Genomic DNA, 49,622 nt, shown 5'->3' on the forward strand with positions numbered 1-49,622 from the left:
GCGTTGCGGTGCAGCTGGAGAATGAATTGAGCCTGTTCAAGCCGCTCTTCTTCACTGAGATGCGACAGGTGGCAGGTATAGATTCGCAACGGGCCGGACGGGCAATCGATCACGGCTTCGGTAACGCCACGCTGGATCGAGTGCGCATTGAGCGGCGTGAGTTTGGTCGGGAACAGAAAAGTTCTGACGCTGAGTACGGGCCAGCGAGACAGGATTGCGTTGCCGAAGCGGCGGCGGACCGCTTGGCTTTTGCTTTCGCCCGGCGGCAACAATTTGTGGATATCGACCGTTGTGCCGAAAGCCGTGAATACGGTTTGTCCTTTTTCACGCAGGTGGCCCGCCAGAGCCTCAAGCTGATCGACATTACCTGAACGATCCCAACAGGACTCGATTTCCTGTATGCCAACGATATCTGCACCGGCCATGACCTCTGCCGAACGGATAATATCATACTGATCGTCTCGGCCTTTGCCGTACTGGATATTGTAAGTCATGATACGCATGACGTGTCCTTCCCGGATATGGATGTAGCGGAACGAAAGGCCGCCGGCGTCGGCTTTGCAAAATGGCAGGCGGCGCGATGCTGTGTGCCGACCGTGATTTCTGGCGGAGGTGTTTTGCTGCAAAGGGCGCGGGCAATGGGGCATCGCGGATGAAAGGCACAGCCGGTCGGTTTGCGCGCCGGGTCAGGCGGCTCTCCCGCAAGGCGTGGCGGATGCACTCCGCCAATGCCCCGCTTGCCCGGTATCGCTCCGATGAGCGCGCGGGTATAGGGATGAGCAGGACTCTCGAAGAGTCTGGTGGCGGGTGCCTGTTCGACAATCCGGCCCAGATACATGACCGCCACGTCATCGGCGACATGTCGGACGACCCGCAGGTCGTGCGAGATGAACATACTCGCAAAGCCTTCGTTTTGCTGAAGCTGCCGGATGAGCTCGATTATCTGTGCCTGCACCGAAACATCGAGCGCAGATACGGATTCGTCAAAGACAACAAAACGCGGCTGGGTGATAAGGGCGCGCGCGATAACGACCCGCTGGCGCTGTCCCCCGGAAAGCTCAAGGGGAAGCCGGTTGCCAAGTTGCCTGTTCAGGCCGACCCGTTCCATCAGGGCAAGGGCCTGTTGCTGGGCATCCTTGCGATCAGCCAGGCGATGGATGAGCAGAGGTTCAGCAATCTGCCTTTCGACTGATTGCCGTGGATCGAGCGCGGCCAAAGCATTCTGGAAAACCATTTGCAGATCACGCGCCATGGATTGCCGCTGCCGAGGGGGCCGTTGGGCAAGATCGATACCATCAAACCGTAAAGTGCCGCTATCAGGCAGATCGGCGCCGATCATAAGACGACCAAGTGTGCTTTTTCCCGAACCGCTCTCGCCGACGACGGCAAGGGTTCGTCCCGCCTTGATCGCTATGCTCACGCCATCAACCGCAACAAGCTTCTGGTGTTTTCGAAATAGCGAACTGCTATCGTAGATTCGGCAGACGCCGCGAGCTTCTATAAGCGTCATGTGTCTGCCCTTTCTTTGATTTCTTCCATTATTGCGCGCGAGATGCTGCCATCGAGGTGACAGGCCAGCCCCCCGTCGCCATGCGGCGTGAATGCCGGGCTTTCACTGCGGCAGCGGTTGAAAGCATGTTCGCAACGTAGATGAAATGGACAACAGGCGTCGTCTGCGGGCCGACCCGGCGTTCCGGGGATCGAACGCGGGGGCAAGGGAGAATCAATGTCGGGCATAGCTGCCAGCAAGGCGCGCGTGTAGGGATGGGCCGGGGAATTAAGTACCTTTCGCGTGGTGCCAGTTTCCATGATGCGCCCACCATAAAGCACCATGACATGATCGCTCGTATCGGCAACGACGCCCAGATCATGCGTGATCATCAACAGGCCCAGGCCACGCTCGCTGCAAAGCTCTGCAAGCAGGTCGAGAATTTGCGCCTGCGTGGTGACATCGAGCGCCGTAGTCGGCTCGTCAGCAAGAAGAAAGTGGGGGTTTCCGGCCAGCGCACCGGCAATCATGACACGTTGTGCCATACCCCCGGAAAGTTCATGGGGATAGCTACGCATGATACGATCTGGATTCGTCAGGCCGACACTTTCCAGAAGGGCTTGGGTCGTTTCGGCAATCTTCGCGCTTGAACGGATGCCCTGTAATCGGCGGATCTGCCTGGCAAGATAACGACCCACTGTCCAGCGTGGATCCAGACTGGATTGCGGATCCTGAAAAATCATCGCCAGTTCGCGCCCCCGGAATGCTGCGGCAGTGCCTTGCAGGCCGGTAATGTCCTTCCCGTCCAGCCAGACCGAGCCTGCCACAAGCTGTACCGATGACGACAAAAGGCCGAGGGTTGCGAGTGCGGTCAGGCTCTTGCCGGAACCGCTTTCGCCTACCATTGCAAGAGCCTCGCCGCCACGAAGGTCGAAACTTACATCTTCAACAAGAATTTTGCCTGTCGCACGGGCGATGACCGTCACCCCCCGCACTTCAAGACAGCTTGCGGGCGACATGGTCGCCCGCTTTGTCACGTCGCTCATCTTAGCTGTCAGCAAATTGGAGGTTGTAAGGCCGCAGATCCATGAATTCGAAGCTTACCGGCTTCCAGCCGATATTCTTGCGAACGCCATATATTTCGACGGGTCTGTACAATACGGCGCCCGGTGCTTCTTCTTCCCATATATCAAGCATCCGCTGAAACGCCTGCTTGCGTTCTGTCCCGTCAGGGAGGCTTGCGACCCTGGCGGCGAGATCATTGTATTCTTGCGGCGCTTTCCAGCCATGCGTCGTCTGCGCCGAGCCGCCGGGGCCCCAATCGCTTGTCAGCGGAGTCGCCGCATCCGGCATCTGGAAGCCATTCGACCAATTGCGCATCTGAAGGCCCTTTGCCAGAACCTGATCCCATGTTTCGAGAATCTGCATGTCGACATTCAGGCCAACCGACTTCCACATCTCCATCATCATCTGGATCGCGGCGACCGAGTTGACATAATAGTCGTTAAGCGTCCGGAATGTGATCTTCTCTCCGTTGTAGCCAGCTTCCTTGAGAAGGGCACGGGCCTTTTCGGGATCGTGCTTGAAACCCGGTCGGTCGGCATCATAGCATTCGCCATATTGCGGAATCTGGAATCCGTTGGTGACACCCGCCATGCCGCTCCAGAGCGCCTTGTTGAGAAGGTCACGATCGATGGAGAGATTCAGCGCCTGACGGATACGACGGTCAGAAACCACTGGCGCATCGCTCTGATAGATATAGAGGTGGACGTTTTCGATCTGCGAGGCGCGAGGCTCCACATGTGATTGGGTTTCAAGCATCGCAAGATTGTCCGGGCTAAGCGCACATGCCATGTCGTATTCACCGCTGATCAGGCCCGCGACGCGGGAAGCGACTTCCGGAACAACCTGGAAAGTGACGCGGGAAGCCGTCGGCTTGCCGAGATAATAATCGTCAAAGGCTTCCAGGACGACGCGATCTCCGTTCACGAATTCAACAAACTTGTAAGGACCGGTTCCAATCGGCTTCTGTCCGAAAGCATCCGGACCCATTTCACGATATTCCTTCTCCGGTACAACCCAGGAAATCCAGGATGCAAGGCGCTTTTCAAGTGAATAATCGGCAGCTTTTGTCCGCATTAGAACCGTCTTGTCGTCGACGGCCTCGACGCTTTCGAAACGGGCGGAAAATAGCGGACCGCGCGCAACCATGGGCTTTTCACCCCATATGCGATCGGACGAAAATGAGAAGGCGACATCCTGAGCGGTTACATTGCGGCCATTATGAAATTTCACGCCATCTGCGATGGTCAAGCGCAAGGTACGATCATCTTCTCGCTGCCACGAAGAGGCGATGGCCGGAACGAGCGCGACGCCTGAACCTTCTGCATTGCTGAAAAAATCGCGACGGATAAGCGTATCGAAGATCGCATTGCTGATGCGGTTTCCGACATTGCTGATAGCATTCACCGGCTCCAAACTGACGGGTAGACCTTGTACCGCAATCGTCAGTTCCGGGCGTTGCCGTGCTTGCGCAAGTGACGGGCCAGATAAAATGGCCATCGTGGAGGCAGCGGATGCCGCAGCAAGAAATTTTCGTCTGGAAATCGTAGTCATAATCGTACCTTCTTGATGAATGCGTTGATATGCTCAAAAAGGACAATAGATCTTTATTTATAAATCTGAATGACAGACCAATCTAATATTGGTTATTTTGATTATTAATTAAAATAATAAAAATTACTCGGAGATTTCACCAAGTTTAAAATGAAATATATGCCTAATACTATAGGTCCAGTCCTTTACAGTATGTCTGTTTCATATGTATGACAGGGGAAGATTTTCAGGAGCAGAAGTGATGGTGAGACGTACCTCGGATCCTTTATGGCGGCGGATTGCAAGCGACATTCAAAAGCAGATCGACGATGGTAAACTGGCACCTGGAGAGCAACTGCCGACAGAGATCAGCTTGAGCAAGCAGTTTTCCGTGAGTCGTTTTACCATCAGGCAGGCGCTCGCATCCCTGGAGCGGCAGGGCCTTGTGCAGATTGAACATGGGCGGGGGATTTTCGTTGCCGAACGCTCAATTCCATTTTTGCTCGACAGCCGCACCCGGTTCAGTGAAAATCTGAAGCGGCTGGGGTTAAGCGGCGAGCGTCGCTTCATCGATGCGACTCACGACGATGCATCCGAGACTGTCGCGGTGGCGCTTGACCTTTCGCCTGGCGATGAAATCATCACCGCCTCCGCACTTGCTATCGTTGATCATCGGCCAGCAGGCCTTATTACGGATTATTATGAAGCGGCCCGTTTTGCGGGAATCGACAAGTTGCTGCGCACGAATGCTTCAAGAACCGCCGCCCTCGCTGCTTATGGAATAAGCGACTATGTTCGGCACAGCACGCTGATCAGCAGCAGAATGCCATCTGGTGCAGAAGCAAAGCTTCTTAATATACCACGTACACGGCCATTGATAGAATCCACTAAGATCGATGTGGATACGACGGGACGCCCCCTGGCTTTTGGTGTGGCCAGCTTTTGTGGTGACCGTATTCAGTTTATGATTGAATGAAGTTTTTAGATCCCGTGTCTTTTAAAGCATGTCGCCTGAAAGTGGGAACCGGTTTCGGGATAACGACATGCGTAAAAACAACAACTTAAAGCGCAAGGAGCGAATCTGAAAGATCGCGACACACTTTAACGTCCGGGCGGCTCGTCTCACAATATATTCAGAAGGAGAGTTGGAGCAGGTTCATTTTATGATGGGTCATATCCGCATGCCGCGAAGTAGTTTGCCCATTCGGCAGGTTCGAACGATGTACTGACTTTGCCTACAGCATCCCATAGCGCTTCGACAGAGCGTTCGACTTTGGCCCGCAGTCGAGCACCTGCCGCCCTATTGCTTCTCTGATGTCTGCAACCTGTGCGCGCAGGGGCGCGACTTGACAAGGCAGTAATTGTATATACATTGCATATATCTTTCTTGTATGGGGCCTCTATGACGGATATGCGCAAGACAGCGAAACGCAACAAGAAGGACAGTCAGCTGCTGATCCGTATAAGCAGCACAGAGCGTGAGCAGTTCCTGCAATTATGCAATGAGCTGGATACCAGCGCTGCTCGCGAAATCAGGCAGTTCATACGCGGGTTCATCAAGAAGAACACGTCGAAGGACAGCCGTTTGAGTAAGGAGACAATTCATGTCGAAGAAAAACGACGCCACGGAAAAGAAAGTGATTTCCCTCAAGCAGGAGATTAAGAAGCGAAAAGCCAAGGTCTCGAACCATGAAAAAAAGATCAAGGCTCTGAAGAAGGCGGTGAAGAAGGCCGCCTAAACCACGAACAGGAGGCCGCCATTGTGCGGCCTTGCTTGCGGCGGGGCCGATACAGGTTCAGTGGGAACGATCCAGCAGCCTGGGCGTGACAAAGCGGTCCAGTGTTCCGCCACCCGTGGCGACGACCGACCAGAACGCCAGATCGAAATCGATGACGGCAAGGCCGCCGGTCGGATATTTGTCCCGCAGGCGGGTGAGATCGCTCTCGGTGCCTGCACCGATGAGGATCGCCGCCAGATCTTCCAGGCCGGGGTTATGCCCGACCAGTAGCAGCGTTCGTACATCGTTCGGCGTCTCGTGGATGACGGCGAGAAGCTTGCGCGCAGGCGCCTCATAGATGCGCGGTTCATCAACTGCGGGGATAGTGGTAGCAAAGGCGGGGCTGGCGAGCGCCCAGGTTTCCTGCGTCCGGCGTGCAGTCGAAACGATGGCGAGATCGGGTATAAGACCCGCCTCCGCCATATAGGCCCCCATGATCGGGCCGGCACGAAAGCCGCGTTTCGCCAGCGGCCGGTCATGATCCGCCACACCTTCCGGCCAGTCGGATTTGGTATGTCGCAGCAGGATCAATCGTCGCACGTTCTGCTCCTCCAGAGATTCTATGGATAGCCAACTATATGTGATGGCATCGCCTGCGTCGTTGCGCAAATTGCCATCTGCCGCATTTCATGACATCATGACGTCAAAAGATGGACAGGAATATGGGCAAGAACAGAAAGCCGAAAGACGAGGGTGAGAAGAAGAACACCTCCCTGCGCCTGTCGGGAAAAATGCTGAAAGCCCTGAAGATCAGGGCGATAGAGGAAGAAACCAGCGTGCAGAAAATTGTCGAAAAGCTGATCGGGCAATATCTCGACCAACCACGAGAACCGAAAGCATGAATTTGGCCGATGAGATTTTTTACATGCCCGCGCAGCGGTTGGCCGAGCTTGCCGGAAACAATGTCGAGGGCCTGAAACCGGTTCTGGAATGGGCGGAGGATCGCCGCTCCTTCTCAATCCGCGACAGTTTCGACCAGAGCCTGCGCTTGTCGCAGCGGCTGCTCTTGGAGGATGGCGAGCGCTTGGAACTGCTTTCCGCCTCAGGCGGGGCAATAAGCCAGAACACGACCCCCGAAGCCCGCTTCGTCGCGGATTTCACCGACGGGCCGGTGAAGGAGGCGCTGTCCGATCTGTCGCCGCTGCGCGCGTTTTTGCCCATCGCTTCGGGAGATGTGCGATCGGGGCGGCTGACTCTGGTGGACGACGAGGGTAAGACCCGCGCCCGCGCTCTGCTGCGCGAACTGGAGCCGGCCGAAGGCGAGACCGCCCTGCTGGTGGCGACGGAGGGATTGCGCGGCTATGACAGGGCGTTGCGCGATCTGGTCGCGCGCATCCGCGATTGCGGCGGCACATCGCTTTCCGCCGGCAATCTCTACCGGATGATCGATCCGGCCTGCATTGCCTACAATCCAAAGCCCGTCATCGAGGTTGGCCGCAATGAGACCGCCTTCGATGCTGCCACCGACCTGATCGACGGCTATCTGCCTGTCGCCCGCGTCAACGAAGCCGGCGTCATTGCCGATCTCGATACGGAATTCCTGCACGACTACCGCATTGCGCTGCGCAAGATTCGCTCGGTCCTGAGCCTGTTCAAGGGCGTCTACGACCATGAGCAGACCGTTGAGCTGAAGGCGAGATTTTCCGCCCTGATGGCGCCGACAGGACAGCTACGCGATCTTGACGTCTATCTCCTCGACCGGCAGCGTTTCTTCAACCTCGTGCCTGAGACGATGCATGGCGGGCTGGAAGCGATGTTCGAGCTGCTCGCCGACCGGCGCGCCGAGGCGCAGGCAGTGCTTGCGGAACATTTGCGCGGCAAAGCATACGGCAAGGAAATCAAGGCGCTGGCGAAACTGTTTTCCAAACGAAAGAAGCTCATGCCCGGCCCTAACGCCAGCCGCGCTTCCTATGATTTTGCCTGCGAGCTGATCTGGAAGCGTTACCGCAAGATCGGCCGCATCGCAGCCGGTATCACGATCAGGACGCCCGACGCCGAAATCCACGAATTGCGGATCGAGTGCAAGAAATTGCGCTATCTGATGGAGTTCTTCAGTCCCGTCTTTCCGAAGGATGGTTTCCGCAGTATCCTGAAGCCGCTCAAGAAGCTCCAGGATTCGCTCGGCCTGTTCAATGACAGGGCTGTCCAGCAGGTCAGGCTTCTGACTTTTTCCGACACGCTCGGCGGCGAGCCCCGCAAGCTTGAAATCGTGCAGAGCCTCGGGGCGCTGGTCGTCGTTCTCCATCAGAACCAAATGGCGGAGCGCGAAAAGATCGTCGCAGCCTTCACCAATTTCAACGGCGACAGGACGCAACAGACCTTCCGCCAGGTTTTCCATGCCGGAAAGGAAGGCTGATGCGCATTATCGCCTGTTATTCCAACAAGGGCGGGGTCGGCAAAACTGCGACCGCAGTCAATCTCGCCTATGCCTTCGCCGCATCCGGCAAGCGCACATTGCTGTGCGATCTCGATCCACAGGGCGCGTCGAGCTTCTATTTTCGCGTGAAACCGTCGAAAAAGCTGACCAAGGGCAGGTTCTTCGAAGATGTGGAGCGTTTTACCGGGGCCATCCGGGGCAGCGACTATGACAATCTCGACATTCTGCCCTCGAATATGAGCTTTCGCGAGTTCGATATTTTCCTGTCGCGGATGAAGAACAGCCGCTCACGGCTGAAAAAGGCGCTGAAGGCGGTCAAGGCCGACTATGATGTGGTAGTGCTTGATTGCCCGCCCAATATCTCGATGCTGTCCGAAAACGTCCTGCGGGCAGCCGATGCGGTGATCGTGCCGCTCATTCCGACGACCCTGTCGCAACGCACCTTCGAGCAATTGCTGGAGTTCTTTGGAGAAAGTGAACTGCCTGCCGACAAGATCCATGCCTTCTTCTCCATGGTGCAGGGAACCAAGAAGCTGCATGGTGACACGATCGGCGAGATGGCCCTTTCTTACCCCGGCCGAATCATGACGGCGCAGATACCCTTCGCCTCCGAAGTCGAGCGCATGGGCCTGACCCGCGCCCCGGTTTTGGCCACCGCGCCGAATAGCGCCGCTGGAAAAGCCTATCAGACGCTGTTCGAGGAGATCGAAAAGCGGGTGGTCGCGTGAAGGAGATCGAGCGCAAATTCCTGGTCAGGGGCCCGGTGCCAGAGGGACTTGTCGGCAAGCCGATCCGACAGGGCTACATCACCGCCGCTTCGGATACAGCCGAAGTCCGGCTGCGCCAGAAGGGCGAGGCCTGTTTCCTGACAGTCAAATCCGGGGACGGGCTGGTGCGCGACGAATATGAGATCGCGATCGGCAAGCCGGAATTCGAAACGCTCTGGCCGCTTACCGAGGGCCGCCGGGTGGAGAAGACCCGTTACACCGGCAGGCTGGCCGACGGACTGGAATTCGAACTCGACGTGTTTGAGGGACATCTGGTTCCCTTGATGCTGGTCGAGGTCGAGTTTCCCTCTGAAGCTGCCGCCCGCGCATTCATCCCGCCGAACTGGTTCGGTGAAGACGTTACCGAGGACAAAAGCTACCGGAACAGTGCACTGGCGCTGTCCAGACCATCGTGATTGGCGTGCACCTCGGCCCTGGCGCGCAGGCGGCGCTGCGAATGCACTTTTCCAGCGCCAGCGTCAAGATTGACCGGAGCCGCATGTTCTCCGCTTTGGCGGATACGCCCTCGATAGTGTCCCACGGAGGTGCACCCCGAATTTGGACCATGGAGATCTGGAATTTTCCGGGTTTAAGGCTCAATGCGGCGGGGATGCCGCCGCTGGTTATGGTCCACTTCATCATGGTATCGAACACCTTATGTGGCGAATCCGAAATTGGCATTACTTTTGAGCGCGGTTGCGAGCGAATTCCGGGTTTCACCAGAATTATTGCACGTTGGCGCGCAGCCGGTCGGTCAGAAATTCCATGGCCAGCACGATGGCAAAAATCACGAGAATGATGGTCGAGGCATTCTTGTACTGGAACAGATCGAAGGCGACCTTGAGTTCCTGCCCGATGCCACCGGCGCCGACCAGACCGAGCACCACGGAAGCGCGTACGGATTTCTCCAATGCAAACAAGGTGGTGTTGATAAGTGACGGCATCGCATCCGGCAACACGGCCCCGCACAGGACCGAGAACCGGCTCGCCCCGATGGCAAAGAGCGCCTCTTGCGGCTTCTTGTCGGAATCTTCCATCGCCTCTGCAAAAAAGCGCCCGCAAAAGCCAATCGTATCGACCATGATGGTCATTGTACCCGCCACAGCCCCAAGCCCGACCGACGCCACAAAGATGAGCGCCCAGACCAGATCCGGAACGGTTCGGAACAATGAAACAAGCATTTTGAACAGGTGCCGGAACAGTCCTGCCGGCGAAATTCCCTTGGCCGAAAGCCAGGCAATCGGGAGACTGATGACGACCCCGATAGCAGTTCCCACGAGGGCAATTTGAAATGTCTCGATCATCCGCCAGAAAACGCGCAGGAGAAAGCCGCTTTCGGTGTTGGGCGGCAGCATTCGTCCGACCAGCTCAGCCATGCGCGGCCCGCCTTGAGCAAGTTGCGCAGGCGAAGGCCCGACCTGCTGCAACGAGACGATGAGCAGCGCTGCAACTGCGATCATGAGGCTGAAGGATAGCGGCGACAGGCGGGCAATGCGTGGCGGCACGGCGCTCTTACGCATGAAACACCTCCTGGAGAGCGTCACGGCTGATATTTCTGGTTGGCTCGTTGAAGAAAACAGAGCCCGACTTCAACGCGATGATGCGATCGGAAAACTCCAACGCGTGATCCATGTCATGGGTTGTGTAGAGCGTCGTGATGCCGGCTTTATGCGAAAGCTCGGAAAAAAGTGCCATCACATCATGGCCCGATACCGGATCGAGGCTGGCTGCGGGCTCGTCGGCAATCAACAGTTGCGGCTTGCGCACAAGGGCTCTGGCAATAGCGACCCGCTGGGCCTGCCCACCCGACAACTCATCGGCGCGAGCGGCAGATTTGTGACAAAGACCGACCTGATGGAGGGCCTGCTGCGCGTCTTCGCGCCATTCCCGCCGGGCAATGGATTGATGCCAGGCGCGCCATGTTCCCGCCAGTCCCAGCTTGCCATGTACGACATTGGTGAGCACCGATTGGCGCGAGACGAGGCCGTGATGTTGGAACACCACGCCGATCTGCCGCCGCAGTCGCCGCAACTGGCCCGGCGACGGCGAAGCACCAATGTTCTCGCCAAGCGTGTTGACCTCGCCCCCGTTCAGCGGCAAAAGTCCGATCAGGCATTTGAGAAGTGTCGACTTCCCGGCCCCGTTAGAGCCGATCAGCGCCACGCGCTGCCCCGCGCTGATATCAAGTTCGATCCCGGAAAACACAATCCTGTCGTCGGCATATCTCTTGGTGAGACCGCGCGCGCGAATGATCTCCATCATGGTGTCTTATCCTGCTTTATGGGAGACGTTCGTCGTGCAAAAGAGGCAGATGCATTCTGCCTCTTTTGCGGTGTCCCAGATTATTCCGCTCAATTGACGAAGTCGGTGAAGGTTTCGACGCCGATGGTGCGATACATGGAACGGACATAGTCATAGTCGGTGTCCTTGATGTCCGTCAGGAAAAACCCGCCTTCAAACTTTTTATTGTCCTCGCCCGTCACGACGGCCTGCATAAGCTCCGTGCCCTTTTGAGCAAAGGCATCGCGGACCTTGTTGAAGACTTCATCGGAAATGTCCTTGCGTGCGACCAGAATATCGTTGGGCAGGTCACGTCCGCGGGCTACTACAGCAAAAGCCTTGTCCGGGAATGCCTCACGCACGGAGGCGAGGTGGCTGAAATTGAGACCGATTGCGGCGATATCGCCACGGATCAGTGCTTCCGCCGCGACATTGCGCGAGATGATCACCGGTTCGTAGTCCGCATTGTATTTAAGGCCGAAATCTGCCAGCGCCTGTGCCGGTCCAAGATGCTGCGAAGTGGAGCCAACCGAGCCGAAGGCAACTTTCTGGCCCTTGAGATCCTCGATCGAGCGAATTGGCCCGTTGGCAAGTACTGCCACCTGCGCGAAATAGTCCGGACGCTGCCAGGCAACGACGATCTTCGGCTGGCTGAGTTCTTTCATGACCACATATTCGGCAGGCCCGGTCAGAACCAGATCAACCTGTCCCGAATTCATCGCCTCAACAGCCGTCGTGCGCGAAGCCACGGGATAAAGCTCGATATCCAGGCCGGTCGCTTCTTCCAGAGCCGTTTGGAAAGCGCCAAACTCCTGCTGCAAAGCCTCCAGACCTTCAATGTCCGTAACGGCAAATTTGACTGGATCGGCAAGCGCGGGCATGGCGGTCGCAAGCGTGAGAGCGAGAGCCGCTGCGAATTTCTTGATCATAATTTTTCCTCTGCTGTGTAGACAGGATGCGGTTGACGGGTTATCTGTATAGACAGCAGATGACGTTCACATGACGCCCTCTCCATTTTCGGGGTAACTCTCAAGGAAAAACTTATGGACTGGACCATCAGGGGCGGCCGCGTACTGACCGGACGCGCATTGACCGCCAGCGAACTTCACGTGTCGAAGGGGCGGATCGTCTCGGCCCCATCGGAAAGCGCACGGCTCATCGAGGCTGATGGCCTGCTTGTACTTCCCGGAATCATCGATATTCACGGCGACGGCTTCGAACGCCAGATCATGCCAAGGCCCGGAGTGCGCTTCAATACCGCGCTTGCACTGCGCGATACGGACCGGCAACTCGTAGCAAACGGCATCACAACCGCCTTTCATGGGGTGACCATCTCGTGGGAGCCGGGCCTTCGTTCCGTGGATGCCGCGTCGGATCTCATTTCCACTCTCTCTCGCATCCGCTCTGCCCTTCTATGCGATACGCGGCTGCATCTGCGCTGGGAAACCTTTGCGCTGGAACAATTGCCGGCCGTCATGCAGTGGCTCACGCTGGAACCCAAGCCAATCGTAGCCCTTAACGATCATACGACCGGGACGGTCATGAAGGGCACGATTGCACGCAAGCTCAACGAAATGGCGTCACGCTCTGGTCTGAGCCCGGACGGGTATCAGGCATTGCTCAATGAAGTCTGGGCACGGCGCGAAGAAGTGCCGGGCGCGATAGAAGCCTTGGCCGATGCGGCAAAATCCACGGGAAATGTTCTGCTCGCCCACGATGAAGCCTCGCCTGAGCAGCGCCATGCATTCAGGCAAATGGGCATTACGACGTCAGAATTCCCCCTCAATCGTGAAACGGCTGAAGCGGCACGCGCCGCTGGAGAAAACATCATTCTCGGCGCCCCCAATGTGGTGCGCGGCGGCAGCCATAATGGGGCACTCGATGCAACCAGGGCCGTGCGGGGCGGCATATGTACGGTGCTTACCAGCGACTATTATTATCCCGCGCCCTTATGCGCGGCCTTCAAGCTGGCAAAACCGGACCTGAGCGATCTGGCCAATATGTGGGCGCTGGTTTCTGCCAACGCTGCCGAAGCTGCCAAGCTGGCAGACCGGGGCACCCTGCATCCGGGCCAGCGAGCGGACCTTATCCTTGTTGACGCCACCGATTTGCAGCATCCGCAGGTGCTTGCGACGATGGTCGGCGGACGCATGGTCTATTCAAGCATGAATTCCGATTTTCCGACCCGCTCCATGGAAAGAGTTCTGGCATGAAGGATAAAACCAGTCTGGTGTCGGGCACAGACAGCATGGATGTCTTATCCGGTTTTGAAGATGTTGTTCTCCGCCAACCCAATGGCACCGCGATCTGGCAACAGATATACGACCATTTTCTTGGTCTCATCGAAAGCAATTTCCTCAAGGCCGGCAGCCAGCTTCCGGGCGAAAACCAAATGGCTGAAAAGCTTGGCGTCACGCGAATTACGCTGCGGCGCGCGCTCCAGCAATTGCAGCGTGAGGGACATTTGACTGCCCGTAAGGGAGTCGGCATCTTCGTCCGCAGCCTGCCTTCCGTCTTTACTGTTCGCGACGACCGGCCCTTTCTGGAAAATTTCAACGCTCACGGCAAGGAAGTCGTGACAACGACGCTGGTTCTGTGTCGTGAGGCGGTTACGACAGCCGTAGCCAAGAAACTCGGGCTGTTGGAAAATGAGGAAACGATCCGTCTGTGCCGTATCCGCAGTGCAGACGACCAGCCTCTATACGTTAACACCAAGCTGTTTCCGGCCAGCCGTTTTCCGGACTTTGAGTCCGTCTACGCCAGCCGCCAGTCGGTATCGGATGTCTTCAAGGCCCATGGGATTGCGAAATATCATCGCCACGAGACCCGTATCAGCGGAGGTTTTGCCTCTTCGGACGAAGCTGAACTTCTCAAGCTGACGCCCGGCACGCCGATTTTTCGTGTCAACGCCATCAACCATGATGAGCAGTCCCGCGCCATCGAATGGACGCTCGGATCGTGGCCGCTAACCTCGGTAGAATTTGTTTTCTAGAGCGGTTCTTGTTTAAACGGAATCGTCGGAACCGCTCTATCTATTTGTTTTTACGCATTATCCGGACGCAAAACAGTTTCACACTTTTGCTGGAAATGTGCTAGTTCAGGATTTTTGTGCCCCAACCAGTTCATCCCATTTACGGAAAGCGACGACCATTTTCTCTGGAGGAAGTGGCAATTCAATGGGATTGTTGGCAATCAGATCGGCATATTCAGGCCGACCAAACTCATTGATAACATCCTGACTGTTTTGCGGCGCCATGGAGAGGGGTACATTCTTGACCGCAGGGCCTGGGTATAGATAACCCTCATCATAGGAATAAGCCTGTGCTTCCGGCGTTAGCAAGAACGCCATCAGATCGAGAATGACGGCCATTTTATCGTCTGATACGCCCTTGGGGATGCACATAAAGAAGGCATCAGATACCCAATGGAAGCCTTTTAGTGTGCCGATTTTGGCTTCTTTCGGAACAATACCCAAAGCGCGCGGATTGATGTCCCAGCCGGTCGTGGTGATGATGATATCCCGACTGCCTTCACCGAACTCTTTCATCGTTGCACCAGTGCCTGCTGGATAATAATCCACATATTTGCCGATTTCCGCCATATAGGCCCAGGTTTTATCCCAGCCATTAACCGGATCCTGCGGGTCCTTGTCACCGAGCAGATATGGCAATCCCATCATGAAAGTGCGGGCCGGACCGGAATTTGTCGGGCGGGCATACATGAAGCGGCCCGGATTTTCCTTGGCCCATGCCAAGAGTTCTTCCGCAGTGGTCGGCACTTTGGCCACGCGATCTTCCATATATTCAATCAATGGGCCAGATGGATAGTAATTGACGACCACACCATAACCGTCACCCTGCACCTTATGCAGGGCCAAAGCTGCCGGTTCATAATTTTCTTCAAGGCCCGGGAAACGGTCATTATATTCCGGCAGGATTTTCTGCCAGGTCTCATTGGCAAGGCCTGAAGCAAGACCATCGCTGCCAGTTAGTACCAGATCAATGTCCACACGATTGGCGGATTGCTGTGCTTTCAACTTTCCGGCCAATTCGGTCACCGGCGCTTTGGCAAACACGATCTGCGAAGCGCGCTCTGGGAATTTTTTCGCATATTCCTCAAAGGCGGGTTGGGACAGTGCCAAAGCGCCACCCACATCCATCACCGTTATCAGCACTGGCTTTGACGGCAATTTGGGTGCCGCCGCCCACACGCCGGAGGTTCCCGCCAAAAATGAACCGCCCATCCCGGCAAGTCCCATTCCGGCCAGTAATGTACGGCGTGATAATTTGAATTCACGGTCTGTCATTTTATTCCCCTTTAATTTTTGTTCCCTGTCAGCTGGCGTAATATTCTTCTCCGGCAATCGAGACGCGTTTCACGGTTAGGGCGTCTGACCATTCGATCTGACTCATTGGCAAGCGGATACCGCGCACCGACAAAGCAGAAGCTAAAGCCTCGGCAACACGGTGTGAGGCCATCGATACGGCTTCATCAAAACTGGCAATTTCCCAATTCACCAGATTTCTGATCGCATCATCCAGACGCAATGATGACCCGGCCAGGCCAGCCCCATTCGGGTTCCAGACCGTACCGTCATCAAGCCGCTCAATATCCAGATTGGCGAATTGGTAATTTCCAGACGGAACAGCAGCAGCAGACACAGCATCCGTCACCAGAATCGAGCGTTGTGTTCCCTTCGCGCGTAACAAAACCTTCAGCGCTTGTGGCGGGATATGAATACCATCGGCAATAAAAGATGCAGTGAGCCGATCCTCAGCCAATTGCGCAAAAATTGAATTATTCAACTTCGGTAAAATTTGCGGCAATCCATTGCCCAAATGGGTCGATATAGTTGCTCCGGCTTCCGCTGCCTGGGCAGCCAAGTCAAAATCGCATGCTGAATGCCCTATGGCCACCAACACGTCGCGGGCGCGCATCTGCCGGGTAAAGTCGATCCCGCCGTCAACCTCGGGTGCCAATGTTGTCAGCAATATTGGCTTTACGAGCAAACCTTGCAGATGGTCAAACAGGCTTACATCCGCACCAGTCATAGCCGATGCCGGATGACATCCCGAATAGCCGTCAGCAGGATTGAGAAAAGGTCCTTCGAGGTGATAACCGGGACACATTAACCGTCCAAGACGGCTATCACGCACGCTTTTATCCAACGCTAAAAAACGTCGCTCAAGTTCCTTCAATGAGGCGGTGATGATTGTTGGCAGACAGGTGGTAACACCTGTTGCCAACATTGCTTCAAGAGCATGATCGAGCTTGTCTGCGGTCAAGTCACCGGAATTAAAATCAACTCCGGCGAAGCCGTTGACTTGAATGTCGATCAGCCCCGGCGTGATCATGACAGTAACGATGCCGCTGGCTTGTCCAGGAAAAAGGCGACATTCGGGTGGCGTTGCAGGATCGAAGCCGGATAATTCACATCAACCGGACCTTCCAGCGCGTGCTTGACAGCTAGAGCTTTCCGTTCATCTGGAACGGAGGTGACAATCAAAGCGCTTTCCATAATCTGCTGAATGCTCATGGAAATGGCCTGTTGCGGCACATCGGCAAGCGTTGGAAACCAGCCCTCACCCATTTGCTGCTTGCGACAGGCTTCGTCCAGATTGACGACAATATAAGGTTCTAGCGTGTCAAAATCCGCTGGCGGATCATTAAAAGCCAGATGACAATTTTCGCCAATACCGCCAAAGCACACAGCAATGCTTTCATCCATGATCAGCGCGCTGATCCGTTTGGCTTCAGCCTGCGCGTCGCCTTCCGCATTGATTTCATGCAGTGTCACCTCTCCATCCAACCTATCAACAAAGCGCTCCTGCAAGTAACGGCGGAAACTTGCCGGATGCTCTTTTTTAATGCCGACATATTCATCAAGGTGAAAGGCCGTCACACATGACCAATCAATGCCTTTTTCTTCCACCAGATGGTTGAGCATCTCAAACTGGCTGGCCCCGGTCGCGACGATAATCGAAGCCTTGCCATGGGCGCGGATTGCCTCACGGATTGCCTCAGCGCCCCTTCTGGCGGCGGCGCGCCCCAACTCGTCTTTGCTATCAAAAATGCGTATATCAGACATGGCAATCCGTACTCTTTTCATCAACGTCTTATTGCTGCACATAAGGATACACTCCGTGCTCCACCTTGCAAGGTATTTTTGAATAATGTTATTCAAAAATATGAAGTGAAGGATTTTATTTGATGCTGATGATAGAAAACCGCCACTTTACCGATGCGCATCAGCGTGATTGCGCACGCGTGGTTGCGGCATTGCATCGAGACGATTTTCAGTCGCGAGCGAGCCTTGCTTCAACGTTGGAGATGACCTCGACAGCCATTTCCAAAATCATTGCCGATTTGGCGGAGCGTCATATAATTGTGGAAAATGCAGGCGAACGAAAGAACGGTCGTGGGCGGCCAGCCACGCAAATCGCCCTTAATCCGCTTTGTGCCGGCGCGACCATCCTGTCCATTTCGAGCCGTGAACTCATCGGCGTTTTGATTGACTTCAAAGGTAATATTCTGGCGCGCGAAACGCGCACTGTCGGAGCAGGAGCCAACGCAGATGAAATGACTGCAATCATGCGCAGCATTGTCAGCGCACTCATCGCAAAATGTCCCTCTTCCATGATCCATGTCGGAACATCAATCACGGTGACAGGCATCACCGATATTAAAAACCGTATTTGGATACTCACATCGCGCTGGCCAAATATTCGCGATTTCAACGTTGAAGAAGCCTTGCTGCCGGTGACCCCGACAGTTTATCTGTTTCGCCAGCTCGATGTGGAATTGAATGCGCGTTTTACAGAGCAAGGTTTGTTCGCGCCTGACAGCGCCGCAATTCTGCATTGGGGTTGGGGAATTGGACTCGCTTTCCGAACCAAGGCCGATACAACACAATTTCAAAGCGGCCCGTTTGGAGAAATCGGCCATTGGCGGTTTAACATATTGGAGGACAGACCGTGCGGATGCGGTAATTTCGGCTGTTTGGAAACAGCCGTATCGCTCGGCGCCCTTTTGCCAACAATCCGTGAAATCCATCCCGATACGGCGGAGGATGAGGAAACAGTCGCAGACCAAATTGCCCATATGGAACTGGCATCCAGGCCAGAAATTCGCATGGCTGTGCGTCTGATGGCGCGGGCATTAGGTAATGTTTGCCGTATACTGTTTCCCGGAAAAGTATTCATTACCGGCCCGTTTATCGCCAATCATGGCATATTCGACCTGCTGCAATCGGACTTTGAAGCGGAAGGGCTGGTTGGTTCGCTCACCCTGCCAACACTGATCCCCGACCGCTCCAGCTTTGATTATGTGCTGAAAGGTGCAGCGCAGCCATTATTCGAATGCGCGCTCGACCGATTGCTTGGTCTTACAGGCTCAAACTGAAACAGCTCTAGGTCGTGGTGACGGTGGAACTTTGGGCATCCTTGTTGCGCGGGGTGAAGGCCCGCATGCGGGGACTATTTACGCAGGACCGGGTTGCAGCATCGGCGAACATTTTCCTGAACGGATTACCGGGTGCCGAGCGGCGTAAGACAGGCTGATCCGCGCTGCCAACAGCTGGTTTAAAACGATCCTATTAACGTAAAAGCGCCACCGAAGATGCCTTCGGCGGCGCTTTTTGTAGAACGCATTGAGATGGCTTCGTTCACTATTTTGAACGCGCCACGATCTGGGTCGGATTGACAAAGCGCAAGGCGAGCAACAACCAGACCAGAGTGCTGACCATATAAATGACTGCCATCGCATCAATCGACTGGACCGCGCGAACGCCGGACGCAAACACCGAATAATAGAGGGCGACCACAAGTGTCTGACTGGTCGGGCCTGAGGTCAGGAAGGTCAGCTCAAACATCGCTACGGTGCGCACGAGTACGAGTAGCAATGCCGCCAGAACCCCCGGCAACAGCATGGGCATCAAAACATAGCGGAACAGCTGGAATGTGTTGGCACCAAAAACACGCGCCGCAGCCTCCACTTTGGTATCGATTTGCTCAATGAACGGGATCATCACCAAAATGACAAACGGAACCGTCGGCACCAAATTGGCCAGAACCACACCCCAGAAGGTGCCGCCAACACCCACCTGATAGAGCACCGTTGCGAGCGGAATGCCAAAGGTAATGGGTGGCACCAGAAGCGGCAACAGAAACAACAGCATTACCAGTTTTTTACCGGGGAAATCGCGTCGCGCCAGCGCATAGGCTGCGGTCACGCCGATCAAGCCGGAAAGCGCCACAACGGTGAAGACGATCTGAAACGTAACGATCAGAATATCGCCAAGCTGAAACTCCGCCCAAGCGGTAAAATACCATTTTATCGTCAGGGCGTTCGGCAACCATGTGCCCAGCCAGCGTGTGCCGAAAGAGGACAGGACCACCGTTGCAATCATCGCAAGCAAATTGATGACGAAGAAAGCGACAATCACCCAGACCGCCGTGATCCAGAGTTTGGACCCAATTGTTGTATCACGTATCATGGTCAGCCCTTTCCACCAGCTGTTGAGCCTCGATAGAACAGGCCGCGCAGGCCAAGTACCGCCACAACAATGGCAAGCTGTACAAAGGCCATAATCATCGCGATTGCTGATGCCATGGAGTAATCATATTGCTCGAAAGCAGCCTGATAGGCGGCGATGGAAATAACGCGCGTCGGTCCTGCTGGAGCACCGAGCAAAATTGCGGACGGGAACACAGCAAATGCCAATACGAAAGACAGGCAGAAAGTGATCGCCAGCCCCGGCATCAGCAGAGGCAGCATAATATGGCGAAACCGCTGCCAACTGGTGGCCCCGTGAGTTGCTGCCGCACGCTCCAGTGCCGGATCAATGCCCGTGACATAGGACAGGGTCAGCAAAAAGGTGAATGGGAACCCGGTAATAATCAGCGAGGCAAATACGCCCCAGTAATTATTCGTCAATTTCAATGGCTGATCGACCACACCGATCAGCATTAATGTGCGGCTGAACCAGCCTTGCGGTCCCAGATAATTCAGCAGTCCTTCTGCTACCAGCACCGTACCGAGCGTCACCGGCAAGACGAGAATCGTAGTCAATAGGCGCTGACGATTCATCAATCGCACACGAAACGCAATCGGCAGCGCCAGTGCCAGGCTGATCAGTGTTACCGGAACAGCGAGCCAGAGCGTTGTCAGAATCGTGTCGTAGAGAAACGGATCCGAGAAAAACTTCTGATAGTTGGCCAGCCAGCCACCTTCCCGTGGGGTGAAAGACAAAATCAGGCCGTAGGCAAAAGGGTAGATGAATACGGCCAGCAGGAATATCACAGCAGGCAGTACCAAAAGCGTCACACCGTCAAACCCACGCAGCGCAAGGCGCTGGCGCAGTGAAAGGCGTTCATCATAGGGAACCGGAATCGGTTGCGTGGCCATATCCGACCTCACGCTGCAAAAACGAGGGCGTAATTGGCATCAACTGCCAGCGAAATTGTGCTGCCGAGATCTGCACTTTTGGGTGCGTGAAACACCAGTTCCTGGCCCTCAGCCGTTCGCGCAGTGCCGACAAATTCGCGGCCTCGATATTCGATTGTCTCTACCACCGCGTCAACACTGCTGGCAGAGCGATCACCTGCGGCCACATCATCAGCCCGGGCTGCAACGATTGCATTCTGCCCGATTTTAAGCGGCTGCCGTGCGATGCCGCTTAATGTGGATGCGCCAACAGAAATCGATATACGATCACCGTCCACCGCTGTGACTGGACCGGAAAGGCGGTTGCGGTAGCCCATGAACTCGGCAACGTCGAGATGTTCAGGACGCTCATAAAGATCACTTGGAGCACCGACCTGGCGAATCTGACCATCGCGCAGAACCACAATCCGATCTGCAAGCGACAAAGCTTCATCCTGATCGTGGGTAACATAGATAGTGGTCGCGCCAAGCTGGTTGTGAATGCGGCGAATTTCTGCGCGCATTTCAAGGCGTAACTTGGCATCAAGGTTGGATAGAGGCTCGTCCATCAAAACCAAAGGCGGCTCAATCACAATGGCGCGCGCAATGGCAACACGCTGTTGCTGCCCACCGGAAAGCTGACCGGGAAGCTTGTCACCCTGCCCCTGAAGACGGACAAGATTGAGCGCTTCTTCCACGCGCTGATCCATCTCGGCCTTCGGTGTACCGCGCATTTTCAGCCCAAAACCAATGTTTTGGCGAACAGTCATATGCGGAAACAGGGCGTAGTTCTGAAATACCATTCCAAAACCGCGATCTTCCGGCTTCAGTGTATCGATACGCTTGTCATCCAGAAAAATACCGCCACCCGTGGTCGACAGCAGACCCGCAATGCAATTCAGCGCCGTGGATTTTCCGCAACCCGAAGGGCCGAGCAAAGCAATAAATTCACCTTTACGAATGGAAAGGGAAACATCTTTCAACGCATTATGAACACCGAAAGAACGGCTCATACGATCAAGTCGAATTTCATTGAATTCTGATGACGCAAGTAGCATCTATTGACCTCTACCTCTATTTTGTACGCCAACCGGTTTAAGCCGGTTGGCGCAGGGTATTATTCTACTTTTTCAGACTTGCGACTTCTTCGTCCCAGCGACGGAATGCAATGACCATTGCAGCGGGGTCGAGCGGCAGCTCAACCGGGTTATTGGCAATCCAATCGGCATATTCAGGGCGACCATATTCAGCAATCGCATCCTGACTTGATTGTGGTGCCATACTCAAAGGCACATCTTTCACGGCAGGACCGGGATAGAAATAGCCCTCATCATAAGTATAGGCCTGCTGTTCAGGGGTCAGAAGGAAGCTCATCAGATCAAGCACAACGGCGAGCTTTTCATCGGAAACGCCCTTCGGCACCGCCATGAACTGCGCATCCGCAACCCATGAAAAACCATCCAGCTTGGCAACAGCGGCCTCTTTCGGAACCACTCCGAGAACTCGCGGATTGATGTCCCAGCCGGTTGTGGTCACGGTCATATCGCGCGTACCTTCACCAAGCTCCTTCATCAAGGCACCGGTGCCGGTCGGATAATATTCAATATATTGATGCAGTTCTTTCAGATATTCCCAGGTCTTGTCCCAACCCTTGACCGGATCTTTGGGATCGCTGTCACCGAGCAGATATGGCAGGCCCATGAGGAATGTGCGACCGGGGCCCGAATTGGCGGGACGTGCATAGATGAATTTATTCGGGTTCTGCTTGGCCCATTCAAGCAATTCCGCAGCATTCTTCGGCACATTCTTTACCTTGTCCGGCATATATTCGAGCAAGGGGCCAGACGGGTAATAGGTCACGACAACACCGTGATCTTGCCCGAATGCCAACATGCGATGCGCCGGTTCAAGATAGATGGACGCCAGATCAGGCAAGCTATCTGAATGATCAGGCAGAAGCTTGACCCAGAGATCCATTTCCAGACCCGCTGCCAGCGCATCAGCACCGGTCAGCACCAAATCAATATCAAGCCGGTTAGCTGCCTGCTGTGCCTTCAGTTTACCCGGAAGCTCCGGCGCCGGTGCCTTGGTGAAGGTAACTCTCGATACGAGTTCAGGTTTCGCAGCCACATAATTTTCAATGGCTTTTTGCGTCAGGGCGAGATTACCCGCCACATCCACAATGTTGATGGAAACCGGCGATGTCGGCAATGCCAGTTTCGATTGTGCGAAAAGTCGTGTGGCTGGCAATGTTGCAACAGCCGCAAGCCCGCCGAGGGCCTGTCTGCGTGACAATTTTAAAATGGTCTCTCTCCCTGCCTCTAAGCGCAGACACCAGCTCCATCCTCTGGGTCTTACGCGCTACAACAAATTTAATATACTAATCTATCAGTAGGTCGTGCAAGCGCTTTCGCGTGGTCTGCAATACATGCAGCCGCGCCTTTTTGTATTAAACTCTCCAGGGCATTCAGAATTGCCCTGCGAAATACGATATTTACAGGCAGATCAGTGCCAAAAACCTGCTCCAATGACAGATAAGCCTCCAGCAGTTCTGCCGGGGATTTCTTGCCTTCAATGCGTGCTTGAATGGTATCGCGCAACGGATCACGAACATCAATCGGCTGACCGCGCTCATCAACGCCTGTGGCGTAACGCATCCAGCCTGCAACCCCCATTGCCAGATGCTCAAATGGCTGCTGCTGCTCGATACGAATGCGGATTGTATTGAGCAAACGTTGCGGCAGTTTCTGCGAGCCATCCATAGCAATTTGCCATGTGCGATGGTGAAGTGCGGGATTGCGGAAGCGTTCACGCAGTTCTTTCTTATATGCGGCCAGATCGAAACCCGGCAGTTGCGGCAGGGTGGGTGTGACATCCACATCCATCAATGCCTCAACAAGTGCGGAAAATCCCTCACCTTGCATGACGTCTGATATGGTTTCATGCCCTGCCAGATAGCCCAGATAGGCAAGTGTGGAATGGCTGCCATTGAGCAGCCGAAGCTTCATCAATTCGAACGCGGAAACATCTTCGACAAAAGTAACACCAAATTTCTCCCAGGCCGGCCTGCCGGTGGGGAAATGATCTTCGACCACCCATTGGGAGAACGGCTCGGTGACAATCGGCCAATTATCTTCAAGCCCTGTCGCATCTGCCACCATTGAGCGATCGGCATCGGTGGTGGCCGGGACAATCCGGTCCACCATTGTTGATGGAAAGGCAACGTGCTCCGCAATATAGGCGGCAAGATCGGCATCGCATAATTGCGCATAACGCGTAACGACCCGTTTCAGCGTTTCCCCATTGTCCGGAAGATTATCGCAGGACAACAGCGTAAATGGCGCGATAGCTGACGCACGACGACGACGCAGCGCTTCGACGATAAAGCCCGGAGCCGAGCGGGGGACGTGAGGGTTGCTCAGATCATGGATGATATCCGCATGACTTTCATCAAGGGTCGCAGTGGCCGGCAGATAGCAATAGCCCTTTTCCGTGATCGTCAGCGAAACTATACGCACATCAGCATCGCTCATAAGACTTAAAACCGCTTCCGGATTTTCTGGTGCGACCAGTATATTTTTAATACTGCCAATGATGCGGAACTGCTCACCGCTCCCATCGCGCACCGCCAGCGTATAAAGCCCGTCCTGCGGCTCCAGCGCATCGCGCGTATCGGCACTACGCAACGATACGCCGGCTATACCCCAGCTTTTATCACCGCTTGCCAGCACCCGATCCGTATAAGCCGCCTGATGGGCACGGTGAAAAGCACCGATACCCAAATGAACGATGCCGGTTTTAACGCTGGCCCGATCATAATCCGGTTTCAACACCCCATCCGCCACATGACGAAGAGACGTATTGGAAAGGTGGTGTTTCTCAGCCGAGGTCATAATTATCTGCTCTTTATCGAATAAGGATGGCTCAAAGCTTGTAGGCTTTTTTGGCAAGGCGATAACTCAGATCGAAGGCCACCTCATGGGCTTCATCTTCATCCAGCCGGTGATCTGCCACCAGACGAGCAAGAAAAGCGCAATCGACACGCCGCGCCATATCGTGACGCGCCGGGATCGACAAATAAGCCCGTGTATCGTCGTTAAAGCCAACAGTATTATAAAAACCCGCAGTCTCGGTGGTGAGTTCGCGATAGCGACGCATACCTTCCGGACTATCGTGGAACCACCATGCCGGACCAAGCCGCAAAGCTGGATAATGCCCGGCCAACGGGGCCAGTTCACGACTATAGCTCGTCTCATCGAGTGTGAAGAGTATCAATGTCAGGCGCGGATCATTGCCATAAGCATCAAGCAGCGGCTTCAACTCCTCCACATAGCCGGTAGCACGCGGAATATCGGCCCCCTTATCAGGACCGAAACGGCCGAATATTTCCGTATTATGATTGCGGAATGAACCGGGGTGAATTTGCATCACCAATCCGTCTTCAATGCTCATCCGCGCCATTTCCGTCAGCATTTGTGCCCGGAACAGTTCTGCATCGGGAGCTGTTGCGCCACCTTTGATAACACGCTCAAACAGAGCGCTGGCTTCTGCTTGGGAAAGATTGGCGGTACGCGCCGTCGGATGGCCATGATCGCTGGACGTCGCGCCGCGAGCAATGAAATATTGGCGGCGAATGCGGTGCGCCTCTAAATATCCGGCATAATCGAGATTGGTATTTGCCAGAGCGACCAAAGCTCTCACATTCGCGCTGAAATCCGGGCGTGAAGCGTCGATCACCGCATCCGGCCGATAGGCTGGCACCACACGGCCATGCCAGCCGGATTTCAAGATCGTATCGTGAGCAGCAAGATCGTCAGTGGCCGCATCGGTTGTTGAAATCACTTCAATCTTGAACTGATCGTAAAGAGCGCGGGGGCGCATGGACGGATCACCCAATCGATCGGCAATCTGGTCGTAAATCTTATCGGCGTTCTGGCTGTTCAGACGTTCTGTAATGCCAAAAACTTTTTCCAGCGAGTGTTCAAACCACAGTCTTGACGGTGTACCGCGAAACAACGGCCAATGGCTGGCAAACAGGTTCCAGATTTTTCGCCCGTCCGTCTCGACCAGTTCGCCATCACTGCGCGGAACGCCCAGACTTTCGAGGCTGATACCCTGCGAGTAAAGCATGCGGAAAATATAATGATCTGGCTTTACAAACAAGCTGGCCGGATCTGGAAACGCTTCATCCTGTGCATACCAAACTGGATCCGTATGTCCATGCGGTGATACAATCGGCAGATGTTCGACCTCAGCAAAAAGACGGCGCGCGATTGAACGGGCGTCTGATTCAATGGGGAAAAGTCGATCCGGGTGAAGCGGCATGATGTGGCCTTACTGTGTCTGATAGCATTGATCACCACACGCATGAAAATGCGCAGGCGACATTGAAACAGCGAATACCGGCTCGATTGCGACATAGACTGCCTAACGACTCCTCCCGGTAAGATTCATCCCGGAACTTTTTCATATAAGGACCGTATGAACCTTGGCGGAGAGTAGAGAATAATATATTAGTATGTCAACTATCGTTTGAAGCTTCGAACGCATTACCAAATTACATCTCAGGCAAGAGGAGTTTTTCTCATCGGACATCTCCGGAAACGGAGAGAGAAAACTGGAATGCGGAAAATGGAATATGGAAATGACCATGCAAAAGCCAAAGGACAAATCAGCCACACCTCCCCTCCGACGGGCCGATTCAGGCGGCAAGGCTGGAATTGAGACGGGCCTGACCAGCAAAACCAGCGGACGACGGGTGAGTGCAGGACGGGTTACGACAGCGACCGTGATTTACCGCGAATTGCATACATCTATCGTTTCCATGCAGCTCACTCCGGGAACTGCACTCAATGAAAAGGCATTAACGGAACAGTTCGGCGTAAGCCGTACTCCGGTGCGTGAAGCAATAATCCGCTTGGTTGAAGACGGACTTGTCGATGTTTTCCCGCAATCCGGTACATTTGTTGCCCGTATTCCAGTTGCTTTAATTCCAGAGGCGGTGATTATCCGGCAAGCGCTTGAAGGGGCGACGATCGAGCGCGCCGCTGCATCAGCAACGAGCCAGGACATCGATTTTCTTGATGAGATTCTGGCACGACAGGAATTCTTCGCCGAGCGGCAGAATTTGGATGCATTCCACTCTGCCGACGATGCTTTTCATGAAGCGATTGCCACCATTGCCAATCATCCCGGCATCTGGCAATTTCTCAAGCCCGTCAAAGTCCAGATTGACCGCGCACGCCGCATGACATTGCCAGCCTTGGGACGCATGGCGCATGTCATTGCCGAGCATAAGACGATCCGCAACGCGATTGAGAACCATGATGTAGCCGAGGCCTGTGCTGCAATGAAGCGTCATTTGAGCGCTGTGGAACCAGACATCAACGAATTGAGAAAAAGCAATCCGGATTCATTTGTCTGATCCGGGCATAAATTGCAAAAACGGAGAATGGAATGCGCCAGGCATGGAGATGGTTTGGCCCGAAGGCCGGTGTTTCATTGGATGCGGTGCGACAAGCGGGTGCAACGGATATTGTTTCGTCCTTGCATGAAATACCAATTGGTCAGGCCTGGACCTCTGAACAGGTGCGTGAACGTAAATCACTGATTGAAACCACGCCCGCCGGACGCCGGCCACTCACATGGTCTGTCGTTGAAAGCATTCCCATTCCCGATGCCGTTAAACGTTTAGGCGGCAGCGCGAAGCAGGAAATCGCCTCCTGGATCGCCAGCATGGAAGCGCTGGCAGACAATGACATTCGTGTTATCTGCTATAATTTCATGCCCGTGGTCGATTGGTGCCGTACCGATCTTGACTACGTCACGGATACCGGCGCGACAGCAATGCGCTTTGACCACACCATGATTGCGGCATTTGATCTGCATATTTTGCAGCGAAAGGGAGCAGAAGCCGATTATTCCGACGAGGACCGCGCTATTGCCGCCCAGGTCTTTGAGGCAATGGACGAGGCTGCAATCGCTAGGCTTATTCATAATATTGCCAGCGCCTTGCCCGGCTCCACAACCGAGCCACTGACCATTCCCGCGTTCCGCGATAAGCTCGAAATCTATGCAGGTGTTGACGCAAATCGTCTACGCCAAAATCTCATCGAATTTTTACAGGCGGTAACGCCAGCCGCTGAAAGTCTGGGTGTAAAGCTGACATTGCATCCCGATGATCCGCCGCGTCCATTGTTCGGCCTGCCGCGCATTGCATCGACAGAAGCGGATTATGCAGCATTATTTGACGCAGTGCCGTCATCAGCCAATGGCATGTGCTTTTGCACCGGCAGTCTTGGTGTTCGCGCCGACAATGATTTGCCAGCCATGGCAAAGCGCTTTGCCTCGCGCATTCATTTCTCGCATTTGCGCGCTACAACCCGCCAGGGCGATGGTCGCAGTTTTTATGAAGCAGCGCATCTGGAAGGCGATGTCGATATGGTCGCAATGCTGCGTATATTGCTGGCAGAAGATCGCACGCGCGATAAAAGCGCCTCTATCATTTTCCGTTCTGACCACGGCCACCGCATGATCGATGATCTCGAAAAGGAGGTTACTCCCGGCTATCCGGTGATCGGCCGGTTGCGCGGTCTGGCTGAATTACGTGGAATTATCCACGCATTGGATGCTGTCGAGCGGTAAACATCGCATCAATCGCATTGTAGAACGGGCCGGGTTTCGCTAATGCAGAACTCGACCCGTTCCATTTCCGGTGCTGTCCCATTGATCTTCCGTAAACGGAAGGGTGGTAGCGGACATGAGAATCATGAAAGCAACTTCGACGAAAGCTGGAAATGCGTCAGTGTTAAGAGCTTTACTATTTGACGTTTCTCTGTATCCCTGATCGTGCTAGCACTCCAGGCTTCAGACGCTCGTCCGGGCCGTAGTCTTCGGCAGGGTGGAAAAAGAGACGCGGGGTGCTATCAATTTCTTCTAAACGTTTGCGATAGGCTTCCAGATAGTTTTTGCACCCGTCATCACCAACGCGACCGGGCATATAGGCTACAAAGGGCGGCAGGACGTCGAAGCCACTATAGCGGAACAGGCCGTTATGGATCGGCCAGAGCACTGTCAGCACGTCGCCGTCGATTCCATCCGGTGCATAGGTGTCGGCAGATGTGCCGGTGGTTGCGGCAATCATGGCCAGTTTGCCTTTGAATATCCCGGTATCGTACTTTTTCCCCGAAATATAGGCAAATCCGCGAGCAAATACGCGATCGGCCCAGCCCTTCAAAATCGCAGGCATGCCAAACCACCAGACAGGGAACTGGAAGATTACCAGTTCTGCCTGTTTGAGTTTTTCCATTTCGGTGGCAATATCTGAAGCGGTTCTCCCGTTTTCATATGCGATGGTCTGCTCTCTGGGGAGGCTGAAGAATTCGGGGTTGGACGGATCTCCCTCAATGTCGTTTCTGCCGGCTACGGGATTGAAACCCATGGCATAGAGGTCACTCACGACGACGCTGTGCCCAAGGGAGGTCAGTGTTTCAACAGCTAAATCCTTCATGGCGCCATTGAATGATTTTGGCTCGGGATGGGCATAGACAATAAGTACATTCACGGGAAATTCTCTCCTGCTGAAATGGGCATATTTCGCTAGGCTTATAGCAGGGCGGAGAAGTTGGGGTTATATAATTACGCGATAACAGTGTGTGAAATTGGATATTATGAAATTCGCGGCAGCGATTTCAGAGACAATAAGATGGGCCCGTCGGGCGCTCATGCCAACGGATGCAATTCCGGCATATCTGATATAGAAACACGTTGTTTTTCGCTTATGGTTTCGCTGGCTATAGTCCGCTCCATCCAACAGGAGTTAGACTATGACTTTCCGGAATGTCGGCGATGGGAATTATCGGGAAATCCGCGAAGCGGTGCAGGCGCTTTGCGCCGAGTTTCCGGCGGAGTATCATCGCAGGATTGATGAGGCGCGGGCCTATCCCGAAGAATTCGTTGCCGCTTTAACCGAAGCGGGCTGGATGGCGGCGCTTATTCCTGAAAAATATGGCGGCTCGGGCCTCGGCCTCACCGAAGCCTCTGTCATCATGGAGGAAATCAACCGTGCAGGCGGGAATTCCGGCGCCTGTCATGGGCAGATGTATAATATGAACACGCTTGTCCGCCATGGTTCGGAGGAGCAGCGCCAACGCTATCTGCCGAAGATTGCGTCGGGCGAATTGCGGCTGCAATCAATGGGTGTGACGGAACCCACCACCGGCACGGACACCACGAAAATCAAGACGATGGCGGTGAAAAAGGGTGACCGCTATGTGATCAACGGGCAGAAGGTCTGGATCAGCCGCGTGCAGCATTCGGACCTGATGATTCTTCTCGCGCGGACGACACCGCTTGATCAGGTAAAGAAGAAATCGGAAGGCATGTCGATCTTCCTTGTCGATCTGAAGGATGCGATTGGCAACGGCCTGACGGTCAATCCGATTCTCAATATGGTCAATCATGAAACCAATGAATTATTCTTCGATAATCTTGAGATACCCGAGGAAAACCTGATCGGTGAGGAAGGGCAGGGGTTCAAATATATCCTGACAGGCCTCAATGCCGAACGGGTGCTGATCGCCGCCGAATGTATTGGCGATGGCTACTGGTTCATCGAGAAAGTTTCGGATTATGTGAAAGAGCGCAATGTGTTCGGTCGTCCGATCGGCCAGAATCAGGGTGTGCAGTTCCCTATCGCCGAAACCTATATCGAGGTGGAGGCGGCTAATCTCATGCGCTACGAAGCCTGTCGGCTTTATGATGCGGGAGAGCCATGCGGGGCGCAGGCCAATATGGCCAAATATCTGGCGGCGAAGGCTTCATGGGAAGCGGCGAATGCCTGCCTGCAATTCCATGGCGGTTTCGGCTTCGCGTGCGAATATGATGTCGAGCGCAAATTCCGTGAAACCCGGCTCTATCAGGTGGCACCGATCTCCTCCAATATGATTATGAGCTATATTGCCGAGCATGTTCTCGGTTTGCCGAGGTCCTATTGATGGAAAAGAAAAAGCGCCTGCCGCTCGATGGCATCGTGGTTGTGGCAATAGAGCAGGCCGTCGCAGCCCCCTTCTGCTCCTCGCGGCTCGCGGATGCGGGTGCGCAGGTCATCAAGATTGAACGGCCAGAAGGCGATTTCGCTCGTGGCTACGACGATGTGTGCGCGGGCGAAAGCAGTTATTTCGTCTGGCTCAATCGTGGCAAGGATTCACTGGTCGTTGACCTCGCCTCGACAGAGGGCAAGCAGGTTCTCGGTGATCTGCTTTCTCAGGCGGATATTCTCGTCCAGAATCTCAAGCCCGGCGCACTCGACCGTCTTGGCTTCGGTCCTCAACAATTGCACCGGGCCCATCCGCAGCTTATCATCTGTTCGATCAGCGGTTATGGCGAGAGCGGGCCGTTTGCCAGCCGCAAGGCTTACGATCTGCTTATTCAGGCGGAATCGGGTCTGTCCTCGATTACCGGAGGTCCGGAAGCGCCCGCGCGCGTCGGCATTTCCGTTGTCGATATCGCCACGGGGGCGACGGCCTATTCGGCCATTCTTGAAGCGCTGCTGGCGCGTGCCAATACAGGAAGCGGCGCGGATATCCGCGTTTCGATGTTTGATGTCATGGCCGATTGGCTGACGGTCCCGCTCCTGCATCAGCAGGCGGGCAAAGCGCCTAACCGCATCGGCCTCGCCCATCCTTCGATTGCGCCCTATGGGGTTTTCCGAACCAAAGACGGCAAGGAAATCCTGATCTCGATCCAGAGTGATCGCGAATGGAGCAAATTCTGCGCCGAGTTTCTCCGGCAGCCGGAGAGGGCTGCGGACCCCCTGCTGGCAAGCAATGTTGCGCGCGTGAGCAACCGCACTGTGACGGACGCGCTGGTCACGGATGCTTTCGCACAATTGAGTGAAAAGGACGCCGTGAAATTGCTTGCGGCTGCGGATGTGGCTTTTGCTGCCGTCAACGATATGGAGGCACTGGCTTCACATCCGCATCTTCGCCGCATCAAGGTCGAGACAGCGGCAGGGCCGGTATCCTTTCCAGCGCCAGCGCCGATCTTTGTCGGCGAGGAAAGGGAATATGGAGCGGTTCCGGCGCTTGGTGAATATCGGTCGATCCCGGCTGGCCCGAGGAAGGCAAACGCCTCATGACGGAAACTGACGCTGATCGGCTCGATATAGATCATTTGCGCTCCTGGCTGGGCCGCGAGGAGAGCATATTTGATGTGATCACTGTGGATCTGGTGCGAAAGTTCAACGCGACGCTCTACAGAACGGCGGCCGCGCCCGCCGAAGGTGAAATCGCGCCACCACTGATTCATTTCTGCCTTGGCCAGCCCGCCGCACCCACAAGCTTGCTGGGTGCGGATGGCCATCCGCAAAAAGGGGGCTTTCTGCCGCCAATTCCCCTGCCGCGCCGGATGTGGGCGGGCGGGAGTTTCATTTTTGACGGGGCATTGCGTGTTGGCGACCGGGTGCGGCGCGTCTCGCGCATTGCCGATATTTCGGTCAAGGAGGGACGCTCCGGCATATTGTGTTTCGTGACGGTGGAACACACGCTCGATGTTGAGGGCAATATTGCTGTCCGGGAAAGGCAGGATCTCGTCTACCGTGAAGCCGTGACTGGTGGGGTAGCCGCAAGGCCAGCCGCGCCTGCGGAGCCGGTTGCTTCCGGCGAGCATCAACGAACGGTCCTGCCCGAAGCACCGCTGCTGTTCCGCTATTCCGCCCTCACGTTCAACGGACACCGCATTCATTATGACCGGGCCTATGCCCGCGACGTGGAATACTATCCCGGCCTTGTGGTGCATGGTCCGCTTCAGGCGACCTGGATGCTGCATTTTGCGCAGGAACTAAAGGGCAAGCCTCCCACGCGATTTAGTTTTCGCGGGCAGTCGCCACTTTTCGACGGCGAGCGGATATTCATTCATGCGTCAGAGAAGGATGGAAACATGTCGCTCTGGACAATGCGCGATGGCGGACCTGTGGCGATGAGCGCGGAGGCAAGCTGGGCATGAACTTGCCGTCTTTCATCTCGCCCTTGTTTGTTCCGGCCAATCGCCCCGACCGTTTTGAAAAAGCGGCAGCCTCCGGCGCAGACGCCATAATCCTCGACCTCGAAGATGCGGTTTCCGTCGAAGCCAAGATTGAAGCGCGCTCGGCCCTGCGTACCGATTTCACCGCCTTGCCGGTGCTGGTCCGGATCAATGGCACGGGAACACTCTTTCATGAAGATGATCTGGCGGCGGTGCGCAAGCTGCCTATCGCTGCGGTCATGCTTCCCAAAGCCGAGGTGGGAGCGAGCCTTGATAAAATTGCGGCGAGCGGCCTGCCTGTTGTCGCTCTGATCGAGACAGCGCGGGGGATTGCGTATGCCCGCGAGATTGCGTCGATGCCCTTTGTTGTGCGGCTGGTATTCGGTTCTATCGATTTCAGTGCCGATATGGGTTGTGCGCATACACGCGAGGCGCTTCTGGCTGCGCGTTCCGAGCTGGTGCTGTCCTCGCGTCTGGCGGGACTGGAAGCGCCGGTTGACGGTGTGACCACATCCATCGATGATGCGCTACTGATCGCTTCCGATGCGCGTCATGCGCGCGAACTGGGTTTTGGCGGCAAGCTCGCCATTCATCCCCGGCAGATCGCTGCCATCCGGGAAGGCTTCCAGCCTGAAGCATCGGAAGTTGCATGGGCGCAAAAAGTGTTGGCCAGTGGCGACGGCGCAACTGCGATCGATGGTGCAATGGTGGATGAGCCTGTGCGCCTGCGCGCCCGCGCAATCCTGAAACAAGCGGGGAGGGCCGGAACCGCTTAAAGGCGCTTTGACCGTGAGTTTTTTGCGGGCGGTTGCGTCTCGCTTTCCAGAATTCGTCCCGCCCACACGCCTTCTTCCACCATGGCCGTCACCTTGCTCGCAATGGTCTGGCCCGCAAAACGTGCCAGTCGCGGCGTCGGGCGGTCGGTGGGATAGGAGAGCACAAGCCGCCGCATTGGCACCGGATCAATGATAGGCGCGGCGCAAAGCTCGCCTTCGGCCAGATCGCGATGGATGGGCGCAAGCGGAAGCACTGTCGCGCCATGCCCGCTGCGCACAAGCGTCTTGAGAGTGGAATAGCTGTCGGCCTCGACCCGCACCTGAATATCGATCCCGCATTCGACCGCGCTTTTCTCCAAAATTGCGCGCAAGCCATGCCCAATACTGGGCAGCAGCATCGGCTGGTTTTCAAGCTCCGAAAAACTGACGGGAACATTTTGACTAAGCCCCGAGCCGGGCGGACCAATCAGGAACAGCGTTTCTTCAAGAAGAGGCTGAATGCGCAGCGTGCGCGCTGATTTCGGATCGTAAAGAATCGCGACGTCGATCTGTCCGCGATGCAGCCAGTCGAGCAGATAGCCGGAATAGGCGCTTACAATGCGCAATGTTGCGTCGGGATGATTTTCACGAAAAGCTGCGACCAGTGGTTCGGCCAGAATGTCCGAGACGGTAGGCGGCATTCCGATTGCGATATGGCCGCGCAGCGGTGCATCGCCATCGGCCACCGCGGCGCGAATTTCCTCAAGCTCGGTCATGACCCGCGATGCGTGGCGTAAAACATCCTGCCCCTGATCGGTGAGAATCATTCCACGCCCATGCCGCTCGAAGAGGCGAACGCCGAGTTCCTCTTCAAGCAAGCGGATCTGGCGGCTCAGCGCGGGTTGGGCAATGTGAAGCCGGTCCGCCGCTTTTGAGAGGCTGCCAAGCTCGGCGACGTGAATCAGGGTGCGAAGTTGTGAAAGTTCCATAAGCAATACAATATCGATATAGCTGATTGAAAAAAAGGGTCGATGTGTACTTTTCCGGGGAGGGATATACCAGAGATAACGAGGTCTTCCCGGAGATATGCAATGAATGTCGCTGAAGCGATTCCTGCGGAGCAAAAAGCCCGCGATCTGGCCACGGACTGGCCGCTGGAACTCTATGATGTGCTGAAGGCAGCAGGCATTCGCCAGATGTCCTATGTGCCTGATGCGGGCCATTCGACATTGATCCGTCTGTTTGGTGAGGATGCGGAAGTCACCACCAATGTCCTCACCACGGAGGAAGAGGGGATTGCAGTCGCGACTGGCGCTTGGTTGGGCGGGGAGCGGGCTGTGGTGCTGATGCAGTCTTCCGGGGTTGGCAATTGCATCAACATGCTGTCCCTGCCGGTTCAGACGCGCACGCCGCTACTCATGCTGGTGACGATGCGTGGAGAATGGGCCGAATTCAACCCCTGGCAAGTGCCGATGGGGCAAGCGGTGGAAGCGTCGCTCAAGGCGATTGGTGTGACTGTTCTGCGCGCCGATACCGGGGCCGATGTGATCGAAGTGGTGGCGCAGGCTGCTGGTATGGCTTTTGACGGCGATCAACAGATTGCAGTGCTGATCGGTCAGCGCCTGCTCGGCAAGAAGAAGTGGTGAGATCATGAGCCTTCCGACGATGGACCGCCGCGCGGCGGTGAACAAACTTCTGGCCGTTCGTGACGGCGCGCTGGTCGTGACCGGCCTCGGGTCGCCGAGCTATGATGTGCACGCAGCAGGCGATAGCAACGATAATTATTATCTGTGGGGTGCGATGGGTGGCGCGGCCCTTGTGGGTATGGGCATTGCACAGGCGCAACGTGACAAGCGGGTAATGGTGATTACCGGCGATGGCGAGCAATTGATGGCTTTCGGCGCATTGGCGACGATTGCAGTGGCTGCGCCAAAAAACCTCGACATCATCGTGCTTGATAACCAGCATTTCGGCGAAACCGGCATGCAGCAGAGCCATACCGGGCGCGGTATCGCGCTCGACAAGATCGCGGCAGCGGCAGGCTTTGCCGAGACTGCGGAATTGCGTAATCTGGAAGAAGTGGATGCACTGATCGATAAATTGCGTAAACCGGCCACCGGCCCACGCCTTTTCGTCCTGAAAATCAAGGCTGAAAACCTGCCGCGTTCGCTGCCGCCACGCGATGCCGTATTCATCAAGAACAGGTTCCGCGCGCATCTGGGTTTTGCGACCTGCTGAATTCATATGGCCGGGTCGATGCCCGGTCATAAATCATAATGACAAGAAACGGGGTTCTCCATGGCGCTGACAGTTTTTCAGAATACGGTGGGAGGAAAAGTCCGGCCCGTTGCCGCAACGTTCGAATCCCATGATCCGTTTACGGGCAAGCCATGGGCCCTCATTCCCCTTGACGGGCCGACAGAGGTGGAAGCGGCAGTCGCTGCCGCCCGATCAGCTTTTCGCTCGCTGGAATGGGGCGGGCTGACGGCGACTGCACGTGGCAAACTTCTGGTGCGTGTGGCCGATCTGATCGCAGAGAATGCGGAACGTCTTGCAGTCATTGAAACCCGCGATAACGGCAAACTATTGACCGAAATGACGGCGCAATTGCGCTATATTCCCGAATGGTTCCGGTATTTTGGCGGCCTTTGCGACAAGATCGAAGGTTCGGTTCTGCCTATCGACAAGCCGGGCATGTTTGCTTTCACCCGGCGCGAGCCATTGGGCGTGATCGCAGCGATCGTGCCATGGAATTCGCCGCTCTTGCTGCTGACATGGAAACTCGCGCCGCTGCTTGCGGCGGGCAATACCGTGGTCATCAAGCCGTCCGAACATGCTTCCGCATCGACGCTGGAGTTTGTGCGCCTGTTCGAGCAGGCCGGTTTTCCGCCGGGTGTGGTAAACACCGTGACCGGCATGCCGATGGAAACCGGCGTGCCGCTGGTCAATCATCCCGATGTGGCGAAAGTGGCCTTCACCGGCGGCGAGCCGGGCGGCATCGCCGTTTACAAGGCGGTGGCCGAGGGGTTGAAATCCATTACGCTGGAACTGGGCGGGAAATCGGCCAATATCGTTTTCGCCGATGCGGATATCGACAATGCAGTAAAAGGTGCGATTTCGGGAATTTTCGCGGCCACTGGCCAGACATGCATCGCAGGATCGCGGCTTCTGGTGCAGCGCTCTGTCCATGACCGCGTGGTAGAGGGTGTGGTGGCGCTGGCGCAAACGGCGCGCATCGGCAATCCGATGCTCGCTGACACGCAGGTCGGGCCGATCACCACCGTCGGGCAGCGTGACAAGGTGCTGTCCTATCTCGATATCGCAACAGGCGAGGGCGCAGAAGCGGTGCTGGGCGGCAAAATTCCCGACGCGGAAGAGTTGCGCGACGGCTGGTTTGTCGAACCCACCATCTTTACCGGCGTCAACAACCAGATGCGCATTGCGCGCGAAGAGGTGTTTGGCCCTGTCCTGTCGATCATTCCATTCGATGATGAAGAGGAAGCCTATGCGATTGCCAATGACAGCCCTTACGGGCTTGCGGCGGGGCTATGGACCGGCGATATAGGTCGCGCCATTCGCGGCAGCGCGGTGCTTGAGGCGGGGACAGTCTGGGTCAACAGCTATCGCGCGGTCAGCTTCATGGCACCATTCGGCGGTTACAAGCGCAGCGGCATCGGCCGCGAAAGCGGGCGGGAGGCCATCGACGCCTATTTGCAGACCAAAACTGTCTGGATCGATACGGTGGGCCAGACTGCCAATCCTTTCATTATTCGCTGAGGCCGCATGTTGCAGTTCAACTCCGCTCATACTGTCATTATCGGCGGCGCTATCATCGGTAGCGCCGTCGCGTGGTTCCTGCGTCGCGAAGGTTTTGCAGGCCGGATAACGGTGATCGAAAAAGACCCGACCTATCAGCGCTCCTCTACTGCTCTCTCCGCAGCATCCATCCGCACGCAGTTTGGTACGCCGGTCAATATTCATATGAGTTTGTTCGGCGTCGAGTTTTTCCGCAATATCCGCAAAACCTTCGGCCCGTCCGCCGATATTGGTTATGTCGAAAACGGGTATCTTATTCTCGGAGGCCCGGAAACGGTTGAGACGCGACGCGCCGGCGCGCAGATGCAGCGCGCTGAAGGCGCGGATGTGTTGACATTGACACCTGATGAAATCGCAGCGCGATTTCCCTTTCTTGCGCTTGACGATGTTGGAATAGGCACTTTTGGCGCGACAGGAGAAGGCTGGTTCGACGCATGGTCGCTGCTATCGCTCATACGTGGCGCGGCACGCGATCTGGGGGTGACTTATCTGAACGCTGATGCTGCCGGTTTCGAGACTGCGGGCGGACGTGTCATGGCAATACGCCTTGCAGACGGGTCGCGTATTGACTGCGATATCTGCGTTCTGGCGGCAGGGGCGGCGTCGGGACAATTAATGTCCGGCCTTGGGATCGACCTGCCTGTCAGCCCGCGCAAGCGTAGTGTCTTTAATTTCCGTGCACCGGTGGAGCCGCAGGGCTTTCCGATGCTGTTTGATTCTTCGGGCATATGGGTGCGGCCGGAAGGTGATGGCTTTATCGGCGGCATTCAGCCGTCCGAGGATAAAGATCATGACGCTACCGATGATTTTGAACCTCATCACGATTTGATGGAAGACATATTCTGGCCCCTGCTGGCGACCCGCATTCCTGCCATGGAACAATTGCGGCTGGAGCGCTGCTGGGCGGGACACTACGAGATCAATGCGCTGGATCATAACGGCATTGTTGGCCCGCATGATGAACTGGGCAATCTGATCTTTGCGACCGGCTTTTCCGGGCATGGGGTGATGCACGCTCCGGCTGTCGGGCGGGCGGTGGCGGAACTGGTTATGCATGGCACATATCGAACGCTGGATGTATCACCCCTTGGTTGGGAACGTATCCGGGATGGAAAGCCCATGGTCGAAACCGTGGTCTATTGAAGGAGAAAAGAGATGAAACTCGAAGGCAGGATCGCCATAATCACCGGGGCGGCTCGCGGAATAGGTCGTGCCTGCGCGGAGCGCTTGCTCGCCGAGGGAGCGAAAGTCATCATCGCGGATATTGATGAGGCGCGTCTGAATGAAACCGCGGCTGCCATCGGCACGCCTGATAGCGTGCTGGCTATTCCCACCGACGTTGCGGATAAGGCGCAGGTCGATGCGCTGGTTGCGAAGGCGGTTGAACATTTCGGCAGGCTCGACATCATGGTCAACAATGCGGGCATCTGTCCGATCGTAGACTTCCTCGATGTGACGGAAGAAACCTATGACCGGGTGCTCAGCGTCAACCTCAAGGGCGCTTTCTTCGGTACGCAGGCAGCCGGTCGCCGGATGATCGAGCAGGGCAAGGGCGGCGTTATCATCAATATGTCGTCGATCAATTCGGGCCTCGCCAATCCCAATGTGGCACCCTACGCAATCTCCAAGGGCGGCATGAACCAGGTGACAGGCACTGCCGCCGTTGCTTTCGCGCCGCATGGCATTCGGGTTGCAGGCGTGGGGCCGGGAACGATCATGAGCGAGATGGTTGTCGGCGATTTCATCGATAGTGCCGGTTCCAAGGCAATCATGTCGCGCACTCCGATGGGCCGCTATGGCGAGCCGGAGGAAATTGCAGCCGTTGTGGCCTTTCTCGCCAGCGATGACGCCTCTTACATCACCGGCGAGACGATTTATCCCGATGGCGGGAGACGTGTTTTGAATTATGTCATGCCGGACAAAGGATAGGCCATGTCTGATATTTTCAACAAGCTGCATCATATCTGCATCGTGGTGCATGATATCGACAAGACGCAATCCTATTATGAATCCATCGGCATCGGACCATGGATTGCCTATCCGCCGCTGGCGGAATATGAGGACTTGGAGGTTCCCAGCCAGGAGGGTTTCATGTCGATGCAATATCGCATCTGCAATCTGCCCAATATCCAGTTGCAGCTTTGCCAGCCCAGCCATGATCCCAGCCCGCAGCGTATCCATCTGGACACGAAGGGCGAGGGAGTATTCCATCTCGGTTTCGAGGTGAGTGACGCCGATATGGCCGAAGCAGCGGCAAGTGATGACGGTGTGGCGGTCAAGATGCGCGGACGCCGGCAAAACCGTACGGGGTTCACCTATTACGATACGGCTGACGCCGCAGGTGTTGTGCTGCTGACGCGTGCAACCAACCAGCCGGAAACCTGATGGCAACAGCTGCAAATGTAGAGGCCGCGAAAGGTGCAGGATGAAAATCGATCTGAATTCGGATCTCGGCGAGGGTTTTGGCCCATGGTCGATGGGCGACGATGCCGCTATGCTCGAAATCGTGACATCGGCCAATATCGCTTGCGGTGGTCATGCCAGCGATCCCGAAACCATGTACCGCACCCTGCTGCTGGCGCGAGAGCGTGGCGTGGTGATCGGGGCGCATCCGGGCTATACGGATCGTGAGGGTTTTGGCCGTCGGGTGATCCCGATGCAGCCTGTGGAAATCGGACGCATGGTTGCCGCGCAGGTCGGAGCGTTGCAAGGGATTGCTGCACTGGCAGGTGCAAAGGTGCGGTACGTCAAGCCGCATGGCGCATTGGGCAATCTGGCAGCGGATGATCGGGCGGTGGCGAATGCCATCGCTGCCGCTGTTGCGGCCCTGCCGGGAGAACTGGCTATTCTCGCAATTTCAGGAACCGAACTGGAACAGGCGGCGCGTGCCGCAAATGTTGCAGTTTATTCCGAAATATTCGCTGACCGGGCCTATCTTCCCAGCGGGCGTCTTGTGCCGCGTTCGCGCGAGGGCGCGGTGCTGCACGATGCAGATGAAGCGGCGGAGCGGCTCATCCGCTTTCTGGAAACCGGCAGGATGCCGGTAATCGACGGTGACCCTATTCCGCTGGCCGCGCAGTCGATTTGTGTGCATGGCGATACTGCGGGTGCATTGGATATGGCGCAGAAAATCAGGACACGGCTTGAAGCCGTCGGGATCGTAATTGCACCATTTTAGCACGGGCAAAAGGAGTTGGTTCATGGCGAAGGGATATCTTATCGCGCAAGTTACAGCGACGGACCCCGGCGCTTATATGGATCATATGCCAATGGCAGGCACGCCCAAGGTCTTTGGGCACGAAGCGGCAGATGCTGATTTCATTCTGGTTGAAGGGTCGGACTGACGTGAACATCCTCCCTGCGTCCGCCCAGGATTTCCCCCGTTATCGGGCCATCGCCGAACACGGGCTGCTGATCGAGTTTGGAAACACCATCGATGAGAATATCCATGCGCGGGTCATGCAGCTTGATGCGGTGTTGCAGGCGGAGCCGTTCGCGGGCTTCATTGAGGCTGTGCCTGCCTATGCCAGCCTGACGATCCGATTTGACCCTCTGACCACTGATCACCCTGCGGCGCAGCAAGCCGTTGAGCAGTTGCTATCGCGGGGTGGCAGGATCGCGGGTACGAAATCCGAACGCGAGGTCGCGGTCTGTTATGATACCGAACTGGCACCCGATCTGCTGGCTGTCGCGGAAGCGACCGGCCTGACAGTGGAGGAGGTGATTGCGGCACATCTTTCAGGAGACTATCGGGTTTTCATGTATGGTTTTGCACCCGGCTATGCCTATATGGCCGGTGTGCCGGAAACAGTATATTTGCCGCGCAAGGCTGCTGCGGTTCGCGGCGTTCCCGCAGGCAGCGTGCTGATTGCCGGACCACAATGTCTCGTCACCACGCTTACCATGTCAACTGGCTGGTGGATCATCGGCAGGTCGCCCACCTGCGTCCTGACCGGCGATTCTGAGCGGCCTTTCCTGTTTGATGTCGGCGATAATGTGCGCTTCAGGCGGATTTCCCGTGCGCAGTTCGATGCGGAGACGAAGCCATGAGCGAAGCAGTTCTCACAGTCACATTCGCCGGGCCGCATGTCTCCGTGCAGGATGGTGGCAGGCCGGGCTTTCTGCGCTTCGGCGTACCAGCTTCGGGGGCTTTGGACCGCACCGCTTTCAAGGCAGCGAATATTGCCCTTGGTAATTCAGCGAATAGTCCGGCCATCGAAATTTCCATGGGTGGCCTCATGCTGCAATGCGATGGCGGCGCGGTTACTTTTGCTGTGGCGGGCGGCGGTTTCGTTGTCGACCATGCGGGACAGAAACGCGGATCGTGGATGATCGCGACCTTGCATGAGGGACAGAAACTCGCCATCCGCCCCGGTCATTGGGGAAGTTGGTGCTATCTCGCATTCGCGGGGCGGCTGGAGAGCGATGAATGGCTGGGAAGCGCTGCAACCCATGCCATGTCGGGCTTTGGCGGCGGACGTCTTATGGCAGGACGGCAATTGACGATTGCCGATGCACAAATCCGCGAGGACCGCGAGGGTGACTTTCCCTGCCCGGTGTTTGCACGACCAAGGTCTTCCGTGCATGTGACGCTTGGGCCGCAGGACCGCTATTTTTCCCCGGATGCGATTTCCGTTCTGTTGTCCGGCCCGTGGCGGATGACCGACGCATGGGATCGGATGGGTGTGCGGTTGGCCGGATCGGCGATTGCACCCGAAGCAGCGCTCGACATGCCGTCAGAAGCTATTTTGCGCGGGTCGGTTCAGGTTGCCGGTGACGGTGTGGCGACCATACTTCTGGCTGACCATCAGGCAACCGGCGGCTATCCGAAGATCGCCACGGTGCTTGATTGCGAACTGGATGCTTTGATGCAGCTCCGCCCGCGCGATTCTATCAGTTTTAGTGCGATAGATCCGCAGGGAGCCATTGGTCTGGCTCGCCGTTGTGCGGCGACGGCAGGGCAATATTTCCAATCTCTTGAACGACCGAGAGGTTCGTTCGCCCAAAGGCTGATGTCGGAAAATCTGATCGATGGCGTGATCGATGCCGGCGACGCCGCCCTTTCAGCTTAAAAGGTTCAAGCGGGATCGATGGACCGCGATTTTTTACAGGGCCGGATTGCTCCGGTGCTGCCAGTTCGCTTCCGCATAAAGTGCCGGAACGTTATAGATTTGCGTCTTATGCGCTTGAGCGATTGAATATCGTTATATCTCTTATCACCGTATTCTAGTTTTCCCGCAGTGCGTTTCTGTCAATATTTCAAATCAAGATACCGTCTCGTGAAATGGGAGAATGGCGGGATCGCAGATCGCCGGATGATCCGGTTTTGCCAATTCAGTTTAGCAGCTGTCCTAACTCGGACTCGTGCGAGGCGGGGTGTGGTGTCTGTCATCCTGTCGGGTCGGAATATCGATAATCTATAATAAGGGGAAACGAGATGAAGATAAATTTACGCCTTTTGGCTGCTGCATCGCTTCTGGCCACGGCTCTTCCTGCTCATGCTGATGTGGTCATCGGCGCGGTGTTGCCATTGTCCGGCGTAAACGCCAGCGGCGGCGAAGATTTGCGCCGCGGCATGGAGCTCGCCGTCAAGGAAGTCAACGAGAAAGGCGGTGTTCTGGGAGAGCCGCTGCGGGTAATTTACGAAGATTCCGGAAATGTCCCGCAGCGTGCAATCGATGCGGCGCGAAAATTGGTGTCGGTGGATAATGTCGCCTTGGTTATTGGTGAATATTCTTCAGGCATCACCATTCCGCTTGGGCAATATCTGGTGGCGGAGGGCGTTCCGCATCTCAATGCGGTTTCGACATCGGGCCTGGTGCGCGGTATCGGCGCGACCTCGTTTTCCATGGTCGGACTGGACAATGTTTCTACCAAATTCGCTGCCGAGGACGTATTGGCACGCGGCTGGAAGCGTGTAGCTCTGATGGCAATGAACAATGCCTTCGGTCAGGGTATCGCCTCGAACTTCAAGAGCCAGTTCGAGGAAATGGGCGGAGAAGTCGCAACGACCATTATCTATACGTCCGGTCAGACTTCCTATCGGCGCGAGTTGCAGCAGGCCGAAGGGGTGGAGCCCGACGCCTACGTCTTCACCGCCTATGGCGCGGATGGGGGGTTGCTCATGCAGGAATCCTATGAATTGGGCCTGCATGACAAACCTTGGTATTCGATTCAGGTCACGATGCATGACGCCGATACGCCTGCCGAATTCAAGGAAGGGCTGATCGGAATGGATGTGGATTACACCGCCGCTGGAGACGATAGCTACAGCAAGGCATATGAGGCCGCTTATGGCCAGTCCTTCGCCTCGGCTTGGAGCGGTTACGCCCATGACACGATCCTTTTTGCCGCAGCAGCACTTGAAAAGGCGGGCGGCACGGACCGCGCGGCCGTCCTGAAAGGAATTGCGCAGGTTGGCGACGAAGGCATCACCGGCGCAACTGGCGAGCTCAAGCTGGATAAGGATGGACAGCGTTTGTGGCAGCCCTATCAGAAGCTCAAGATCGTGGACGGCAAGCTTGCCCGTGACGAGTAACGCAATAGGCCGGACGGCGTTCACGCTGTCCGGCCCAACCTTGCAGATGCTGGTATGATGCAATTTCTCTTCGATACGGTTTTTCGTGCCGCCGATCTTGGCCTGATAGCCGTGGCCCTCAGTGCGGTTTATTCGTTGATCCGATTTCCGAATGTCGCCCTCGTGCAATATGCTGTGGTCGGTGCGTTCCTTGGTATGTGGCTACAGAAAATGGGCATGCCTCTGGCAGTGGCCATCACCTTGTCGTCGCTGGTGGTCGGAGGGCTGGCGCAGTTGTTCAGCGTCATCATTTTCGAACGGTTGCTAAGGCTTGATTCGGCGATCGCCCTGATTGGTTCGCTGGCCTTAAGCATGATCTTGTCGGCCATATTCCTGTTGGGTTTTGGTCCGGCGGCTCAGCGTTACAAGGTGCCCGTCGTCCCGGCCATGCGCATGCTGGACGTGCGCGTTACCGAGATGCAGCTGATTACCGGCGCGATTACGATAACCGCCTTGCTTGCCTTTGCATTCTTATTGTTCCGCACGCCGCTCGGACGGGAAATGCGCGCGGTTTCCACCAATCCGGTGCTGTCGGCAGCAACGGGTGTGGATAACCGCTTTGTCACCGGCATCGTTGTTTTTCTTTCCGGAGTTCTGGCGGCACTAGGCGGCTCGTTGCTGGCGTTACGTGGCTCTGTCAGCATCGATATGGGAACCAATATGCTGCTGCCGGTTTTCGCAGCTGCTATTCTGGGTGGTCTTGGTAATGCCTTTGGGGCTGTTGCCGGAGCGCTCATCATCGCAGCAGCCGAGACGTTGATAACCAATGTGAATTTCGGCTTCCTCGCTGGGCAGGATTTTTTCTATCTGCCTGCAAGCTATGCGCCCGCAGCATCCTTTGCTCTTCTGGTGGCCATCCTGCTCGTGCGCCCCAAGGGCATTTTTGTCAGCGAGGTGTCGCGTGTTTGACTTCCTTATCCATGTGGCGACTATCGCGTGCCTCTATGGCATTCTGGCACTAAGCCTTAATCTTCAGGTCGGTTTCACCGGATTGATGAATTTCGGCCTCATCGCCATGTTTGGCTGCGGTATTTACGGCGCGGGCTTCGCCCATCGTTTTGGGCTGCCTGTGGTAATGGGGCTACCGATCGCACTTGTCATGGCAGGTCTGGTGGGCGCGTTCTTTTCGCGGTTGGGACGGCGGCTTTCCAGCGACTATTGGGGGATTGCAACTCTTTCAATTGCCGAAATCTGCCGGATATTCGCCAATAATCTCGAAACGGTAACGGGCGGAGCGCAGGGTATTTCCGGGCTTCCATTGCTCTTTGCGAACCTGCGCCCCTGGGATGGGATCGCACGGCTCGCGCTGTTTGCATTGATCCTCGCCGCGATCTGGTGGCTATGCAGCCGTATCGTTCGCTCACCCTTTGGTCTGTCGATGAAGCTGATGCGCGAAGAGCCGCAACTGGCGCGCTCTCTGGGCTATGATATTGATCAAATCAGAATGCGCGTCATGCTGATTTCGTCGTTGATCGCGGCGCTTGCGGGTGTCCTCTACGCTCATTACCTTACCTTCGTCGGGCCGGAGCAAATGGTTGTGCCGGAAACTTTCTTGATCTGGTCCATGGTGATCCTTGGTGGTATGGCGAACAATAAGGGCGTGATTGCGGGTGCTTTCGCCATGCAGTTCATGATGGCCTATATCCCTTTCGTGAAGGACTATTTTCAACTGCCTTCGGATTTCGTCGCCGCCGCGCGCCTGATCCTTACCGGCGGCCTGATACTGGTTTTCCTGCTGTTGCGGCCTCAGGGCATATTCCCCGAACGTATAGGAGAGCGCCATGAACGCTGATCTTCTGACAGTGGACAATCTTGCGAAGTCTTTTGGCCTCTATTCAGTGCTGGAGAAAATGTCCTTCAGCGTTCGTCCGGGTGAGATCGTGGGATTGTTGGGCCCCAACGGTTCGGGCAAGAGCACAGCGCTCAATGTGATTTCCGGCTTTCTGCCGCGTAGCGGTGGAACGACAATATTTGCGGGCGTGGATATTTCCGATGCCCGGATTCACGACATTACGAAGCTGGGGCTGGTGCGCACATTTCAGTTGCCATCCATGCCGCATCGAATGACGGTGCGAGAGGTGTTGCAGGCAGGCAGGCGCGAAGGCGGCGGCATGTTCTCGCGGGTCGCATTCGGTCCAGAAGTTGACCAACTGCTTGAGGAATTCAAGCTCGACCATGTAGCCGGTAATGCCGCAAGTGCCTTGTCGGGTGGGCAGAAGAAGCTTTTGTCGGTGGCGACGGCACTGCGTTCTGCTCCGCGACTTCTTTGCCTTGATGAGCCGACGGCGGGCGTGCATGTGTCGCTCCGCACGCAATTGATTGATATCCTGCGCCGCTATGTGGCGCGGGGCGGCGCCTGCGTTGTGGTTGAACATGACATGCTGTTCATCCGCGAACTTTGCACGCGTTGCATCGTGCTTGACCGGGGGGATATCATCGCTGACTGCTTGCCCGCCGAGTTGGAGAGCAATGCGCGCGTCGTCGAAGCCTATCTGGGCAAGGCAGTGGAAAAAGGGGGAATGGCGCTATGATCGAGGCCAGCGACCTGCGCGCCGGTTATGGCGATGGCGCAGACATTCTCAACGGTATTTCGCTGACGGCTGGGCGCAAGGAACTCGTTACCATTCTGGGACCGAATGGCTGCGGGAAATCCACGCTTCTGAAAACCATTGCCGGTTATGTCCGTCCGCGGTCGGGCTGCGTGAAGATGAATGGCGAGGATGTCAGTCGCGTACCGATCCATGAAAAGGCTAGGCATCATCGCGTCGGTTATGTTCCACAAACGGATAATGTGTTCGCAACGCTGAGCGTGGCCGAAAACCTGCATCTTGGCGCACGCGGCCTTGATCGGCAGATCAGGATGGAGCGCTACGACGCACTGATGGAACAATATCCTGCGCTTGCATCAAAGCAGAACCGCAAGGCTTCGGCCCTTTCAGGGGGCGAGCGGCAATTGTTGTCGTTAGCGCGGGCGTTGATTGGCGGCCCTGAAATCCTGTTGCTGGATGAACCATCGGCGGGTCTTTCGCCTCTGATGCTGCATAAGGTATTCGATGCGATCGCGCATATCCGCGATAAGCAGGGCATGTGCATCATCATGGTTGAGCAGAATGCTTTCGAGGCATTGGGTGTGGCGGATCGCGCCTATGTTCTGTCTCTGGGGCAGGTGGCGATCCATGCTCCTGCACGTGAATTGCTATCCGATCCAGCAATGCGGGCGCTTTATCTTGGCGGGCATGTGGATTAACATCGTGACTCCGGCGCCTGATGCCAACGATAGCAAAGATTGTTTGTCATTAAGCCCTTTAATTGCGACTTGTTGTCAAGCCTCCTGGAGCCCTTATCGGAGTTAAGTTATGTCGAAAAATTTACTTCCTCTATAGTATTTTCGCATCTATTTTGAATAATTGAGTGAGGTTAATTGGATGAAGATTAATTTATAAGGGGCTCATTACCCCAAAAATGTTATTGTTTATGCTGTTTTCATCTATATGCGTTCTTCAGTGTCCATCGTGATCTTCAGGAAATGATGACAGAACGCGGCGTAGACGTTGACCATGCAACGCTGAACCGGTGGGTTGTTTGTTACTCGCCCCAAATTGCGGCTCAGGCACAAAGACGTAAAGGGCCACCACTCGGCTCATGGCGCGATTGTTCCATGGCTTCGGGGAGGGGAATGCCACGATTGGCGGCTTCGGTGAGATAGCCCGCGCGCAAGCCGTGCGCCGAGAACTCTTTGGCATCAAGCCCTGCCAGTGCGGCGCGCCGCTTGACGATGGCGTTGACGGCACTCGGTTCCAGCGCGCGGGCGGAAACATTGCCCCATCGATCGATCTTGCGAAACACGCTGTCCTTGTCGATTCTGGCCGGGTGTGAGGATCAGCTTCAGCGGTCGACCGAGTGCATCCAGCTCGAACGCTATGGTCCCGCCTTTCTGGCCGTCATTATCGAAAACGAATAATAAGGTTGTCTACCCGCGCGTTAAACAAGAATTCTGCCCGCAGTAGTCCAGCCCAACCTATTCTGCCTCACTTTGGCTTAGCGCATCTCGATGTTTGAGAGACATGTCCGGGTTTTCTTTTATCTGCTAACTGATACTTTAAAGGAGTACACTGGCTTGATCCGTTCAACACCCCTACCAGCATGGCGCCCCGGCCTCCCCCTCGGAGCTAGGGGTTTTCGCGATATGAGAAGCAAGGACGTTCGGGTTCTCCGTAGCGCGAGCTTGACATCGGATAATTATTTCTTACATTACTCCTTACCATTAGTAAGGAGAGTGCGCCATGTCATTATCAACCGTCACTTCGAAAGGTCAGGTCACAATTCCGATCAAGGTACGCCATGACATGGGGCTGTCCGTTGGCGACCGCATTGAATTCATTCGCATGGCGGACGGTCACTATGCCGTCGTGCCAGCGTCCGGTTCGGTGAAATCGTTGAAAGGAATCGTCCCCCAGCCCGATACGCCCGTCAGCCTGAAGGACATGGACGCAGCAATTGTAAGCGGAGCTACTCGCAGGTGATCGGCATCGATACGAACGTGCTTGTGCGTTATCTGGCGCAGGACGACGAAGCACAATCGGCAGCGGCGTCACAGATCATCGATGGTCTCACGACCGAACTGCCGGGATATATTTCCCAAGTGGTGCTGGTCGAAACCGTTTGGGTGCTAGTGCACTCTTATAAGATGCCGCGCGCCGCTTTAGTCGAAGTGATCGAAATGCTTCTGCGCACACGCGAGCTGGTCATCGAGGCCGCCGAGGTTGGTTATCTGGCGCTTGCAGCATTTCGCGGCAGCAATGCAGATTTTTCTGACGCGCTGATTGCACACGGTGGGCGGCTTGCGGGATGTCGTGAAACGGTGACCTTCGATCGGCGAGCGGCTCGCGCTATGGGAATGCAGCTTTTGGATACATAGAAAGACGCTTCCCTTAAAACGGTTCAGCCTGAACTCAAAACGATTCTGTAGTTTATGCGGCTTTGCGCATCGATACGCTCGTGAAAAGTCGATGGGATCTGTTACAAACGTTTCGTCAATAAGTGTTGATATAGGTTCCCAGCTTCAAAAAGCTGGATTATGTGATGTTCAAAGGCCACCACTTCGATAAGTCCGTTATCCTCCTTTGTGTTCGATGGTAGCTGACTTACAATCTGAGCCTTCGCAATCTGAAAGAAATGATGGCCGAATGCGGCATTGCCGTGGATCATTCGACGGTGCATCGCTGGGTTTTGCATTTCAGCCCCATGCTGCTTGCGCGCTTCAATCGGAAGAAGCGCGAAGTCACCCGGAAATGGAGCCTGAACGAGACCTATATCAAGGTTAAAGATGAGTGGCTTTATCTGTACCGGAGAGCGTCCGACTAAAGCGTGTCGTTTCGTTTGTAAATGAGGGCAATAGTAACCGGGAAACTGCGCGCCATTTTCGCGTTTCGCCTCGGTTCGTCAACAACATGATAATCCTGCATCGGTCATCTGGTTCTCTTGCCACCGCCAAACAAGGCCATCCGTGTGGCAGCAAACTCTCAGCCCATGGTGAATGGCTCAGCGAGCGCGTGGCGTCCCGGGGTGAAGTGACCTTGGATGAGTTGTGTGTCGAACTCGCAGACCGCGGTGTCGAAGATAACACTTGCTGATAAGGCAGGGTGACGAGTGATTTCGCGCCACGACTGCATTGCTGGCTGATGCAATCCGGCTGCGTTATTTTGCTTGAATATGATGGTTTCGCCAAGCTACAGAAGTTTCAT

51 protein-coding genes and 4 pseudogenes (1 of these 55 only partly in view) are annotated in these 49,622 nt (G+C 55.7%); 35 read left to right on the forward strand and 20 right to left on the reverse strand.

Going from position 1 to position 49,622, the window contains the following annotated elements; translation table 11 throughout:
* The 4 genes in view from DKP76_RS12630 to DKP76_RS12645 are tightly spaced (at most 1 nt apart) and all read right to left on the reverse strand, a layout consistent with a single transcriptional unit that may run on beyond the window.
* Positions 1 to 503 carry the 5' portion of an endonuclease/exonuclease/phosphatase family protein gene (locus DKP76_RS12630; protein ID WP_158279445.1) on the reverse strand. The gene continues 394 nt to the left of window position 1, outside the view, so only the first 503 of its 897 coding nucleotides appear in the window; its start codon is at positions 501 to 503; the stop codon falls past the left edge of the window.
* Positions 491 to 1,510, reverse strand: a complete 1,020-nt coding sequence (locus DKP76_RS12635; protein ID WP_109707153.1) for an ABC transporter ATP-binding protein — start codon at positions 1,508 to 1,510, stop codon at positions 491 to 493. The genes DKP76_RS12630 and DKP76_RS12635 overlap by 13 nt, the downstream gene beginning before the upstream one ends.
* On the reverse strand, positions 1,507 to 2,535 hold the full coding sequence (locus DKP76_RS12640; protein WP_109707154.1) for an ABC transporter ATP-binding protein: 1,029 nt from the start codon (positions 2,533 to 2,535) through the stop codon (positions 1,507 to 1,509). The genes DKP76_RS12635 and DKP76_RS12640 overlap by 4 nt, the downstream gene beginning before the upstream one ends.
* A 1-nt stretch (position 2,536) precedes the next feature.
* Positions 2,537 to 4,105: an ABC transporter substrate-binding protein gene (locus DKP76_RS12645; RefSeq protein ID WP_109707155.1), complete on the reverse strand. Its 1,569-nt coding sequence runs from the start codon at positions 4,103 to 4,105 to the stop codon at positions 2,537 to 2,539.
* A gap of 241 nt (positions 4,106 to 4,346) precedes the next feature.
* Between DKP76_RS12645 and phnF (DKP76_RS12650) the strand changes: the two genes are divergently transcribed.
* Together phnF (DKP76_RS12650) and DKP76_RS12655 are read left to right on the forward strand one after the other, a co-directional pair.
* Positions 4,347 to 5,060, forward strand: a complete 714-nt coding sequence (gene phnF / locus DKP76_RS12650; RefSeq protein ID WP_158279446.1) for a phosphonate metabolism transcriptional regulator PhnF — start codon at positions 4,347 to 4,349, stop codon at positions 5,058 to 5,060.
* Between the two features lie 426 nt (positions 5,061 to 5,486).
* Entirely contained in the window at positions 5,487 to 5,747 is a 261-nt protein-coding gene (locus DKP76_RS12655; protein ID WP_199224805.1) for a hypothetical protein, read from the forward strand.
* A gap of 133 nt (positions 5,748 to 5,880) precedes the next feature.
* Here the strand turns inward: DKP76_RS12655 and DKP76_RS12660 are convergent, their stop codons facing one another.
* A complete protein-coding gene (locus DKP76_RS12660; protein WP_109707226.1) occupies positions 5,881 to 6,402 on the reverse strand; it encodes a SixA phosphatase family protein in 522 nt (173 codons plus the stop codon).
* 122 nt (positions 6,403 to 6,524) lie between these two features.
* Between DKP76_RS12660 and DKP76_RS12665 the strand changes: the two genes are divergently transcribed.
* The 4 genes from DKP76_RS12665 to DKP76_RS12680 are packed head-to-tail and all read left to right on the forward strand — an operon-like array spanning position 6,525 to position 9,422.
* Positions 6,525 to 6,704 carry a hypothetical protein gene (locus DKP76_RS12665; protein WP_109707157.1) on the forward strand — a complete coding sequence of 60 codons (180 nt, stop codon included), beginning with the start codon at positions 6,525 to 6,527 and terminating at the stop codon, positions 6,702 to 6,704.
* On the forward strand, positions 6,701 to 8,218 hold the full coding sequence (locus DKP76_RS12670) for a CHAD domain-containing protein (RefSeq protein WP_109707158.1): 1,518 nt from the start codon (positions 6,701 to 6,703) through the stop codon (positions 8,216 to 8,218). Before DKP76_RS12665 ends, DKP76_RS12670 begins: the two co-directional genes overlap by 4 nt.
* Entirely contained in the window at positions 8,218 to 8,967 is a 750-nt protein-coding gene (locus tag DKP76_RS12675) for a ParA family protein (protein ID WP_109707159.1), read from the forward strand. The genes DKP76_RS12670 and DKP76_RS12675 overlap by 1 nt, the downstream gene beginning before the upstream one ends.
* Positions 8,964 to 9,422, forward strand: a complete 459-nt coding sequence (locus tag DKP76_RS12680) for a CYTH domain-containing protein (protein ID WP_109707160.1) — start codon at positions 8,964 to 8,966, stop codon at positions 9,420 to 9,422. The genes DKP76_RS12675 and DKP76_RS12680 overlap by 4 nt, the downstream gene beginning before the upstream one ends.
* A 309-nt stretch (positions 9,423 to 9,731) precedes the next feature.
* Here the strand turns inward: DKP76_RS12680 and phnE are convergent, their stop codons facing one another.
* The 3 genes from phnE to DKP76_RS12695 form a co-directional block, all read right to left on the reverse strand.
* Positions 9,732 to 10,526 (reverse strand): phosphonate ABC transporter, permease protein PhnE, encoded by a 795-nt coding sequence (gene phnE, locus DKP76_RS12685; protein ID WP_109707161.1) that lies wholly within the window; start codon positions 10,524 to 10,526, stop codon positions 9,732 to 9,734.
* A complete protein-coding gene (locus DKP76_RS12690) occupies positions 10,519 to 11,268 on the reverse strand; it encodes a phosphonate ABC transporter ATP-binding protein (protein ID WP_109707162.1) in 750 nt (249 codons plus the stop codon). The genes phnE and DKP76_RS12690 overlap by 8 nt, the downstream gene beginning before the upstream one ends.
* An 89-nt stretch (positions 11,269 to 11,357) precedes the next feature.
* Positions 11,358 to 12,215, reverse strand: a complete 858-nt coding sequence (locus DKP76_RS12695) for a PhnD/SsuA/transferrin family substrate-binding protein (protein WP_109707163.1) — start codon at positions 12,213 to 12,215, stop codon at positions 11,358 to 11,360.
* A 114-nt stretch (positions 12,216 to 12,329) separates the two neighbouring features.
* On the opposite strand from DKP76_RS12695, the gene DKP76_RS12700 reads away from it, so the two are divergent.
* A complete protein-coding gene (locus tag DKP76_RS12700) occupies positions 12,330 to 13,499 on the forward strand; it encodes an alpha-D-ribose 1-methylphosphonate 5-triphosphate diphosphatase (protein ID WP_109707164.1) in 1,170 nt (389 codons plus the stop codon).
* Positions 13,496 to 14,278 carry a phosphonate metabolism transcriptional regulator PhnF gene (phnF, locus tag DKP76_RS12705; RefSeq protein ID WP_109707165.1) on the forward strand — a complete coding sequence of 261 codons (783 nt, stop codon included), beginning with the start codon at positions 13,496 to 13,498 and terminating at the stop codon, positions 14,276 to 14,278. Before DKP76_RS12700 ends, phnF (DKP76_RS12705) begins: the two co-directional genes overlap by 4 nt.
* A 105-nt stretch (positions 14,279 to 14,383) precedes the next feature.
* On the opposite strand, the gene DKP76_RS12710 is transcribed toward phnF (DKP76_RS12705), so the two are convergent.
* From DKP76_RS12710 to DKP76_RS12720, 3 genes are read right to left on the reverse strand one after another with little or no spacing between them, the layout of a single operon-like run.
* The gene (locus tag DKP76_RS12710; RefSeq protein ID WP_109707166.1) at positions 14,384 to 15,592 is read right to left on the reverse strand and encodes an extracellular solute-binding protein; all 1,209 of its coding nucleotides are present in this window, start codon (positions 15,590 to 15,592) and stop codon (positions 14,384 to 14,386) included.
* Between the two features lie 28 nt (positions 15,593 to 15,620).
* On the reverse strand, positions 15,621 to 16,640 hold the full coding sequence (locus DKP76_RS12715; protein ID WP_109707167.1) for an N-acetylglucosamine-6-phosphate deacetylase: 1,020 nt from the start codon (positions 16,638 to 16,640) through the stop codon (positions 15,621 to 15,623).
* Positions 16,637 to 17,374 (reverse strand): glucosamine-6-phosphate deaminase, encoded by a 738-nt coding sequence (locus tag DKP76_RS12720; RefSeq protein ID WP_109707168.1) that lies wholly within the window; start codon positions 17,372 to 17,374, stop codon positions 16,637 to 16,639. Before DKP76_RS12720 ends, DKP76_RS12715 begins: the two co-directional genes overlap by 4 nt.
* Before the next feature lie 179 nt (positions 17,375 to 17,553).
* Between DKP76_RS12720 and DKP76_RS12725 the strand changes: the two genes are divergently transcribed.
* Both DKP76_RS12725 and DKP76_RS19850 read left to right on the forward strand, forming a co-directional pair.
* Positions 17,554 to 18,687 (forward strand): ROK family protein, encoded by a 1,134-nt coding sequence (locus tag DKP76_RS12725; RefSeq protein ID WP_158279447.1) that lies wholly within the window; start codon positions 17,554 to 17,556, stop codon positions 18,685 to 18,687.
* Between the two features lie 14 nt (positions 18,688 to 18,701).
* A pseudogene (locus DKP76_RS19850) lies at positions 18,702 to 18,842 on the forward strand (IS701 family transposase); the annotation flags it as partial.
* Between the two features lie 110 nt (positions 18,843 to 18,952).
* Here DKP76_RS19850 and DKP76_RS12735 read toward each other — a convergent pair.
* The 6 genes from DKP76_RS12735 to uxaC all read right to left on the reverse strand — a co-directional run bounded on the left by DKP76_RS12735 (position 18,953) and on the right by uxaC (position 26,034).
* Positions 18,953 to 19,780, reverse strand: coding sequence for an ABC transporter permease (locus DKP76_RS12735; protein WP_109707170.1), 828 nt, complete (start codon positions 19,778 to 19,780; stop codon positions 18,953 to 18,955).
* A gap of 2 nt (positions 19,781 to 19,782) precedes the next feature.
* Positions 19,783 to 20,691, reverse strand: a complete 909-nt coding sequence (locus tag DKP76_RS12740; protein WP_109707171.1) for an ABC transporter permease — start codon at positions 20,689 to 20,691, stop codon at positions 19,783 to 19,785.
* A gap of 8 nt (positions 20,692 to 20,699) precedes the next feature.
* Positions 20,700 to 21,767 carry an ABC transporter ATP-binding protein gene (locus DKP76_RS12745; protein ID WP_109707172.1) on the reverse strand — a complete coding sequence of 356 codons (1,068 nt, stop codon included), beginning with the start codon at positions 21,765 to 21,767 and terminating at the stop codon, positions 20,700 to 20,702.
* 64 nt (positions 21,768 to 21,831) lie between these two features.
* Positions 21,832 to 23,013 (reverse strand): ABC transporter substrate-binding protein, encoded by a 1,182-nt coding sequence (locus tag DKP76_RS12750; protein ID WP_109707173.1) that lies wholly within the window; start codon positions 23,011 to 23,013, stop codon positions 21,832 to 21,834.
* A gap of 68 nt (positions 23,014 to 23,081) precedes the next feature.
* Entirely contained in the window at positions 23,082 to 24,602 is a 1,521-nt protein-coding gene (locus DKP76_RS12755; protein ID WP_109707174.1) for a mannitol dehydrogenase family protein, read from the reverse strand.
* Between the two features lie 31 nt (positions 24,603 to 24,633).
* Entirely contained in the window at positions 24,634 to 26,034 is a 1,401-nt protein-coding gene (gene uxaC / locus DKP76_RS12760) for a glucuronate isomerase (RefSeq protein ID WP_109707175.1), read from the reverse strand.
* A gap of 319 nt (positions 26,035 to 26,353) precedes the next feature.
* On the opposite strand from uxaC, the gene DKP76_RS12765 reads away from it, so the two are divergent.
* A complete protein-coding gene (locus DKP76_RS12765) occupies positions 26,354 to 27,133 on the forward strand; it encodes a GntR family transcriptional regulator (RefSeq protein WP_425349401.1) in 780 nt (259 codons plus the stop codon).
* A gap of 32 nt (positions 27,134 to 27,165) precedes the next feature.
* Complete coding sequence (gene uxuA, locus DKP76_RS12770) at positions 27,166 to 28,353, forward strand: mannonate dehydratase (RefSeq protein WP_109707177.1); 1,188 nt, start codon at positions 27,166 to 27,168, stop codon at positions 28,351 to 28,353.
* A gap of 175 nt (positions 28,354 to 28,528) precedes the next feature.
* On the opposite strand, the gene DKP76_RS12775 is transcribed toward uxuA, so the two are convergent.
* Complete coding sequence (locus tag DKP76_RS12775) at positions 28,529 to 29,272, reverse strand: NAD(P)H-dependent oxidoreductase (RefSeq protein ID WP_109707178.1); 744 nt, start codon at positions 29,270 to 29,272, stop codon at positions 28,529 to 28,531.
* Positions 29,273 to 29,534: 262 nt separating this feature from the next.
* On the opposite strand from DKP76_RS12775, the gene DKP76_RS12780 reads away from it, so the two are divergent.
* Genes DKP76_RS12780 through DKP76_RS12795 form a run of 4 tightly spaced genes read left to right on the forward strand, consistent with a single transcriptional unit; the run spans position 29,535 to position 33,506 of the window.
* Positions 29,535 to 30,704, forward strand: a complete 1,170-nt coding sequence (locus DKP76_RS12780) for an acyl-CoA dehydrogenase family protein (RefSeq protein ID WP_109707179.1) — start codon at positions 29,535 to 29,537, stop codon at positions 30,702 to 30,704.
* On the forward strand, positions 30,704 to 31,846 hold the full coding sequence (locus DKP76_RS12785; protein WP_109707180.1) for a CaiB/BaiF CoA transferase family protein: 1,143 nt from the start codon (positions 30,704 to 30,706) through the stop codon (positions 31,844 to 31,846). Before DKP76_RS12780 ends, DKP76_RS12785 begins: the two co-directional genes overlap by 1 nt.
* Positions 31,843 to 32,712 carry an HTD2 family dehydratase gene (locus tag DKP76_RS12790; protein WP_109707181.1) on the forward strand — a complete coding sequence of 290 codons (870 nt, stop codon included), beginning with the start codon at positions 31,843 to 31,845 and terminating at the stop codon, positions 32,710 to 32,712. Before DKP76_RS12785 ends, DKP76_RS12790 begins: the two co-directional genes overlap by 4 nt.
* The gene (locus tag DKP76_RS12795; RefSeq protein WP_109707182.1) at positions 32,709 to 33,506 is read left to right on the forward strand and encodes an HpcH/HpaI aldolase/citrate lyase family protein; all 798 of its coding nucleotides are present in this window, start codon (positions 32,709 to 32,711) and stop codon (positions 33,504 to 33,506) included. The genes DKP76_RS12790 and DKP76_RS12795 overlap by 4 nt, the downstream gene beginning before the upstream one ends.
* Here DKP76_RS12795 and DKP76_RS12800 read toward each other — a convergent pair.
* On the reverse strand, positions 33,503 to 34,474 hold the full coding sequence (locus DKP76_RS12800; protein ID WP_109707183.1) for a LysR family transcriptional regulator: 972 nt from the start codon (positions 34,472 to 34,474) through the stop codon (positions 33,503 to 33,505). The two genes, DKP76_RS12795 and DKP76_RS12800, sit on opposite strands and share 4 nt — an antisense overlap.
* A 102-nt stretch (positions 34,475 to 34,576) precedes the next feature.
* On the opposite strand from DKP76_RS12800, the gene DKP76_RS12805 reads away from it, so the two are divergent.
* The 16 genes and pseudogenes from DKP76_RS12805 to DKP76_RS19640 all read left to right on the forward strand — a co-directional run.
* On the forward strand, positions 34,577 to 35,131 hold the full coding sequence (locus DKP76_RS12805; protein WP_109707184.1) for a thiamine pyrophosphate-binding protein: 555 nt from the start codon (positions 34,577 to 34,579) through the stop codon (positions 35,129 to 35,131).
* Between the two features lie 4 nt (positions 35,132 to 35,135).
* Positions 35,136 to 35,723 carry a thiamine pyrophosphate-dependent enzyme gene (locus DKP76_RS12810; protein ID WP_109707185.1) on the forward strand — a complete coding sequence of 196 codons (588 nt, stop codon included), beginning with the start codon at positions 35,136 to 35,138 and terminating at the stop codon, positions 35,721 to 35,723.
* 60 nt (positions 35,724 to 35,783) lie between these two features.
* A complete protein-coding gene (locus tag DKP76_RS12815; RefSeq protein WP_109707186.1) occupies positions 35,784 to 37,262 on the forward strand; it encodes an aldehyde dehydrogenase in 1,479 nt (492 codons plus the stop codon).
* 6 nt (positions 37,263 to 37,268) lie between these two features.
* Positions 37,269 to 38,444: an NAD(P)/FAD-dependent oxidoreductase gene (locus DKP76_RS12820; protein WP_109707187.1), complete on the forward strand. Its 1,176-nt coding sequence runs from the start codon at positions 37,269 to 37,271 to the stop codon at positions 38,442 to 38,444.
* A gap of 12 nt (positions 38,445 to 38,456) precedes the next feature.
* Complete coding sequence (locus DKP76_RS12825) at positions 38,457 to 39,230, forward strand: SDR family NAD(P)-dependent oxidoreductase (RefSeq protein ID WP_109707188.1); 774 nt, start codon at positions 38,457 to 38,459, stop codon at positions 39,228 to 39,230.
* Positions 39,231 to 39,233: 3 nt separating this feature from the next.
* Positions 39,234 to 39,686: a VOC family protein gene (locus DKP76_RS12830; protein WP_109707189.1), complete on the forward strand. Its 453-nt coding sequence runs from the start codon at positions 39,234 to 39,236 to the stop codon at positions 39,684 to 39,686.
* A 40-nt stretch (positions 39,687 to 39,726) separates the two neighbouring features.
* Positions 39,727 to 40,479, forward strand: a complete 753-nt coding sequence (locus DKP76_RS12835) for a LamB/YcsF family protein (RefSeq protein ID WP_109707190.1) — start codon at positions 39,727 to 39,729, stop codon at positions 40,477 to 40,479.
* Positions 40,480 to 40,501: 22 nt separating this feature from the next.
* Positions 40,502 to 40,645 (forward strand): hypothetical protein, encoded by a 144-nt coding sequence (locus tag DKP76_RS19405; RefSeq protein ID WP_199224806.1) that lies wholly within the window; start codon positions 40,502 to 40,504, stop codon positions 40,643 to 40,645.
* A 7-nt stretch (positions 40,646 to 40,652) separates the two neighbouring features.
* The gene (locus tag DKP76_RS12840) at positions 40,653 to 41,351 is read left to right on the forward strand and encodes a 5-oxoprolinase subunit B family protein (RefSeq protein WP_425349402.1); all 699 of its coding nucleotides are present in this window, start codon (positions 40,653 to 40,655) and stop codon (positions 41,349 to 41,351) included.
* Complete coding sequence (locus DKP76_RS12845) at positions 41,348 to 42,373, forward strand: 5-oxoprolinase subunit C family protein (RefSeq protein WP_109707192.1); 1,026 nt, start codon at positions 41,348 to 41,350, stop codon at positions 42,371 to 42,373. Before DKP76_RS12840 ends, DKP76_RS12845 begins: the two co-directional genes overlap by 4 nt.
* A 365-nt stretch (positions 42,374 to 42,738) precedes the next feature.
* Positions 42,739 to 43,839 carry an ABC transporter substrate-binding protein gene (locus DKP76_RS12850; RefSeq protein WP_109707193.1) on the forward strand — a complete coding sequence of 367 codons (1,101 nt, stop codon included), beginning with the start codon at positions 42,739 to 42,741 and terminating at the stop codon, positions 43,837 to 43,839.
* 54 nt (positions 43,840 to 43,893) lie between these two features.
* Positions 43,894 to 44,787 carry a branched-chain amino acid ABC transporter permease gene (locus tag DKP76_RS12855; RefSeq protein WP_109707194.1) on the forward strand — a complete coding sequence of 298 codons (894 nt, stop codon included), beginning with the start codon at positions 43,894 to 43,896 and terminating at the stop codon, positions 44,785 to 44,787.
* Positions 44,780 to 45,670 carry a branched-chain amino acid ABC transporter permease gene (locus DKP76_RS12860; protein ID WP_109707195.1) on the forward strand — a complete coding sequence of 297 codons (891 nt, stop codon included), beginning with the start codon at positions 44,780 to 44,782 and terminating at the stop codon, positions 45,668 to 45,670. Before DKP76_RS12855 ends, DKP76_RS12860 begins: the two co-directional genes overlap by 8 nt.
* Positions 45,660 to 46,409 carry an ABC transporter ATP-binding protein gene (locus DKP76_RS12865; RefSeq protein ID WP_109707196.1) on the forward strand — a complete coding sequence of 250 codons (750 nt, stop codon included), beginning with the start codon at positions 45,660 to 45,662 and terminating at the stop codon, positions 46,407 to 46,409. Before DKP76_RS12860 ends, DKP76_RS12865 begins: the two co-directional genes overlap by 11 nt.
* The gene (locus tag DKP76_RS12870) at positions 46,406 to 47,125 is read left to right on the forward strand and encodes an ABC transporter ATP-binding protein (RefSeq protein ID WP_109707197.1); all 720 of its coding nucleotides are present in this window, start codon (positions 46,406 to 46,408) and stop codon (positions 47,123 to 47,125) included. The genes DKP76_RS12865 and DKP76_RS12870 overlap by 4 nt, the downstream gene beginning before the upstream one ends.
* A 220-nt stretch (positions 47,126 to 47,345) precedes the next feature.
* Positions 47,346 to 47,527, forward strand: a pseudogene (locus DKP76_RS19640) (IS6 family transposase); the annotation flags it as partial.
* On the opposite strand, the pseudogene DKP76_RS12880 reads toward DKP76_RS19640, so the two are convergent.
* A pseudogene (locus DKP76_RS12880) lies at positions 47,521 to 47,745 on the reverse strand (site-specific integrase); the annotation flags it as partial. The pseudogenes DKP76_RS19640 and DKP76_RS12880 overlap by 7 nt on opposite strands.
* Before the next feature lie 416 nt (positions 47,746 to 48,161).
* Between DKP76_RS12880 and DKP76_RS12885 the strand changes: the two are divergent.
* From DKP76_RS12885 to DKP76_RS12895, 3 genes and pseudogenes are all read left to right on the forward strand, one after another.
* Positions 48,162 to 48,401, forward strand: coding sequence for an AbrB/MazE/SpoVT family DNA-binding domain-containing protein (locus DKP76_RS12885; protein ID WP_109707198.1), 240 nt, complete (start codon positions 48,162 to 48,164; stop codon positions 48,399 to 48,401).
* The gene (locus DKP76_RS12890; protein WP_109707199.1) at positions 48,398 to 48,796 is read left to right on the forward strand and encodes a type II toxin-antitoxin system VapC family toxin; all 399 of its coding nucleotides are present in this window, start codon (positions 48,398 to 48,400) and stop codon (positions 48,794 to 48,796) included. The genes DKP76_RS12885 and DKP76_RS12890 overlap by 4 nt, the downstream gene beginning before the upstream one ends.
* A 221-nt stretch (positions 48,797 to 49,017) precedes the next feature.
* Positions 49,018 to 49,227 (forward strand): annotated as a pseudogene (locus DKP76_RS12895) (IS6 family transposase); the annotation flags it as partial.
* Positions 49,228 to 49,622: the final 395 nt, after the last annotated feature.

This window comes from Falsochrobactrum shanghaiense (assembly GCF_003149535.1).
In the GTDB taxonomy this organism is placed as follows: domain Bacteria; phylum Pseudomonadota; class Alphaproteobacteria; order Rhizobiales; family Rhizobiaceae; genus Brucella; species Brucella shanghaiense.

Coding starts and splice junctions, on each gene's coding strand:
- DKP76_RS12885 (WP_109707198.1), top strand. CDS start 48,162: ATGTCATTATCAACCGTCACTTCGAAAGGTCAGGTCACAATTCCGATC.
- DKP76_RS12740 (WP_109707171.1), bottom strand. CDS start 20,691: ATGGCCACGCAACCGATTCCGGTTCCCTATGATGAACGCCTTTCACTG.
- DKP76_RS12690 (WP_109707162.1), bottom strand. CDS start 11,268: ATGATGGAGATCATTCGCGCGCGCGGTCTCACCAAGAGATATGCCGAC.
- DKP76_RS12815 (WP_109707186.1), top strand. CDS start 35,784: ATGGCGCTGACAGTTTTTCAGAATACGGTGGGAGGAAAAGTCCGGCCC.
- DKP76_RS12835 (WP_109707190.1), top strand. CDS start 39,727: ATGAAAATCGATCTGAATTCGGATCTCGGCGAGGGTTTTGGCCCATGG.
- DKP76_RS12790 (WP_109707181.1), top strand. CDS start 31,843: ATGACGGAAACTGACGCTGATCGGCTCGATATAGATCATTTGCGCTCC.
- DKP76_RS12710 (WP_109707166.1), bottom strand. CDS start 15,592: ATGACAGACCGTGAATTCAAATTATCACGCCGTACATTACTGGCCGGA.
- uxuA (WP_109707177.1), top strand. CDS start 27,166: ATGCGCCAGGCATGGAGATGGTTTGGCCCGAAGGCCGGTGTTTCATTG.
- DKP76_RS12695 (WP_109707163.1), bottom strand. CDS start 12,215: ATGATCAAGAAATTCGCAGCGGCTCTCGCTCTCACGCTTGCGACCGCC.
- DKP76_RS12700 (WP_109707164.1), top strand. CDS start 12,330: ATGGACTGGACCATCAGGGGCGGCCGCGTACTGACCGGACGCGCATTG.
- DKP76_RS12800 (WP_109707183.1), bottom strand. CDS start 34,474: ATGGAACTTTCACAACTTCGCACCCTGATTCACGTCGCCGAGCTTGGC.
- DKP76_RS12850 (WP_109707193.1), top strand. CDS start 42,739: ATGAAGATAAATTTACGCCTTTTGGCTGCTGCATCGCTTCTGGCCACG.
- DKP76_RS12675 (WP_109707159.1), top strand. CDS start 8,218: ATGCGCATTATCGCCTGTTATTCCAACAAGGGCGGGGTCGGCAAAACT.
- DKP76_RS12825 (WP_109707188.1), top strand. CDS start 38,457: ATGAAACTCGAAGGCAGGATCGCCATAATCACCGGGGCGGCTCGCGGA.
- DKP76_RS12810 (WP_109707185.1), top strand. CDS start 35,136: ATGAGCCTTCCGACGATGGACCGCCGCGCGGCGGTGAACAAACTTCTG.
- DKP76_RS12665 (WP_109707157.1), top strand. CDS start 6,525: ATGGGCAAGAACAGAAAGCCGAAAGACGAGGGTGAGAAGAAGAACACC.
- DKP76_RS12780 (WP_109707179.1), top strand. CDS start 29,535: ATGACTTTCCGGAATGTCGGCGATGGGAATTATCGGGAAATCCGCGAA.
- DKP76_RS12785 (WP_109707180.1), top strand. CDS start 30,704: ATGGAAAAGAAAAAGCGCCTGCCGCTCGATGGCATCGTGGTTGTGGCA.
- uxaC (WP_109707175.1), bottom strand. CDS start 26,034: ATGCCGCTTCACCCGGATCGACTTTTCCCCATTGAATCAGACGCCCGT.
- DKP76_RS12765 (WP_425349401.1), top strand. CDS start 26,354: ATGACCATGCAAAAGCCAAAGGACAAATCAGCCACACCTCCCCTCCGA.
- DKP76_RS12670 (WP_109707158.1), top strand. CDS start 6,701: ATGAATTTGGCCGATGAGATTTTTTACATGCCCGCGCAGCGGTTGGCC.
- DKP76_RS19405 (WP_199224806.1), top strand. CDS start 40,502: ATGGCGAAGGGATATCTTATCGCGCAAGTTACAGCGACGGACCCCGGC.
- DKP76_RS12645 (WP_109707155.1), bottom strand. CDS start 4,105: ATGACTACGATTTCCAGACGAAAATTTCTTGCTGCGGCATCCGCTGCC.
- DKP76_RS12820 (WP_109707187.1), top strand. CDS start 37,269: ATGTTGCAGTTCAACTCCGCTCATACTGTCATTATCGGCGGCGCTATC.
- DKP76_RS12855 (WP_109707194.1), top strand. CDS start 43,894: ATGATGCAATTTCTCTTCGATACGGTTTTTCGTGCCGCCGATCTTGGC.
- DKP76_RS12655 (WP_199224805.1), top strand. CDS start 5,487: ATGACGGATATGCGCAAGACAGCGAAACGCAACAAGAAGGACAGTCAG.
- DKP76_RS12805 (WP_109707184.1), top strand. CDS start 34,577: ATGAATGTCGCTGAAGCGATTCCTGCGGAGCAAAAAGCCCGCGATCTG.
- DKP76_RS12640 (WP_109707154.1), bottom strand. CDS start 2,535: ATGAGCGACGTGACAAAGCGGGCGACCATGTCGCCCGCAAGCTGTCTT.
- DKP76_RS12635 (WP_109707153.1), bottom strand. CDS start 1,510: ATGACGCTTATAGAAGCTCGCGGCGTCTGCCGAATCTACGATAGCAGT.
- DKP76_RS12745 (WP_109707172.1), bottom strand. CDS start 21,767: ATGCTACTTGCGTCATCAGAATTCAATGAAATTCGACTTGATCGTATG.
- DKP76_RS12715 (WP_109707167.1), bottom strand. CDS start 16,640: ATGATCACGCCGGGGCTGATCGACATTCAAGTCAACGGCTTCGCCGGA.
- DKP76_RS12755 (WP_109707174.1), bottom strand. CDS start 24,602: ATGACCTCGGCTGAGAAACACCACCTTTCCAATACGTCTCTTCGTCAT.
- DKP76_RS12735 (WP_109707170.1), bottom strand. CDS start 19,780: ATGATACGTGATACAACAATTGGGTCCAAACTCTGGATCACGGCGGTC.
- DKP76_RS12830 (WP_109707189.1), top strand. CDS start 39,234: ATGTCTGATATTTTCAACAAGCTGCATCATATCTGCATCGTGGTGCAT.
- DKP76_RS12795 (WP_109707182.1), top strand. CDS start 32,709: ATGAACTTGCCGTCTTTCATCTCGCCCTTGTTTGTTCCGGCCAATCGC.
- DKP76_RS12870 (WP_109707197.1), top strand. CDS start 46,406: ATGATCGAGGCCAGCGACCTGCGCGCCGGTTATGGCGATGGCGCAGAC.
- DKP76_RS12865 (WP_109707196.1), top strand. CDS start 45,660: ATGAACGCTGATCTTCTGACAGTGGACAATCTTGCGAAGTCTTTTGGC.
- DKP76_RS12720 (WP_109707168.1), bottom strand. CDS start 17,374: ATGTCTGATATACGCATTTTTGATAGCAAAGACGAGTTGGGGCGCGCC.
- phnF (WP_158279446.1), top strand. CDS start 4,347: ATGGTGAGACGTACCTCGGATCCTTTATGGCGGCGGATTGCAAGCGAC.
- DKP76_RS12845 (WP_109707192.1), top strand. CDS start 41,348: ATGAGCGAAGCAGTTCTCACAGTCACATTCGCCGGGCCGCATGTCTCC.
- phnF (WP_109707165.1), top strand. CDS start 13,496: ATGAAGGATAAAACCAGTCTGGTGTCGGGCACAGACAGCATGGATGTC.
- phnE (WP_109707161.1), bottom strand. CDS start 10,526: ATGCGTAAGAGCGCCGTGCCGCCACGCATTGCCCGCCTGTCGCCGCTA.